General features: G+C 60.5%; 53 protein-coding genes and 1 tRNA gene (1 of these 54 cut by a window edge). 51 read left to right on the top strand and 3 right to left on the bottom strand.

Going from position 1 to position 46,077, the window contains the following annotated elements; genetic code table 11:
* The 46 genes from tuf (NCT05_RS15640) to dsbD all read left to right on the top strand — a co-directional run.
* A partial coding sequence (tuf, locus tag NCT05_RS15640) for an elongation factor Tu (protein ID WP_250502672.1) occupies nt 1-1,152 on the top strand: 1,152 nt, incomplete at its 5' end.
* A gap of 67 nt (nt 1,153-1,219) precedes the next feature.
* Nucleotides 1,220-1,295 (top strand) — tRNA-Trp (locus NCT05_RS15635).
* A 35-nt stretch (nt 1,296-1,330) separates the two neighbouring features.
* Nucleotides 1,331-1,711, top strand: a complete 381-nt coding sequence (gene secE / locus NCT05_RS15630; protein ID WP_008343790.1) for a preprotein translocase subunit SecE — start codon at nt 1,331-1,333, stop codon at nt 1,709-1,711.
* A gap of 1 nt (nt 1,712) precedes the next feature.
* Complete coding sequence (nusG, locus tag NCT05_RS15625; RefSeq protein ID WP_008343792.1) at nt 1,713-2,270, top strand: transcription termination/antitermination protein NusG; 558 nt, start codon at nt 1,713-1,715, stop codon at nt 2,268-2,270.
* A gap of 147 nt (nt 2,271-2,417) precedes the next feature.
* Nucleotides 2,418-2,849, top strand: coding sequence for a 50S ribosomal protein L11 (gene rplK, locus NCT05_RS15620; RefSeq protein WP_008343796.1), 432 nt, complete (start codon nt 2,418-2,420; stop codon nt 2,847-2,849).
* On the top strand, nt 2,850-3,548 hold the full coding sequence (rplA, locus tag NCT05_RS15615) for a 50S ribosomal protein L1 (protein WP_008343797.1): 699 nt from the start codon (nt 2,850-2,852) through the stop codon (nt 3,546-3,548).
* Between the two features lie 303 nt (nt 3,549-3,851).
* Nucleotides 3,852-4,349 carry a 50S ribosomal protein L10 gene (gene rplJ, locus NCT05_RS15610; protein WP_034473109.1) on the top strand — a complete coding sequence of 166 codons (498 nt, stop codon included), beginning with the start codon at nt 3,852-3,854 and terminating at the stop codon, nt 4,347-4,349.
* Nucleotides 4,350-4,432: 83 nt separating this feature from the next.
* Nucleotides 4,433-4,810: a 50S ribosomal protein L7/L12 gene (rplL, locus tag NCT05_RS15605; RefSeq protein WP_008343803.1), complete on the top strand. Its 378-nt coding sequence runs from the start codon at nt 4,433-4,435 to the stop codon at nt 4,808-4,810.
* A gap of 368 nt (nt 4,811-5,178) precedes the next feature.
* Nucleotides 5,179-9,285: a DNA-directed RNA polymerase subunit beta gene (gene rpoB, locus NCT05_RS15600; protein WP_008343804.1), complete on the top strand. Its 4,107-nt coding sequence runs from the start codon at nt 5,179-5,181 to the stop codon at nt 9,283-9,285.
* 21 nt (nt 9,286-9,306) lie between these two features.
* Nucleotides 9,307-13,548: a DNA-directed RNA polymerase subunit beta' gene (rpoC, locus tag NCT05_RS15595; protein WP_008343805.1), complete on the top strand. Its 4,242-nt coding sequence runs from the start codon at nt 9,307-9,309 to the stop codon at nt 13,546-13,548.
* A 166-nt stretch (nt 13,549-13,714) separates the two neighbouring features.
* A complete protein-coding gene (recQ, locus tag NCT05_RS15590) occupies nt 13,715-15,562 on the top strand; it encodes a DNA helicase RecQ (RefSeq protein WP_008343806.1) in 1,848 nt (615 codons plus the stop codon).
* Nucleotides 15,563-15,780: 218 nt separating this feature from the next.
* Nucleotides 15,781-16,161 carry a 30S ribosomal protein S12 gene (rpsL, locus tag NCT05_RS15585; RefSeq protein WP_006998493.1) on the top strand — a complete coding sequence of 127 codons (381 nt, stop codon included), beginning with the start codon at nt 15,781-15,783 and terminating at the stop codon, nt 16,159-16,161.
* Nucleotides 16,162-16,344: 183 nt separating this feature from the next.
* Nucleotides 16,345-16,815: a 30S ribosomal protein S7 gene (gene rpsG / locus NCT05_RS15580; RefSeq protein ID WP_008343817.1), complete on the top strand. Its 471-nt coding sequence runs from the start codon at nt 16,345-16,347 to the stop codon at nt 16,813-16,815.
* A gap of 119 nt (nt 16,816-16,934) precedes the next feature.
* Entirely contained in the window at nt 16,935-19,037 is a 2,103-nt protein-coding gene (gene fusA, locus NCT05_RS15575; protein ID WP_008343818.1) for an elongation factor G, read from the top strand.
* 69 nt (nt 19,038-19,106) lie between these two features.
* Nucleotides 19,107-20,297 (top strand): elongation factor Tu, encoded by a 1,191-nt coding sequence (gene tuf, locus NCT05_RS15570; protein WP_008343820.1) that lies wholly within the window; start codon nt 19,107-19,109, stop codon nt 20,295-20,297.
* A gap of 145 nt (nt 20,298-20,442) precedes the next feature.
* A complete protein-coding gene (rpsJ, locus tag NCT05_RS15565) occupies nt 20,443-20,754 on the top strand; it encodes a 30S ribosomal protein S10 (RefSeq protein ID WP_006998489.1) in 312 nt (103 codons plus the stop codon).
* Nucleotides 20,755-20,965: 211 nt separating this feature from the next.
* Complete coding sequence (gene rplC, locus NCT05_RS15560; protein WP_008343843.1) at nt 20,966-21,625, top strand: 50S ribosomal protein L3; 660 nt, start codon at nt 20,966-20,968, stop codon at nt 21,623-21,625.
* Nucleotides 21,625-22,245 carry a 50S ribosomal protein L4 gene (gene rplD / locus NCT05_RS15555; RefSeq protein WP_008343845.1) on the top strand — a complete coding sequence of 207 codons (621 nt, stop codon included), beginning with the start codon at nt 21,625-21,627 and terminating at the stop codon, nt 22,243-22,245. Before rplC ends, rplD begins: the two co-directional genes overlap by 1 nt.
* A complete protein-coding gene (rplW, locus tag NCT05_RS15550; protein ID WP_008343846.1) occupies nt 22,242-22,556 on the top strand; it encodes a 50S ribosomal protein L23 in 315 nt (104 codons plus the stop codon). The genes rplD and rplW overlap by 4 nt, the downstream gene beginning before the upstream one ends.
* A 2-nt stretch (nt 22,557-22,558) precedes the next feature.
* Nucleotides 22,559-23,386 (top strand): 50S ribosomal protein L2, encoded by an 828-nt coding sequence (rplB, locus tag NCT05_RS15545; RefSeq protein WP_008343849.1) that lies wholly within the window; start codon nt 22,559-22,561, stop codon nt 23,384-23,386.
* Between the two features lie 10 nt (nt 23,387-23,396).
* On the top strand, nt 23,397-23,672 hold the full coding sequence (gene rpsS, locus NCT05_RS15540; protein WP_008343850.1) for a 30S ribosomal protein S19: 276 nt from the start codon (nt 23,397-23,399) through the stop codon (nt 23,670-23,672).
* 12 nt (nt 23,673-23,684) lie between these two features.
* Nucleotides 23,685-24,014: a 50S ribosomal protein L22 gene (gene rplV, locus NCT05_RS15535; protein ID WP_007730533.1), complete on the top strand. Its 330-nt coding sequence runs from the start codon at nt 23,685-23,687 to the stop codon at nt 24,012-24,014.
* Nucleotides 24,015-24,024: 10 nt separating this feature from the next.
* The gene (rpsC, locus tag NCT05_RS15530; protein ID WP_008343851.1) at nt 24,025-24,819 is read left to right on the top strand and encodes a 30S ribosomal protein S3; all 795 of its coding nucleotides are present in this window, start codon (nt 24,025-24,027) and stop codon (nt 24,817-24,819) included.
* Between the two features lie 2 nt (nt 24,820-24,821).
* Nucleotides 24,822-25,238, top strand: a complete 417-nt coding sequence (gene rplP / locus NCT05_RS15525; protein ID WP_008343852.1) for a 50S ribosomal protein L16 — start codon at nt 24,822-24,824, stop codon at nt 25,236-25,238.
* 10 nt (nt 25,239-25,248) lie between these two features.
* Entirely contained in the window at nt 25,249-25,443 is a 195-nt protein-coding gene (rpmC, locus tag NCT05_RS15520; protein ID WP_008343853.1) for a 50S ribosomal protein L29, read from the top strand.
* Entirely contained in the window at nt 25,440-25,712 is a 273-nt protein-coding gene (gene rpsQ, locus NCT05_RS15515; RefSeq protein ID WP_008343854.1) for a 30S ribosomal protein S17, read from the top strand. The genes rpmC and rpsQ overlap by 4 nt, the downstream gene beginning before the upstream one ends.
* Before the next feature lie 302 nt (nt 25,713-26,014).
* Entirely contained in the window at nt 26,015-26,383 is a 369-nt protein-coding gene (gene rplN / locus NCT05_RS15510) for a 50S ribosomal protein L14 (RefSeq protein ID WP_006998478.1), read from the top strand.
* A 9-nt stretch (nt 26,384-26,392) separates the two neighbouring features.
* Nucleotides 26,393-26,701 carry a 50S ribosomal protein L24 gene (gene rplX / locus NCT05_RS15505; protein ID WP_008343860.1) on the top strand — a complete coding sequence of 103 codons (309 nt, stop codon included), beginning with the start codon at nt 26,393-26,395 and terminating at the stop codon, nt 26,699-26,701.
* A gap of 14 nt (nt 26,702-26,715) precedes the next feature.
* Entirely contained in the window at nt 26,716-27,255 is a 540-nt protein-coding gene (gene rplE, locus NCT05_RS15500) for a 50S ribosomal protein L5 (RefSeq protein ID WP_008343862.1), read from the top strand.
* Nucleotides 27,256-27,262: 7 nt separating this feature from the next.
* Nucleotides 27,263-27,568: a 30S ribosomal protein S14 gene (rpsN, locus tag NCT05_RS15495; protein WP_008343864.1), complete on the top strand. Its 306-nt coding sequence runs from the start codon at nt 27,263-27,265 to the stop codon at nt 27,566-27,568.
* 14 nt (nt 27,569-27,582) lie between these two features.
* On the top strand, nt 27,583-27,978 hold the full coding sequence (rpsH, locus tag NCT05_RS15490) for a 30S ribosomal protein S8 (RefSeq protein ID WP_008343866.1): 396 nt from the start codon (nt 27,583-27,585) through the stop codon (nt 27,976-27,978).
* Nucleotides 27,979-27,996: 18 nt separating this feature from the next.
* A complete protein-coding gene (rplF, locus tag NCT05_RS15485; RefSeq protein ID WP_008343868.1) occupies nt 27,997-28,527 on the top strand; it encodes a 50S ribosomal protein L6 in 531 nt (176 codons plus the stop codon).
* A 12-nt stretch (nt 28,528-28,539) separates the two neighbouring features.
* Nucleotides 28,540-28,905, top strand: coding sequence for a 50S ribosomal protein L18 (rplR, locus tag NCT05_RS15480; protein WP_008343872.1), 366 nt, complete (start codon nt 28,540-28,542; stop codon nt 28,903-28,905).
* A gap of 14 nt (nt 28,906-28,919) precedes the next feature.
* Nucleotides 28,920-29,438, top strand: coding sequence for a 30S ribosomal protein S5 (gene rpsE / locus NCT05_RS15475; RefSeq protein WP_008343875.1), 519 nt, complete (start codon nt 28,920-28,922; stop codon nt 29,436-29,438).
* A 10-nt stretch (nt 29,439-29,448) separates the two neighbouring features.
* Complete coding sequence (gene rpmD, locus NCT05_RS15470; RefSeq protein ID WP_006400644.1) at nt 29,449-29,631, top strand: 50S ribosomal protein L30; 183 nt, start codon at nt 29,449-29,451, stop codon at nt 29,629-29,631.
* A 29-nt stretch (nt 29,632-29,660) separates the two neighbouring features.
* Nucleotides 29,661-30,095 (top strand): 50S ribosomal protein L15, encoded by a 435-nt coding sequence (rplO, locus tag NCT05_RS15465; RefSeq protein ID WP_008343934.1) that lies wholly within the window; start codon nt 29,661-29,663, stop codon nt 30,093-30,095.
* Between the two features lie 41 nt (nt 30,096-30,136).
* A complete protein-coding gene (gene secY, locus NCT05_RS15460; protein ID WP_008343935.1) occupies nt 30,137-31,483 on the top strand; it encodes a preprotein translocase subunit SecY in 1,347 nt (448 codons plus the stop codon).
* Between the two features lie 8 nt (nt 31,484-31,491).
* Nucleotides 31,492-31,710, top strand: a complete 219-nt coding sequence (infA, locus tag NCT05_RS15455) for a translation initiation factor IF-1 (RefSeq protein ID WP_004521905.1) — start codon at nt 31,492-31,494, stop codon at nt 31,708-31,710.
* 20 nt (nt 31,711-31,730) lie between these two features.
* The gene (gene rpmJ, locus NCT05_RS15450) at nt 31,731-31,847 is read left to right on the top strand and encodes a 50S ribosomal protein L36 (protein WP_004199844.1); all 117 of its coding nucleotides are present in this window, start codon (nt 31,731-31,733) and stop codon (nt 31,845-31,847) included.
* Between the two features lie 41 nt (nt 31,848-31,888).
* The gene (rpsM, locus tag NCT05_RS15445; protein ID WP_008344037.1) at nt 31,889-32,254 is read left to right on the top strand and encodes a 30S ribosomal protein S13; all 366 of its coding nucleotides are present in this window, start codon (nt 31,889-31,891) and stop codon (nt 32,252-32,254) included.
* 28 nt (nt 32,255-32,282) lie between these two features.
* Nucleotides 32,283-32,687, top strand: a complete 405-nt coding sequence (gene rpsK, locus NCT05_RS15440) for a 30S ribosomal protein S11 (protein WP_006052224.1) — start codon at nt 32,283-32,285, stop codon at nt 32,685-32,687.
* Between the two features lie 160 nt (nt 32,688-32,847).
* Complete coding sequence (gene rpsD, locus NCT05_RS15435; protein WP_008344042.1) at nt 32,848-33,471, top strand: 30S ribosomal protein S4; 624 nt, start codon at nt 32,848-32,850, stop codon at nt 33,469-33,471.
* A 134-nt stretch (nt 33,472-33,605) separates the two neighbouring features.
* On the top strand, nt 33,606-34,583 hold the full coding sequence (locus NCT05_RS15430) for a DNA-directed RNA polymerase subunit alpha (protein WP_008344045.1): 978 nt from the start codon (nt 33,606-33,608) through the stop codon (nt 34,581-34,583).
* Nucleotides 34,584-34,721: 138 nt separating this feature from the next.
* A complete protein-coding gene (gene rplQ / locus NCT05_RS15425) occupies nt 34,722-35,117 on the top strand; it encodes a 50S ribosomal protein L17 (RefSeq protein ID WP_008344047.1) in 396 nt (131 codons plus the stop codon).
* 147 nt (nt 35,118-35,264) lie between these two features.
* Nucleotides 35,265-35,597 carry a divalent-cation tolerance protein CutA gene (gene cutA, locus NCT05_RS15420; RefSeq protein ID WP_008344049.1) on the top strand — a complete coding sequence of 111 codons (333 nt, stop codon included), beginning with the start codon at nt 35,265-35,267 and terminating at the stop codon, nt 35,595-35,597.
* Complete coding sequence (gene dsbD / locus NCT05_RS15415) at nt 35,590-37,410, top strand: protein-disulfide reductase DsbD (protein ID WP_250502671.1); 1,821 nt, start codon at nt 35,590-35,592, stop codon at nt 37,408-37,410. Before cutA ends, dsbD begins: the two co-directional genes overlap by 8 nt.
* Nucleotides 37,411-37,446: 36 nt before the next feature.
* Here the strand turns inward: dsbD and hemB are convergent, their stop codons facing one another.
* Together hemB and yihA are read right to left on the bottom strand one after the other, a co-directional pair.
* Nucleotides 37,447-38,445 carry a porphobilinogen synthase gene (gene hemB / locus NCT05_RS15410; protein WP_250502670.1) on the bottom strand — a complete coding sequence of 333 codons (999 nt, stop codon included), beginning with the start codon at nt 38,443-38,445 and terminating at the stop codon, nt 37,447-37,449.
* A gap of 254 nt (nt 38,446-38,699) precedes the next feature.
* Entirely contained in the window at nt 38,700-39,362 is a 663-nt protein-coding gene (gene yihA, locus NCT05_RS15405) for a ribosome biogenesis GTP-binding protein YihA/YsxC (RefSeq protein ID WP_008344055.1), read from the bottom strand.
* Between the two features lie 302 nt (nt 39,363-39,664).
* Between yihA and NCT05_RS15400 the strand changes: the two genes are divergently transcribed.
* From NCT05_RS15400 to msrQ, 5 genes are all read left to right on the top strand, one after another.
* On the top strand, nt 39,665-40,339 hold the full coding sequence (locus NCT05_RS15400) for a c-type cytochrome (RefSeq protein ID WP_175983043.1): 675 nt from the start codon (nt 39,665-39,667) through the stop codon (nt 40,337-40,339).
* 176 nt (nt 40,340-40,515) lie between these two features.
* Entirely contained in the window at nt 40,516-42,747 is a 2,232-nt protein-coding gene (locus tag NCT05_RS15395) for a cytochrome c biogenesis protein ResB (protein WP_250440244.1), read from the top strand.
* A gap of 4 nt (nt 42,748-42,751) precedes the next feature.
* The gene (ccsB, locus tag NCT05_RS15390; protein ID WP_008344060.1) at nt 42,752-43,954 is read left to right on the top strand and encodes a c-type cytochrome biogenesis protein CcsB; all 1,203 of its coding nucleotides are present in this window, start codon (nt 42,752-42,754) and stop codon (nt 43,952-43,954) included.
* 132 nt (nt 43,955-44,086) lie between these two features.
* Nucleotides 44,087-45,076: a protein-methionine-sulfoxide reductase catalytic subunit MsrP gene (gene msrP, locus NCT05_RS15385; RefSeq protein WP_175983045.1), complete on the top strand. Its 990-nt coding sequence runs from the start codon at nt 44,087-44,089 to the stop codon at nt 45,074-45,076.
* Between the two features lie 3 nt (nt 45,077-45,079).
* Nucleotides 45,080-45,718, top strand: a complete 639-nt coding sequence (msrQ, locus tag NCT05_RS15380; RefSeq protein WP_250502669.1) for a protein-methionine-sulfoxide reductase heme-binding subunit MsrQ — start codon at nt 45,080-45,082, stop codon at nt 45,716-45,718.
* A gap of 50 nt (nt 45,719-45,768) precedes the next feature.
* Here the strand turns inward: msrQ and lysA are convergent, their stop codons facing one another.
* Nucleotides 45,769-46,077, bottom strand: partial view of a diaminopimelate decarboxylase gene (gene lysA, locus NCT05_RS15375; protein ID WP_008344066.1) — the final stretch only. Its footprint extends 954 nt past the window's final position; only the last 309 of its 1,263 coding nucleotides appear in the window; its start codon lies off the right edge, out of view — the gene reads right to left on this strand; the stop codon is at nt 45,769-45,771.

Raw genomic sequence — 46,077 nt, 5'->3', positions numbered from 1 at the left:
AACGTGGGCACGATCGGTCACGTTGACCACGGCAAGACCACGCTGACGGCAGCGATCACGACGGTTCTCACGCAGAAGTTCGGCGGCGAAGCGAAGGCGTACGACCAGATCGACGCAGCGCCGGAAGAAAAGGCGCGCGGTATTACCATCAACACCGCGCACGTCGAGTACGAAACGGCTAACCGCCACTACGCACACGTCGACTGCCCGGGCCACGCCGACTACGTGAAGAACATGATCACGGGCGCCGCGCAGATGGACGGCGCAATCCTGGTGTGTTCGGCTGCTGATGGCCCGATGCCGCAAACGCGTGAGCACATCCTGCTGGCCCGTCAGGTTGGCGTGCCGTACATCATCGTGTTCCTGAACAAGTGCGACATGGTGGACGACGCCGAGCTGCTCGAGCTCGTCGAAATGGAAGTGCGCGAACTGCTGTCGAAGTACGACTTCCCGGGCGACGACACCCCGATCATCAAGGGTTCGGCCAAGCTGGCGCTGGAAGGCGACAAGGGCGAGCTGGGCGAAGTGGCGATCATGAACCTGGCCGACGCGCTGGATTCGTACATCCCGACGCCGGAGCGTGCAGTTGACGGCGCGTTCCTGATGCCGGTGGAAGACGTGTTCTCGATCTCGGGTCGCGGCACGGTGGTGACGGGTCGCGTCGAGCGCGGCATCGTCAAGGTCGGCGAGGAAATCGAAATCGTCGGTATCAAGCCGACGGTGAAGACGACCTGCACGGGCGTGGAAATGTTCCGCAAGCTGCTCGACCAAGGTCAGGCAGGCGACAACGTCGGTATCCTGCTGCGCGGCACGAAGCGTGAAGACGTGGAGCGCGGCCAGGTTCTGGCCAAGCCGGGTTCGATCACGCCGCACACGCACTTCACGGCTGAAGTGTACGTGCTGAGCAAGGACGAAGGCGGCCGTCACACGCCGTTCTTCAACAACTACCGTCCGCAGTTCTACTTCCGTACGACGGACGTGACGGGCTCAATCGAGCTGCCGAAGGACAAGGAAATGGTGATGCCGGGCGACAACGTGTCGATCACGGTCAAGCTGATCGCTCCGATCGCCATGGAAGAAGGCCTGCGCTTCGCAATCCGCGAAGGCGGCCGTACCGTCGGCGCCGGTGTCGTGGCGAAGATTATCGAGTAAGAGCCAGAAATCTTCTCGGTAGTTAGTGGTTTCGGGGTCGGCAATGTCCGTCGACCCCAAATGGTTTAGGGGTATAGCTCAACTGGCAGAGCGTCGGTCTCCAAAACCGAAGGTTGGGGGTTCGATTCCCTCTGCCCCTGCCAAAATTCTCGCGCCAAGTGGCGCTGTTTAAGGTGTTATGGCGAATCCTTCCGTCGAAACTGTAAATACTTCCGGCGACAAGTTGATGTTGGTGGCGGGCGTATTGTTGGTCTTGGCCGGGTTCGTTGGATTCTTCTGGCTCTCGGGCCAAGAATGGTACGTCCGCGGCGCAGCGCTTGCTGTTGGTGTCATCGCTGGTGTCGCCGTCGGTCTGCTCTCTGCGCCGGGCAAGGGTTTCATCGCTTTTGCCAAAGACTCGTACAAGGAAGTCCGCAAGGTTGTCTGGCCGACTCGCAAAGAGGCCACGCAAACGACCCTGGTGGTCTTCGCGTTTGTTCTGATCATGGCCATCTTCCTTTGGCTTAGCGATAAGTCGATCGAATGGGTGATTTTCTCGGCGATTCTGGGTTGGAAATGATATGAGCGATACTCCGACATCCCCGAGTGGAAAGCGTTGGTATGTGGTGCACGCCTACTCCGGCATGGAGAAGAGCGTGCAACGTGCGCTTCAGGAGCGCATCGAGCGCGCAGGCATGCAAAATCAATTCGGTCAGATTCTTGTCCCGACCGAAGAAGTTGTTGAAGTAAAGGGCGGCCACAAATCGGTCACCGAGCGTCGTTTCTTCCCGGGTTACGTCCTGGTCGAAATGGAAATGACGGACGAAACGTGGCATCTGGTCAAGAACACGGCCAAAGTAACCGGTTTCGTTGGTGGTGCGCGCAATCGCCCGAGTCCCATCTCGCCACGTGAAGTCGAAAAGATCATGTCGCAGATGCAGGAAGGCGTCGAGAAGCCGCGGCCGAAGACGCTCTTCGAAGTCGGCGAGATGGTCCGCGTGAAGGAAGGTCCGTTCACCGACTTCAATGGCAACGTCGAAGAAGTGAATTACGAAAAGTCCCGAGTGCGTGTTTCTGTCACGATTTTCGGGCGTTCGACGCCGGTCGAACTCGAGTTCGGTCAGGTCGAGAAGCTTTAATCGAATACATCGCGCGTGGCTTTCGGGCCATCGCGCGATTCGCGCTTACGGTCCGCGTCATGACCGTTGAGGAGCGTCAGTAGTCGGCAACGTCGAACGCGCGCTATCACTCACCGAACGCTCACGCGTTCAGCAGAGGTTTTCAACATGGCAAAGAAAATCATCGGCTTTATCAAGCTGCAGATTCCTGCAGGTAAAGCCAACCCGTCGCCGCCGGTCGGTCCGGCACTGGGCCAGCGTGGCCTGAACATCATGGAGTTCTGCAAGGCGTTCAACGCGCAGACTCAGGGTATGGAGCCGGGTCTGCCGGTGCCGGTCGTCATTACGGCATTCGCGGACAAGAGCTTCACCTTCATCATGAAGACGCCGCCGGCTACCGTTCTGATCAAGAAGGCGGCCGCAGTGCAGAAGGGTTCGAGCAAGCCGCACACCGACAAGGTCGGCAACATCACCCGCGCTCAAGCGGAAGAAATCGCGAAGACCAAGATGCCGGATCTTACGGCAGCTGATCTGGATGCAGCCGTGCGTACGATCGCCGGCAGCGCGCGTTCGATGGGCATCACTGTGGAGGGCGTGTAAATGGCTAAGCTTTCTAAGCGCCTTCAGGCATTTGCGAACAAGGTTGATCGTCAGAAGCTGTACGCGATCGACGACGCGCTGGCTCTCGTGAAGGAATGCGCGAGCGCCAAGTTCGACGAGTCGATCGACGTTGCAGTGCAGCTCGGCATCGACGCGAAGAAGTCGGATCAGGTGGTTCGCGGCTCCGTGGTTCTGCCGGCTGGTACCGGCAAGTCGGTTCGCGTCGCAGTGTTCGCGCAAGGCGACAAGGCTGAACAGGCTCGCGCAGCTGGCGCAGACGTGGTCGGCATGGAAGACCTGGCCGAGCAAGTCAAGGCCGGCAATCTGAATTTCGACGTCGTGATCGCTTCGCCGGACACGATGCGTGTCGTCGGTACGCTGGGTCAGATCCTCGGTCCGCGTGGTCTGATGCCGAACCCGAAGGTCGGTACGGTTACGCCGGACGTCGCTCAAGCGGTCAAGAACGCGAAGGCGGGTCAGGTTCAGTTCCGCGTCGACAAGGCCGGTATCATCCACGGCACGATCGGTCGCGCATCGTTCGAGCCGGCATCGCTGCGTCAGAACCTGTCGGCGCTGATCGAAGCGCTGCAAAAGGCGAAGCCGGCGACCAGCAAGGGCGTGTACCTGCGCAAGATCGCTGTGTCGAGCACGATGGGTGTCGGCGTTCGCGTGGATCAAGCCACGCTGGCGCAACAGTAAGAATTTCGAGCGCGGTCAGGTGACCGCGCTTCATATGGGCTTTGGGCGGTTGCAAGATTGCAGTTTCGATTGAGCAACCGGTTGTCAAAGACCGTTGGTGGCGGTGCAGCAGGCAGGCATTGCCTTAATTCAAGCCAACGCAGATGGCGAACCCGAAACAGTTTTGCAGTGGTTGAAGTCGGTTATCGAGCGTCGTGAGACGTCTCACCAATCGATCGAAATACTCCTAACAGTCGGACGCCGTTGTTGAACGTGGTGCATGAGGGTAGTTCGCCCGAGTGCATCGAATCTGGAGGTTTAACCGTGCCACTGAACAAAGAAGATAAGCAGGCAGTCGTCGCTGAAGTCGCCGCGCAAGTCGCGAAGGCTCAGACGATGGTGCTCGCTGAGTATCGTGGGATCACGGTTGGCGATCTGACCAAGCTGCGCGCGAAAGCGCGTGAGCAACAGGTGTATCTGCGCGTGTTGAAGAACACGCTGGCGCGTCGCGCCGTCGAAGGTACGCCGTTCGCTCCGCTGGCTGAGCAGATGACCGGTCCTCTGATCTACGGCATCTCGGAAGATGCCATTGCCGCTGCCAAGGTCGTCAACGACTTCGGCAAGAGCAATGACAAGTTGATCATCAAGGCTGGTTCCTACGAAGGCAACGTGATGGACAAGGCAGGCGTGCAAGCGCTGGCCAACATCCCGAGCCGCGAAGAACTGCTCTCCAAGTTGCTGTTCGTCATGCAGGCACCTGTTTCCGGCTTTGCGCGCGCTCTGGCCGCGCTGGCTGAAAAGAAGCAGGGCGAAGCTGCGTAACGACCGCGCTTGGGCGCTAGTCGCTTAAGTTAGGCAAAGCTAGATCGCTAGCTCGATCCGAATTCAATCTAGGAGTATTTCACATGGCAATCGCAAAAGAAGACATCCTCGAAGCCGTTGGCTCGATGTCGGTGCTGGAACTGAACGAGCTGGTCAAGGCGTTCGAAGAGAAGTTTGGCGTGTCGGCTGCTGCTGTCGCAGTTGCTGGCCCCGCAGGTGCCGGTGGCGCCGCTGCTGCTGCTGAAGAGCAGACGGAGTTCACCGTGAACCTGCTCGAAGCAGGCGCGAACAAGGTTTCCGTCATTAAGGCTGTTCGTGAACTGACGGGTCTCGGCCTGAAGGAAGCGAAGGATCTGGTTGACGGCGCACCGAAGCCTATCAAGGAAGCGGTGCCCAAGGCTGCTGCTGAAGAAGCCAAGAAGAAGCTGGAAGACGCTGGCGCGAAGGCTGAAATCAAGTAAGTTTCATTGCGCTATGCGAAGGCTGGCGGTTTTTCACCGCCGGCCTTTTTGTGCTTTGTGGGGACGTAGTTTGTATGCTGGTCAGCAAGCATAAATGTCTCCACAGAAGCCAAAGATAACGGTCGAAACGGCAGAATTCTCCGATTGTTCTCTTTGTCTTCTGAAGCGACTGCAGAAGGCAAGTTTGGTCGGGTAGCGGGAAACACAGGCATCCGCTGCCGTCAGCCAGCGGTTGGTAGCGGCCAACCACCAAGCTTCTAGATTCGCGCGTCCTCCCCGGACAGTTGCGCGGGTCTCAGTCGGTGAACACCGGGCTGTGGCATCGAGGTATCCCGCCTCGGTAACGCCCGCCGTGATTCGGAGATCGTATGCAATATTCCTTCACCGAGAAGAAGCGTATTCGCAAGAGTTTCGCGAAGCGCCCCATCGTTCACCAAGTTCCCTTTTTGCTGGCGACCCAGCTTGAATCATTCCAGACGTTTCTGCAAGCGGACACGTCTTCCTCGCAGCGCAAGTCCGAAGGCTTGCAGGCTGCGTTCAGCTCTGTTTTCCCGATCGTCTCGCACAACGGTTTCGCGCGTCTCGAGTTCGTCAGCTACATGCTGTCGCCGCCCGCGTTCAACATCAAGGAATGCCAGCAGCGCGGTCTGACGTACTGCTCGGCGCTGCGCGCGAAAGTGCGCCTGGTTCTGCTCGACAAGGAATCGCCGAGCAAGCCGGTCGTCAAGGAAGTGAAGGAGCAGGAAGTGTACATGGGCGAAATTCCGCTCATGACGCCGACGGGTTCGTTCGTCATCAACGGTACCGAGCGCGTGATCGTGTCGCAGCTCCACCGTTCGCCTGGCGTGTTCTTCGAGCACGACAAGGGCAAGACGCACAGCTCCGGCAAGCTGCTGTTCTCGGCTCGTATCATTCCCTATCGTGGCTCGTGGCTCGACTTCGAATTCGATCCGAAGGACGTGCTGTACTTCCGCGTCGACCGTCGCCGCAAGATGCCGGTCACGATCCTGCTGAAGGCTATCGGCATGTCGCCGGAGCAGATCCTCGCGAACTTCTTCGTGTTCGACAACTTCGCGCTGATGAGCGAAGGCGCGCAAATGGAATTCGTGCCTGAGCGTCTGCGCGGCGAAGTCGCGCGCTTCGACATCCAGGATCGCGATGGCAACGTCATCGTCACGAAGGACAAGCGGATCAACGCGAAGCACATTCGCGACCTCGAAAACGCCAAGACGAAGTTCATCTCGGTGCCGGAGGAATACCTGCTCGGCCGCGTGCTGGCGAAGAACGTGATCGACCCCGAAACGGGCGAAGTGATCGCGAACGCCAACGAAGAAATCACGGAAACGGTTCTCGAGAAGCTGCGCGAAGCGAAGGTCAAGGACATCCAGACGCTCTACACGAACGATCTGGATCAGGGTCCGTACATTTCGTCGACGCTGCGTATCGACGAAACTGCCGACAAGATGGCCGCGCGCATCGCGATCTACCGCATGATGCGCCCGGGCGAGCCGCCGACCGAAGAAGCGGTCGAGGCGCTGTTCAACCGTCTGTTCTACAGCGAAGACGCGTACGACCTGTCGAAGGTCGGCCGCATGAAGTTCAACCGCCGCGTCGGCCGTGACGAAATCATCGGACCGATGACGCTGCAGGACGACGACATCCTCGCGACCATCAAGATCCTCGTCGAGCTGCGTAACGGCAAGGGCGAAGTGGACGATATCGACCACCTCGGCAATCGTCGCGTGCGTTGCGTCGGCGAGCTCGCGGAGAACCAGTTTCGCGCGGGTCTCGTGCGCGTCGAACGGGCTGTGAAGGAACGCCTCGGCCAGGCCGAAAGCGAAAACCTGATGCCGCACGACCTGATCAACTCGAAGCCGATTTCGTCGGCGATTCGCGAGTTCTTCGGTTCGTCGCAGCTCTCGCAGTTCATGGACCAGACCAACCCGCTGTCGGAAATCACGCACAAGCGTCGCGTTTCCGCACTGGGCCCGGGCGGTCTGACGCGCGAGCGCGCGGGCTTCGAAGTCCGCGACGTGCATCCGACGCACTACGGCCGTGTGTGCCCGATCGAAACGCCGGAAGGTCCGAACATCGGTCTGATCAACTCGCTCGCTCTGTACGCGCACCTCAACGAGTACGGCTTCCTCGAAACGCCGTACCGCAAGGTCGTGGACAGCAAGGTGACGGATCAGATCGACTATCTGTCGGCGATCGAAGAAGGCCGCTACGTGATCGCGCAGGCGAATGCCGCCGTGAGCGAAGACGGCACGCTGACCGACGAACTCGTGTCGTCGCGTGAAGCGGGCGAAACGCTGATGGTCACGCCGGACCGCATCCAGTACATGGACGTGGCGCCGTCGCAGATCGTGTCGGTGGCTGCATCGCTGATCCCGTTCCTCGAGCACGACGACGCGAACCGCGCGTTGATGGGTTCGAACATGCAGCGTCAGGCCGTGCCTTGCCTGCGTCCGGAAAAGCCGGTCGTCGGTACGGGCATCGAGCGCACGGTCGCGGTCGACTCGGGCACGACGGTTCAGGCGCTGCGCGGTGGCGTGGTGGATTACGTCGACGCGGGCCGTATCGTGATTCGCGTGAACGACGATGAAGCCGTGGCCGGCGACGTCGGCGTGGACATCTACAACCTGATCAAGTACACGCGTTCGAACCAGAACACGAACATCAACCAGCGTCCGATCGCGAAGGTCGGCGACAAGGTTGCGCGCGGCGACGTGCTGGCTGACGGTGCATCGACGGATTTGGGCGAGCTCGCGCTCGGCCAGAACATGCTGGTCGCGTTCATGCCGTGGAACGGCTACAACTTCGAAGACTCGATTCTGATATCGGAGAAGGTCGTTGCGGACGATCGCTATACGTCGATCCACATCGAAGAACTGAATGTCGTTGCTCGCGACACGAAGCTCGGACCGGAAGAAATCACGCGCGATATCTCGAACCTCGCGGAAGTGCAGCTTGGCCGTCTCGATGAGTCGGGCATCGTGTACATCGGCGCGGAAGTCGAGGCGGGCGACGTGCTGGTCGGCAAGGTCACGCCGAAGGGCGAAACCCAACTGACGCCGGAAGAAAAGCTGCTGCGCGCGATCTTCGGCGAGAAGGCATCGGACGTGAAGGATACGTCGCTGCGCGTGCCCTCGGGCATGAGCGGTACGGTCATCGACGTGCAAGTGTTCACGCGCGAAGGCATCACGCGTGACAAGCGCGCGCAACAGATCATCGACGACGAACTGAAGCGTTATCGCCTCGATTTGAACGACCAGCTGCGCATCGTGGAAGGCGACGCGTTCTCGCGTCTCGCCCGCATGCTGAACGGCAAGGTCGCGAATGGCGGTCCGAAGAAGCTCGCGAAGGGCACGAAGATCGACCTCGCGTACCTCGAAGATCTCGATCACTACCACTGGTTCGACATCCGCCTCGCGGACGAAGAAGCCGCGGCACAGCTGGAAGCGATCAAGGACTCGATCGAGCAGAAGCGTCACCAGTTCGATCTCGCGTTCGAAGAGAAGCGCAAGAAGCTCACGCAAGGCGACGAACTGCCGCCGGGCGTGCTGAAGATGGTCAAGGTGTATCTCGCCGTGAAGCGTCGCCTGCAGCCTGGCGACAAGATGGCGGGTCGTCACGGTAACAAGGGTGTCGTGTCGAAGATCGTGCCGATCGAAGACATGCCGTACATGGCCGATGGCCGTCCGGCCGACGTCGTGCTGAACCCGCTCGGCGTGCCGTCGCGGATGAACGTGGGTCAGATTCTCGAAGTGCACCTCGGCTGGGCCGCGAAGGGTCTCGGCTGGCGCATCGGCGAGATGATGCAGCGTCAGGCGAAGATCGAAGAAATGCGTCAGTTCCTCACGCAGATCTATAACGAGTCGGGCCGTCAGGAAGAGCTGGACAAGTTCTCCGACGACGAGATCCTCGAACTCGCGAAGAACCTGCGCGAAGGTGTGCCGTTCGCGACGCCGGTGTTCGACGGCGCGACGGAACACGAAATGACGCGTGCGCTCGATCTGGCGTTCCCGGACGACATCGCCACGAATCTCGGCATGACGCCGTCGAAGAACCAGGTCACGCTGTACGACGGCCGCACCGGCGAAGCATTCGAGCGCACGGTCACGGTCGGCTACATGCACTACCTGAAGCTGCACCACTTGGTCGACGACAAGATGCACGCACGTTCGACCGGTCCGTACTCGCTCGTCACGCAGCAGCCGCTGGGTGGTAAGGCGCAGTTCGGTGGTCAGCGCTTCGGTGAGATGGAAGTGTGGGCACTCGAGGCGTATGGCGCGTCGTATGTGCTGCAAGAAATGCTGACGGTCAAGTCGGACGACGTGACGGGCCGGACGAAGGTTTATGAGAACCTCGTCAAGGGCGATCACGTCATCGACGCGGGCATGCCGGAATCCTTCAACGTGTTGGTGAAGGAAATCCGCTCGCTCGGTATTGATATCGATCTGGACCGCAACTAATCGGACTACGGAGAGAAAGCAATGAAAGCTCTGCTCGATCTATTCAAGCAAGTCCAACAAGAAGAAGTTTTTGATGCGATCAAGATCGGCCTCGCGTCGCCCGACAAGATTCGTTCTTGGTCGTTCGGCGAAGTGAAGAAGCCGGAGACCATCAATTACCGCACGTTCAAGCCGGAGCGGGATGGTCTGTTCTGCGCGAAGATTTTTGGTCCGATCAAGGACTACGAATGCCTGTGCGGCAAGTACAAGCGCCTGAAGCATCGCGGCGTGATCTGCGAGAAGTGCGGCGTCGAAGTGACGCTGGCCAAGGTGCGCCGCGAACGGATGGGCCACATCGAACTGGCCTCGCCGGTCGCGCACATCTGGTTCCTGAAGTCGCTGCCGTCGCGTCTGGGCATGGTGCTCGACATGACGCTGCGCGACATCGAGCGCGTGCTGTACTTCGAAGCATACGTGGTGATCGATCCGGGCATGACGCCGCTGAAAGCGCGGCAGATCATGACCGAAGAGGATTACTACAACAAGGTCGAAGAGTACGGTGACGAGTTCCGTGCCGAAATGGGCGCGGAAGGCGTGCGCGAACTGCTGCGCGCGATCAACATCGACGAACAGGTCGAGACGCTGCGCACGGAACTGAAGAACACCGGTTCCGAAGCGAAGATCAAGAAGTACGCGAAGCGCCTGAAAGTGCTCGAGGCTTTCCAGCGTTCGGGCATCAAGCCTGACTGGATGGTGCTCGACGTGCTGCCGGTGCTGCCGCCGGAACTGCGTCCGCTCGTGCCGCTGGACGGCGGCCGTTTCGCGACGTCGGACCTGAACGACCTGTATCGCCGCGTCATCAACCGTAACAACCGGTTGAAGCGTCTGCTCGAACTGAAGGCGCCTGAAATCATCGTCCGCAACGAAAAGCGGATGCTGCAGGAAGCCGTCGATTCGCTGCTCGACAACGGCCGTCGCGGCAAGGCGATGACCGGCGCGAACAAGCGTCCGCTGAAGTCGCTCGCTGACATGATCAAGGGTAAGGGCGGTCGTTTCCGTCAGAACCTGCTCGGTAAGCGTGTGGACTATTCGGGCCGTTCGGTGATCGTGGTCGGCCCGACGCTCAAGCTGCATCAGTGCGGTCTGCCGAAGCTGATGGCGCTCGAACTGTTCAAGCCGTTCATCTTCAACAAGCTGGAAGTGATGGGCGTCGCGACGACCATCAAGGCCGCGAAGAAGGAAGTCGAGAACCAGACGCCGGTCGTGTGGGACATTCTCGAAGAAGTCATTCGCGAGCATCCGGTGATGCTGAACCGCGCGCCTACTCTTCACCGTCTCGGCATTCAGGCTTTCGAGCCGGTGCTGATCGAAGGTAAGGCGATCCAGCTGCATCCGCTCGTTTGCGCGGCGTTCAACGCCGACTTCGACGGCGACCAGATGGCCGTGCACGTTCCGCTGTCGCTCGAAGCGCAGATGGAAGCGCGCACGCTGATGCTGGCGTCGAACAACGTCCTGTTCCCGGCCAACGGCGATCCGTCGATCGTGCCGTCGCAGGATATCGTGCTGGGCCTGTACTACGCGTCGCGCGAAGCGATCAACGGCAAGGGCGAAGGCATGACGTTCACGGGCGTGTCGGAAGTGATCCGCGCGTACGAGAACAAGGAAGTCGAACTGGCATCGCGCGTCAACGTGCGTATCACCGAAATGGTGGCGAACGAAGACCAGAGTGAAGGTGCGCCGAAGTTCGTGCCGAAGATCTCGCTGTACGCGACGACCGTCGGCCGTTCGATCCTGTCGGAGATTCTGCCGCCGGGCCTGCCGTTCACGGTGCTGAACAAGCCGCTGAAGAAGAAGCAGATTTCGCAGCTGATCAACACGGCGTTCCGCAAGTGCGGTCTGCGCGAAACGGTGATCTTCGCCGACCAGCTGATGCAAATGGGCTTCCGTCTCGCAACGCGCGCCGGTATCTCGATTTGCGTCGACGACATGCTCGTGCCGCCGCAGAAGGAAACCATCGTCGGCGACGCCGCGAAGAAGGTGAAGGAATACGACCGTCAGTACATGTCGGGTCTCGTCACCGCGCAGGAGCGCTACAACAACGTGGTCGACATCTGGTCGGCAACGTCGGAAGCGGTCGGCAAGGCGATGATGGAGCAGCTCGCAACGGAGCCGGTGGTCGATCGCGACGGCAACGAAACGAAGCAGGAGTCGTTCAACTCCATCTACATGATGGCCGACTCGGGCGCGCGTGGTTCCGCGGTGCAGATTCGTCAGCTCGCCGGTATGCGCGGCCTGATGGCGAAGCCGGACGGCTCGATCATCGAGACGCCGATTACCGCGAACTTCCGCGAAGGCCTGAACGTGTTGCAGTACTTCATCTCGACGCACGGCGCTCGTAAGGGTCTGGCGGACACGGCGTTGAAGACCGCGAACTCGGGTTACCTGACGCGTCGTCTCGTCGACGTGACGCAGGATCTGGTCGTCGTCGAAGACGATTGCGGCACGTCGAACGGCGTGGCGATGAAGGCGTTGGTCGAAGGCGGTGAAGTCGTCGAAGCGCTGCGTGACCGTATTCTCGGTCGCGTCGCGGTGGCGGACGTCGTCAATCCGGAAACGCAGGAAACGATCTACGCTTCGGGCGATCTGCTCGACGAAGATGCAGTGGAAGAAATCGAGCGCCTCGGCATCGACGAAGTGCGCGTGCGCACGCCGCTCACCTGCGAGACGCGTTATGGCCTGTGCGCCGCGTGCTACGGCCGCGACCTGGGCCGCGGTTCGCGCGTGAACGTCGGTGAGGCAGTCGGTGTGATCGCTGCTCAGTCGATCGGCGAGCCGGGCACGCAGCTGACGATGCGTACGTTCCACATCGGTGGTGCGGCATCGCGTGCGGCGGTGGCTTCGACGGTGGAAGCGAAGAGCAACGGTACGCTGCGCTTCACGGCCACGATGCGTTACGTCACCAACGCGAAGGGCGAGCAGGTCGTCATTTCGCGTTCCGGCGAGGCGATCATCGCGGACGACTTCGGTCGCGAGCGTGAGCGTCACAAGATTCCGTACGGCGCAACGCTGCTGCAACTCGACGGCGCTGCGATCAAGGCCGGTACGCAACTGGCTCAATGGGATCCGCTGACGCGTCCGATCATCACCGAGTGGGGCGGTACGGTGAAGTTCGAGAACGTCGAGGAAGGCGTGACGGTCGCGAAGCAGATCGACGACGTGACCGGTCTTTCGACCCTGGTCGTGATCGACGCGAAGCGTCGTGGCTCGCAGGCTGGCAAGAGCGTGCGTCCGCAGGTGAAGCTGCTCGACGCGAACGGCGAGGAAGTGAAGATCCCGAACACCGAGCATTCGGTGCAGATCGGCTTCCAGGTCGGCGCACTGATCACCGTGAAGGATGGTCAGCAGGTGCAGGTCGGTGAAGTGCTGGCGCGTATCCCGGTTGAAGCGCAGAAGACGCGTGACATTACCGGTGGTCTGCCGCGCGTGGCCGAACTGTTCGAAGCGCGCTCGCCGAAGGACGCCGGCATTCTGGCGGAAGTCACGGGCACGACGTCGTTCGGTAAGGACACGAAGGGCAAGCAGCGTCTCGTCATCACGGACCTCGAGGGCAATCAGCACGAGTTCCTGATCGCGAAGGAAAAGCAGGTGCTGGTGCACGACGGTCAGGTCGTCAACAAGGGCGAAATGATCGTCGACGGTCCTGCCGATCCGCACGACATCCTGCGTCTGCAGGGTATCGAGGCGCTGTCGCGCTACATCGTGGACGAAGTGCAGGACGTGTACCGTCTGCAGGGCGTGAAGATCAACGACAAGCACATCGAAGTGATCGTGCGTCAGATGCTGCGCCGCGTGCAGATCGTCGACAACGGCGATACGCGTTTCATTCCTGGCGAACAAGTCGAGCGTTCGGACATGCTCGACGAGAACGACAAGATGATCGCGGAAGACAAGCGTCCGGCGACGTACGACAACGTGCTGCTCGGTATCACGAAGGCATCGCTGTCGACCGATTCGTTCATCTCGGCGGCGTCGTTCCAGGAAACGACCCGCGTGCTGACCGAAGCGGCGATCATGGGCAAGCGCGACGATCTGCGTGGCCTGAAGGAAAACGTGATCGTTGGCCGTCTGATTCCGGCCGGTACGGGTCTCGCGTTCCACAAGGCGCGCAAGGCGAAGGAATCGTCGGATCGCGAGCGTTTCGACCAGATCGCGGCCGAAGAGGCTTTCGACTTCGGTACGCCGGAAACGCCGGCGGCGGAGCAGCAGCCGCACACCAACGAGTAAGCGTCTCTCGCTAGTAGCATCGATGAACCGCTCAGCTTCGGCTGGGCGGTTTTTTTTCGTCTGCACGTTTCGCTGCCGGCATCGTCCGAATGGCTAACGCCGGTTTCACGCGCTAATGCGTTGGTAGAATTCGTTATCTCCCACGTCGCAGTGCGCGCTTTTCCACATGTCCCGGTCGCTCGAAATACTCAACGAAATCTTCGGCTATCCCGCATTTCGCGGACAACAGGCGGAGATCGTCGAGCATGTCGCGAACGGCGGCGATTCCCTCGTGCTGATGCCCACCGGCGGCGGCAAGTCGCTGTGCTATCAGATACCGTCGCTGGTACGGCGCGAGGCGGGTTTCGGCGCAGGCATCGTCGTGTCGCCTCTCATCGCGTTGATGCAGGATCAGGTCGCCGCGCTGACCGAGGTGGGCGTGCGCGCCGCGTATCTCAATTCCACGTTGTCCGGCGCCGAAGCAGCCGCGACCGAGCGCGCCCTGCGCAACGGCGAGATCGACTTGCTGTATGTCGCGCCTGAACGCCTGATGACACCGCGCTTTCTCGATCTCCTCGACAGCGCGCCGGTCGGTCTTTTCGCGATCGACGAGGCACATTGCGTTTCGCAATGGGGGCACGATTTCCGCCCTGAATACATTCAGCTTTCCGTGCTGCACGAGCGGTTTCCCGATGTGCCGCGCATCGCGCTCACCGCGACCGCCGATGCGATCACGCGCGACGAAATCGTGCATCGCCTCGCGCTCGACGACGCGCGCATCTTCGTTTCGAGCTTCGATCGGCCGAACATTCGTTATCGGATCGTCGAAAAGGACAATGCGCGCTCGCAACTGCTCGATTTCATCCGCGCGGAGCATACGAACAAGGACGGCACCACCGATGCGGGCGTCGTCTATTGTCTGTCGCGCCGCAAAGTCGAGGAAACCGCGGACTGGCTGAAGGGCCAGGGCATCCGCGCGTTGCCGTATCACGCGGGCATGGAGTTCGAGACGCGCCAGAAGCATCAGGAGATGTTCCAGCGCGAGGAAGGCATCGTCATGTGCGCGACCATCGCGTTCGGCATGGGCATCGACAAGCCGGACGTGCGCTTCGTCGCGCATCTGGATTTGCCGAAGAGCGTCGAGGGCTACTACCAGGAAACCGGACGCGCGGGCCGCGACGGCTTGCCGGCGAACGCGTGGATGGCTTACGGATTGGGCGACGTCGTGCAGCAGCGGAAGATGATCGACGAATCCGACGCCGACGACGCCCACAAGCGGGTGCAGACCGGCAAGCTCGATGCACTGCTTGGACTTTGCGAGGCGGCCACGTGCCGCCGCGTGCGTTTGCTCGCGTACTTCGGCGAGACGAGCACGCCGTGCGGCAATTGCGATACGTGCATCGAGCCGCCCGCGTCCTTCGATGCCACTCGCGAGGCGCAGATGGCGCTGTCGTGCGTGTATCGCGCACAGCGGGCGAGCGGATTCCATTTCGGTGCCGGGCACCTGATCGACATTCTGCGCGGCACGCGCAGCGAAAAGGTCCTGCAACGCGGCCACGAGAAAATTTCGACGTTTGGCGTCGGCGCGGCGCTGTCCGAGCCCGAGTGGCGCGCAGTGTTCCGGCAATTGGTGGCGTTCGGCTATCTCGCAGTCGATCACGACGGCTTCGGCGCGCTCGTTCTGACGGATGCCAGCAAGCCAGTACTCAAGGGCGAAGAGCGCGTCACGCTGCGCAAATACGTGAAGCCGACGCGCGCGCGGCAGTCGTCGAGCCGCACGGGCGAACGCGCGGATCCGACCGCAGGCATGTCACCGCGCGAGAAGTCGCGCTGGGAGCGCTTGCGGACCTGGCGCGCGGAAACCGCAAAAAGCGACGGCGTGCCCGCCTACGTCATCTTCCACGACGCGACGCTCGCCGAAATCGCGCGCAGCGACCCCGATACGATCGACGACTTGCGCCATATTCCCGGCATCGGCGTGCGCAAACTGGAGCGTTTCGGCGACGAACTGCTCGACGTCGTCGGTTCGGATTGAGATTCGTCGCTCGAAAATCCATCGAAATCGTCGCAACGTATTGACCCAATTGCGATTTTCAGAATATCATGCTTGGTTCTCGTCATCGGTCCGTCTTCGGATCTGGCCTAGTGCCGGATGCGAAGCGCGGGAATCGTCGGCGAGATCGCTAAACACGCAATTCATTTCGCTTTGCCCGATCGAATTGCGTGGATTTTGTTCATTTTTAGGATTAGACAATGCCAACCATCAATCAACTGGTTCGCAAAGGCCGCGCGTCGGAAACGACGAAGAGCAAGTCGCCGGCCCTGCAGGACTGCCCGCAGCGTCGCGGCGTGTGCACCCGCGTGTACACGACGACGCCGAAGAAGCCGAACTCGGCACTCCGTAAGGTCGCCAAGGTTCGCCTGACCAACGGCTTCGAAGTCATTTCGTACATCGGCGGTGAAGGCCACAACCTGCAAGAGCACTCGGTCGTGCTGATCCGCGGCGGCCGTGTGAAGGACTTGCCGGGTGTGCGTTACCACATGGTTCGCGGCTCGCTGGATACCCAGGGCGTCAAGGACCGTAAGCAAGCTCGCTCGAAGTACGGTGCGAAGCGCGCTAAGGCTGGCAAGTAAGTCGCCGGTCGGAAGTAACGAATCAAGGTCGCCGCAAGGCGGTAAAGGCGGTGGTGCCGGAAGTGCCGGTGCTATCGAGTAAGTGGTCACCCGGCCAAGCTGGTTTAGTCGAATAGATGGATCGGGTTAGTTGGTGGCCGCGGAGCGGGGAATCGCTCCAACTGAAAAAGTAAAGGAAGAATCATGCCGCGTCGTCGCGAAGTCCCCAAGCGGGAAGTGTTGCCGGATCCGAAGTTCGGCAACGTAGATGTAGCCAAGTTCATGAACGTGCTGATGCTCTCCGGCAAGAAGTCGGTTGCCGAGCGTATCGTGTACGGCGCTTTTGAACAGATCCAGACCAAGGGTGGCAAGGACCCGCTGGAAGTGTTCACGGTTGCGCTCAACAACGTGAAGCCGGTGGTCGAAGTGAAGAGCCGTCGCGTTGGTGGTGCGAACTATCAGGTTCCGGTCGAAGTGCGTCCCTCGCGTCGTATGGCATTGGCGATGCGTTGGTTGCGTGAAGCCGCGAAGAAGCGCAGCGAAAAGTCGATGGCCCTGCGTCTCGCAGGTGAACTGCAGGAAGCGGCTGAAGGCCGTGGTGGCGCAATGAAGAAGCGCGACGAAGTTCACCGCATGGCAGAAGCCAACAAGGCATTCTCGCACTTCCGTTTCTAAGCTCCCGCTCACCGGGCAAACGGAAAATCAGGGCGGGTGCGCTAGTTTTGGCGCCTCGCCCGTTTGTGTTAGGACGCGGCCGGTATTTCGCCGGCGCGTCGACCGAAAAAGGATCCAAAGTGGCTCGCAAGACACCTATCGAGCGCTACCGCAATATCGGTATTAGCGCTCACATCGACGCCGGCAAGACGACGACGACCGAGCGCATCCTGTTCTACACGGGCGTGAACCACAAGATCGGTGAAGTTCACGACGGCGCAGCAACGATGGACTGGATGGAGCAGGAGCAGGAGCGCGGCATCACCATCACGTCGGCTGCTACCACGGCCTTCTGGAAGGGCATGGGCGGCAACTACCCCGAGCACCGCATCAACATCATCGACACGCCGGGACACGTCGACTTCACGATCGAAGTGGAACGCTCGATGCGCGTTCTCGACGGCGCGTGCATGGTCTACTGCGCAGTGGGCGGCGTGCAGCCGCAGTCGGAAACCGTGTGGCGCCAGGCGAACAAGTACAAGGTTCCCCGTCTCGCGTTCGTCAACAAGATGGACCGTACCGGCGCGAACTTCTTCAAGGTCTATGACCAACTGAAGAACCGCCTGAAGGCGAACCCGGTTCCCGTCGTCGTGCCGATCGGCGCTGAAGAAAACTTCAAGGGCGTCGTCGACCTCCTGAAGATGAAAGCGATCATTTGGGACGAAGCATCGCAAGGCACGAAGTTCGACTACGTCGACATCCCGGCCGAACTCGTTGACACGTGCAACGAGTGGCGGGAGAAGATGATCGAGTCGGCTGCGGAAGCCAGCGAAGAGCTGATGGAAAAGTACCTCGGCGGCGAAGAGCTGAGCGAAGCGGAGATCGTCAAGGCGATCCGCGACCGGACCATCGCGTGCGAAATCCAGCCGATGCTGTGCGGCACCGCGTTCAAGAACAAGGGCGTGCAGCGCATGCTCGACGCCGTGATCGACTTCCTGCCGTCGCCGGTCGACATTCCCCCGGTTACGGGCGAACTCGAAAGCGGTGAAAAGGCCGAGCGTCGCGCAGCCGACGACGAGAAGTTCTCGTCGCTGGCGTTCAAGATCATGACGGACCCGTTCGTCGGTCAGCTGATCTTCTTCCGCGTGTACTCGGGCGTCGTGAATTCGGGTGACACCGTGCTGAACGCGACCAAGGACAAGAAGGAACGTCTGGGCCGTATTCTGCAGATGCACGCGAACCAGCGCGAAGAAATCAAGGAAGTTCGCGCGGGCGACATCGCCGCGGCCGTCGGCCTGAAGGAAGCGACCACGGGCGACACGCTGTGCGATCCGCAGCACCCGATCGTTCTGGAACGCATGATTTTCCCGGAACCGGTGATTTCGCAGGCAGTCGAGCCGAAGACGAAGGCTGACCAGGAAAAGATGGGCCTGGCGCTGAACCGTCTCGCGCAGGAAGACCCGTCGTTCCGCGTCCAGACGGACGAAGAATCGGGCCAGACCATCATTTCGGGCATGGGCGAGCTCCACCTCGAAATTCTGGTCGACCGCATGAAGCGCGAATTCAACGTGGAAGCGACCGTCGGCAAGCCGCAGGTTGCATACCGCGAAACGATCCGCACGACGGCGGCAGACGTCGACGGCAAGTTCGTCAAGCAGTCGGGTGGTCGCGGCCAGTACGGTCACGCGGTCATCACGCTCGAGCCGAACGAGCAGGGCAAGGGCTACGAGTTCCTGGACGAGATCAAGGGCGGTGTGATTCCGCGCGAATACATCCCGGCAGTGGACAAGGGCATCCAGGAAACGCTGAAGTCGGGCGTGCTGGCTGGCTTCCCGGTTGTGGACGTGAAGGTTCACCTGACGTTCGGTTCGTACCACGACGTCGACTCGAACGAAAACGCGTTCCGCATGGCCGGTTCGATGGCCTTCAAGGAAGCAATGCGCAAGGCAAGCCCGGTCATCCTCGAACCGATGATGGCTGTGGAAGTCGAAACGCCTGAAGACTACATGGGCAACGTGATGGGCGATTTGTCGGGCCGTCGCGGTATCGTCCAGGGCATGGAAGACATGGTTGGCGGCGGCAAGATCGTCCGCGCCGAAGTGCCGCTGTCGGAAATGTTCGGCTACTCGACCTCGCTGCGTTCGCTGACGCAAGGCCGTGCAACGTACACGATGGAATTCAAGCACTATGCTGAAGCTCCGCGTAACGTCGCCGACGCGATCATCAACGCCAAGGGTAAGTAATTCCCGCAAGTAATTCGGCGCAAGCCACAAGCTTTAAACCGATAACCAAACTTTTGAACGAAGGTAATCATGGCAAAAGGTAAATTCGAGCGGACCAAGCCGCACGTGAACGTGGGCACGATCGGTCACGTTGACCACGGCAAGACCACGCTGACGGCAGCGATCACGACGGTTCTCACGCAGAAGTTCGGCGGCGAAGCGAAGGCGTACGACCAGATCGACGCAGCGCCGGAAGAAAAGGCGCGCGGTATTACCATCAACACCGCGCACGTCGAGTACGAAACGGCTAACCGCCACTACGCACACGTCGACTGCCCGGGCCACGCCGACTACGTGAAGAACATGATCACGGGCGCCGCGCAGATGGACGGCGCAATCCTGGTGTGTTCGGCTGCTGATGGCCCGATGCCGCAAACGCGTGAGCACATCCTGCTGGCCCGTCAGGTTGGCGTGCCGTACATCATCGTGTTCCTGAACAAGTGCGACATGGTGGACGACGCCGAGCTGCTCGAGCTCGTCGAAATGGAAGTGCGCGAACTGCTGTCGAAGTACGACTTCCCGGGCGACGACACCCCGATCATCAAGGGTTCGGCCAAGCTGGCGCTGGAAGGCGACAAGGGCGAGCTGGGCGAAGTGGCGATCATGAACCTGGCCGACGCGCTGGATTCGTACATCCCGACGCCGGAGCGTGCAGTTGACGGCGCGTTCCTGATGCCGGTGGAAGACGTGTTCTCGATCTCGGGTCGCGGCACGGTGGTGACGGGTCGCGTCGAGCGCGGCATCGTCAAGGTCGGCGAGGAAATCGAAATCGTCGGTATCAAGCCGACGGTGAAGACGACCTGCACGGGCGTGGAAATGTTCCGCAAGCTGCTCGACCAAGGTCAGGCAGGCGACAACGTCGGTATCCTGCTGCGCGGCACGAAGCGTGAAGACGTGGAGCGCGGCCAGGTTCTGGCCAAGCCGGGTTCGATCACGCCGCACACGCACTTCACGGCTGAAGTGTACGTGCTGAGCAAGGACGAAGGCGGCCGTCACACGCCGTTCTTCAACAACTACCGTCCGCAGTTCTACTTCCGTACGACGGACGTGACGGGCTCGATCGAGCTGCCGAAGGACAAGGAAATGGTGATGCCGGGCGACAACGTGTCGATCACGGTCAAGCTGATCGCTCCGATCGCCATGGAAGAAGGCCTGCGCTTCGCAATCCGCGAAGGCGGCCGTACCGTCGGCGCCGGTGTCGTGGCGAAGATTATCGAGTAAGATATCGGGCTTGCTCGATTGAACTCGAAGTAAAGCAGTAGCAGTATCGACCGGGACCGGGCGTTCGCTCTCCGCGAGCGCTTGGTCCCACGCTCTTTTGCCAATGTGCGGTGCAATACCGCCTCGCTCTTTTCAAGGAATCGTCATGCAGAACCAGAAAATCCGCATTCGTCTGAAGGCTTTCGACTATCGCCTGATCGATCAATCGGCAGCCGAGATCGTCGACACGGCGAAGCGGACTGGCGCGATCGTTCGTGGCCCGGTGCCGCTGCCGACGCGTATTCAGCGTTTTGACATCCTGCGTTCGCCGCACGTCAACAAGACGTCGCGCGACCAGCTCGAAATCCGTACCCACCAGCGCCTGATGGACATCGTCGATCCGACGGACAAGACCGTCGACGCGCTGATGAAGCTCGACCTGCCGGCAGGCGTCGACGTCGAAATCAAGCTGCAGTGAGTCCCAAAAGCTCCGCTGGCGTGCCAGACGGAGCTAAGTCTTTGATTGCTTGCAGGATTCGAAAAGCCTTGTTATACTCCAAGGCTTTTCGCGCCTATGCGCATGCAAAGGCGCAAGAAAGTGGTGCAAGAATAGCCGACCCAGTTTCTCGTAACGAAGCCGGCATTTGTAAATCAGCCCCGACCAATCGCAGTTGGGAATGGAGAAAACGATGAGCCTTGGACTCGTAGGTCGCAAGGTTGGCATGACCCGTATCTTCACGCCTGAGGGGGATTCGATCCCCGTCACCGTGCTGGACGTGTCGGACAACCGCGTGACGCAGATCAAGACCGTTGAAACGGATGGTTATACCGCCGTTCAGGTTGCATTCGGTACTCGCCGCGCATCGCGCGTGACGAAGCCGTTGGCGGGCCACCTCGCCAAAGCCGGCGTTCAAGCCGGTGAAATCCTCAAGGAATTCCATATCGATGCGGCCAAGGCAGGTGAACTGTCGAATGGTGCCGTCGTCGGTACGGATATTTTCGAAGTCGGCCAGAAAGTTGACGTGCAAGGCACGTCGATCGGTAAGGGCTACGCCGGTACGATCAAGCGCTACAACTTCGCTTCGGGCCGCGCATCGCACGGTAACTCGCGTTCGCACAACGTTCCGGGTTCGATCGGTATGGCGCAGGATCCGGGCCGCGTGTTCCCGGGCAAGCGCATGACCGGTCACCTCGGTGACGAGACCGTCACGGTCCAGAATCTCGAAATCGCCCGCATCGACGCTGAGCGCAATCTGTTGCTCGTCCGCGGTGCTGTTCCGGGTGCGAAGGGCGGCAAGGTCTTCGTGACCCCGGCCGTCAAGACGCGTGCTGTGAAAGGAGCGAAATAATGGAACTTAAGCTCCTGAATGCCAATGGTCAGGAAGGCGCTGGCGTGAACGCATCGGACGTCGTGTTCGGTCGCGATTACAACGAAGCCCTGATTCACCAGGTCGTCGTCGCTTATCAGGCGAACGCACGTAGCGGCAACCGCGCGCAGAAGGACCGCGAGCAGGTCAAGCACACCACCAAGAAGCCGTGGCGTCAGAAAGGTACAGGCCGCGCTCGTGCCGGTATGTCGTCGAGCCCGTTGTGGCGCGGCGGTGGTCGTATCTTCCCGAATTCGCCGGAAGAAAACTTCTCGCACAAGGTCAACAAGAAGATGCATCGCGCGGGTCTCCGCTCGATTTTCTCGCAGTTGGCTCGCGAAGGCCGTATCGCCGTGGTCGAAGACTTCGTGCTCGAAGCCCCGAAGACCAAGCTGCTGGCCGAAAAATTCAAGGCAATGGGTCTCGACTCCGTGTTGGTCATCACCGATACGGTCGACGAAAACCTGTACCTCGCGTCGCGCAACCTGGCCCACGTGGCGGTTGTCGAGCCGCGTTACGCCGACCCGCTCTCGCTGATCTACTTCAAGAAGGTTCTGATCACGAAGGCTGCGGTCGCTCAGATCGAGGAGTTGCTGTCATGAGCGAGATTCGCAAAAACGATCATCGTTTGATGCAAGTTCTGCTCGCGCCGGTGATCTCCGAAAAGGCGACGCTGGTTGCCGACAAGAACGAACAAGTCGTGTTCGAAGTCGCGCCGGACGCCACGAAGCAGGAAGTCAAGGCTGCTGTCGAGCTGCTGTTCAAGGTCGAAGTCAATTCCGTCAACGTGCTCGTCACGAAGGGCAAGGCAAAGCGCTTTGGCCGCTTCAACGGCAAGCGCAAGGACGTGAAGAAGGCGTACGTCTGCCTGAAGCCCGGCCAGGAAATCAACTTTGAAGCGGAGGCCAAGTAATCATGGCAATCGTGAAAGTTAAGCCGACCTCGCCGGGTCGCCGCGCGATGGTCAAGATCGTCAACAAGGATCTGCACAAGGGCAAGCCTCACGCAGCGCTGCTCGACACGCAATCCAAGTCGGCGGGCCGTAACAACAACGGCCGTATCACCACGCGTCACCAAGGTGGTGGTCACAAGCAGCACTACCGTATCGTCGATTTCCGTCGCAACAAGGACGGCATTCCGGCAAAGGTCGAACGTCTCGAGTACGACCCGAACCGTAGCGCGAACATCGCGCTGGTTCTGTACGCAGACGGCGAGCGTCGCTACATCATCGCGCCGAAGGGCGTGGCGGTCGGCGCGCAACTGATGTCCGGTTCGGAAGCGCCGATCCGCGCAGGCAACGCTCTGCCGATCCGCAATATCCCGGTCGGTACCACGATCCACTGCATCGAAATGCTGCCGGGCAAGGGCGCGCAGATCGCGCGTTCGGCTGGTACGTCGGCAATGCTGCTGGCGCGCGAAGGCGTCTACGCTCAAGTGCGTCTGCGTTCGGGCGAAATCCGCCGCGTGCACGTCGAGTGCCGCGCAACGATCGGTGAAGTCGGCAACGAAGAGCACAGCCTCCGTCAAATCGGTAAGGCCGGTGCGAACCGCTGGCGCGGTATCCGTCCGACGGTGCGTGGTGTTGCAATGAACCCGGTCGATCACCCGCACGGCGGTGGTGAAGGTAAGACGGCTGCAGGTCGCGATCCGGTGAGCCCGTGGGGCACGCCGACGAAGGGTTATCGCACCCGCAGCAACAAGCGCACGACGACGATGATCGTCCAGCGCCGTCACAAGCGTTAAGGAGTAGGCAATGACACGTTCTGCTAAAAAAGGTCCGTTCTGCGACGCTCATTTGCTGAAGAAGGTTGAGGCGGCTGCATCGACGCGTGACAAGAAGCCGATCAAGACCTGGTCGCGTCGTTCGACGATTCTGCCGGACTTCATCGGTCTGACGATCGCTGTTCACAACGGTCGCCAACACGTTCCGGTGTACGTCACGGAAAACATGGTCGGCCACAAGCTTGGCGAGTTCGCACTGACCCGTACGTTCAAGGGTCACGCGGCCGACAAGAAGGCCAAGAAATAAGGGGCAATCAAGATGGAAGTGAAAGCAATTCATCGCGGTGCCCGCATCTCGGCGCAGAAAACGCGCCTTGTGGCTGACCAGATTCGTGGTTTGCCGGTCGACAAGGCGCTGAACGTCCTGACGTTCTCGCCGAAGAAGGCGGCGGGTATCGTCAAGAAGGTCGTGCTGTCTGCGATCGCGAATGCGGAACACAACGAAGGCGCCGACATCGACGAGCTCAAGATCACGAGCATCTACGTCGACAAGGCTGCTTCGCTGAAGCGTTTCACCGCACGCGCAAAGGGTCGTGGTAACCGCATCGAGAAGCAATCCTGTCACATCACTGTGACGGTCGGGAATTAAGGAGCCAACGATGGGACAGAAAATTCATCCGACTGGCTTCCGTTTGGCCGTCAGCCGCAATTGGGCTTCGCGCTGGTATGCGAACAACAACAATTTCGCGGCGATGTTGCAGGAAGACATCGGTGTTCGTGAATACCTGAAGAAGAAGCTGAAGAACGCTTCGGTTGGTCGCGTCGTCATCGAGCGTCCGGCGAAGAACGCGCGCATCACGATTTACAGCTCGCGTCCGGGCGTTGTCATCGGCAAGAAGGGCGAGGACATCGAATCGCTGAAGGCTGAACTGCAGAAGCGCATGGGCGTTCCGGTTCACGTCAACATCGAAGAGATTCGCAAGCCGGAAACGGACGCGCAACTGATCGCCGATTCCATCACGCAGCAGCTCGAGCGCCGGATCATGTTCCGCCGTGCGATGAAGCGCGCGATGCAAAACGCGATGCGTCTTGGTGCACAAGGCATCAAGATCATGAGCGCGGGTCGTCTGAACGGTATCGAAATCGCTCGTACCGAGTGGTATCGCGAAGGTCGCGTGCCCCTCCATACGCTGCGTGCGGATATCGACTACGCGACGTCCGAAGCGAAGACCACGTACGGCATCATCGGCGTGAAGGTGTGGGTCTACAAGGGCGATACCCTGGGCCGCAACGAAGCGCCGGTCGTGGAAGAAGTGGCGGAAGAAAAGCGTCCGCGCCGCAACGCACGTCCGGGTGGCGATCGCCGTCCGCGCCGTGACGGTGAAGGCGCTCCGGGCGGCGCGCGTCGTGGCGCACCCCGTCGCGCTGGCGGTGACGCGAAGACTGGAGAATAACGATGCTGCAACCGAAACGCAGAAAGTATCGCAAAGAGCAGAAGGGTCGTAACACCGGTAAGGCGACGCGCGGCAACGCGGTGTCGTTCGGTGAATACGGTCTGAAGGCTATCGGTCGCGGCCGTTTGACCGCGCGTCAAATCGAAGCGGCGCGTCGTGCAATGACGCGTCACATCAAGCGTGGCGGCCGGATCTGGATCCGTATCTTCCCGGACAAGCCGATTTCGCAAAAGCCGGCCGAAGTGCGTATGGGTAACGGTAAGGGTAACCCTGAGTACTACGTCGCTGAAATTCAACCGGGCAAGATGCTGTACGAAATGGACGGTGTCTCCGAAGAACTGGCGCGCGAAGCGTTCCGTCTGGCGGCAGCCAAGCTGCCGCTCAAGACGAACTTCGTGGTCCGTCAGCTCGGCGCCTAAGGAGTAAATGATGAAGGCAACTGAACTTCGCCAAAAAGACCAGGCCGCGCTCAACAAGGAGCTGTCGGATCTGCTCAAGGCGCAATTTGGCTTGCGTATGCAGCTCGCGACCCAGCAGCTCACGAACACGAGCCAGCTGAAGAAGGTCCGTCGCGACATCGCACGCGTGCGTACCGTCATGACCGAGAAGGCGAACCAGAAATGAACGATAGCGTAAAAACCTCGCTCAAGCGGACGCTGGTCGGCAAGGTCGTCAGCAACAAGATGGACAAGACGGTCACCGTGCTGGTCGAGCACCGCGTGAAGCATCCGATCTACGGCAAGTACGTCGTGCGTTCGAAGAAGTACCACGCGCATGACGACGCGAACACGTACAACGAAGGCGATCTCGTCGAAATCCAGGAAACTCGTCCGATTTCGAAGACGAAGGCCTGGGTTGTGTCGAAGCTGGTAGAAGCGGCTCGCGTGATCTAAAGCTGAAGTTGTAGTGCCGCGATGCTGTAAGTAGTTGTATCGCAGTAAGTTTCGCTTGCAAGACCGGGATTATTTGTTATAATCTCGGTCTTCCCTCTTTGTGGGAGCCCCGTCGCGGGCGAAATTGGTGGGGGAAGCCGGTTCGGGCGCTAGCCTGAGTCGACAGATTCACCGGATTGCGATGGCGGGTTTCGTCTGCCGTTGCTGCCTGTTCTAACCCAAGCAGCCATTTGGCTGACGGGACCAAGACTGACCGGCTGTGCCATGGTGGTGCAATCGGATTAAGTTGGGAAAGATAAACCATGATCCAGACCGAAACTCGGCTTGAAGTGGCCGACAACACGGGTGCGCGTGAAGTCATGTGCATCAAGGTGCTCGGCGGCTCGAAGCGTCGTTACGCAAGCATTGGCGACATCATCAAGGTGACCGTCAAGGAAGCGACGCCGCGCGGACGCGTGAAAAAGGGCGAAATCTACAACGCCGTGGTCGTTCGTACGGCCAAGGGCGTGCGTCGCCAGGATGGCTCGCTCATCAAGTTCGACGGCAATGCCGCCGTTCTGCTGAACACGAAGCTCGAGCCGATCGGCACGCGTATTTTCGGGCCGGTTACGCGTGAACTGCGTAGCGAACGATTCATGAAGATCGTTTCGCTCGCTCCGGAAGTGCTGTAAGGAGTCGCGATGAACAAGATTCGCAAGGGTGACGAAGTCATCGTCACCACCGGCAAGGACAAGGGCAAGCGCGGCACCGTGCTGGCCGTTGCGGACGACCGTGTCACCGTCGAGGGCATCAACCTCGTCAAGAAGCACGTGAAGCCGAACCCGATGAAGGGTACGACGGGCGGTGTGGAAGCCAAAACGATGCCGCTGCATATTTCGAACGTCGCATTGGTCGACGCGAATGGCAAGGCATCGCGTGTGGGCATCAAGGTCGAAGACGGCAAGAAGGTTCGCTTCTTGAAGTCGACCGGCGCCACGCTTAACGCCTGACGCGGAGTTAAAAAATGGCTCGTCTGCAAGAGATTTACAAAGAAAAGGTTGTGCCGGAACTGGTTGAAAAGTTCGGCTACAAGTCGATTATGGAAGTGCCGCGCCTCACCAAGATCACCCTGAATATGGGGCTTGGCGAAGCCGTCGCTGACAAGAAGGTGCTTGAGCACGCCGTTGGTGACCTCACGAAGATCGCGGGCCAAAAGCCCGTCATCACCAAGTCGCGCAAGGCAATCGCTGGTTTCAAGATCCGCGAAGGCTACCCGATTGGCACGATGGTTACCCTGCGTGGCAATGCCATGTACGAATTCCTGGACCGTTTCGTGACGGTTGCGCTGCCTCGCGTGCGCGACTTCCGCGGTGTGTCGGGCAAGGCGTTCGACGGCCGTGGTAACTACAACATCGGTGTGAAAGAGCAAATCATTTTCCCCGAAATCGACTACGACAAGATCGACGCGCTGCGTGGGCTGAACATCAGCATCACGACCACCGCGAAGACCGACGAAGAAGCAAAGGCATTGCTCGCCGGCTTCAAGTTCCCGTTCAGAAACTGAGGTTACCGTGGCTAAACTGGCACTGATCGAACGTGAAAAGAAGCGCGCGCGCCTGGCAGCCAAGTACGCTCCGAAGCGTGCTGAGCTGAAGGCTGTGATCGACGACGCAAGCAAGTCGGACGAAGAGCGTTACCTCGCGCGTCTGGCACTGCAACAACTGCCGCGTAACTCGAACCCCACTCGCAAGCGTAACCGCTGCGCGATCACGGGTCGTCCGCGTGGCACGTTCCGCAAGTTCGGACTCGCACGCGGCAAGATTCGTGAAATCGCTTTCCGCGGCGAAATCCCTGGCCTGACCAAGGCGAGCTGGTAATAGGAGAAACATAAATGAGCATGAGTGATCCTATCGCCGATATGCTGACTCGCATCCGCAATGCGCAGATGGTCGAGAAGGTTTCGGTGACTATGCCCTCGTCGAAAGTCAAGGTTGCGATTGCGCAGGTTTTGAAGGACGAAGGTTATATCGACGACTTCGCAGTCAAGTCGGAAGGTGCGAAGACGGAATTGAACATCGCGTTGAAGTACTACGCTGGCCGTCCGGTTATCGAGCGCCTCGAGCGCGTATCGAAGCCCGGTCTGCGCGTGTACCGCGGTCGCAATGACATCCCGACCGTGATGAACGGCCTGGGCGTTGCAATCGTGTCGACGCCGAAGGGTGTGATGACCGACCGCAAGGCGCGCCAGAACGGCGTCGGTGGCGAAGTCATCTGCTACGTCGCTTAACGCCTAAGGAGAAGAAACATGTCTCGAGTAGGTAAAAGCCCGATCGCGCTGCAAGGCGCGGAAGTGGCCATCAAGAGCGACGTCATCACCGTGAAGGGTCCGCTCGGCACGATCTCGCAACCGGTCAACAAGCTGGTTGCCGTGACGAACGAAGACGGCACGTTGAAGCTGGCTCCGACGGATGAAAGCCGCGAAGCGAACGCGATGTCCGGCACGATGCGCGCCCTCCTGGCGAACATGGTGCAAGGCGTCACCAAGGGTTTCGAGCGCAAGCTGACGCTGGTTGGCGTCGGTTATCGTGCGCAAGCGCAAGGCGACAAGCTGAACCTGTCGCTGGGTTTCTCGCACCCCGTGGTGCACCAGATGCCGGAAGGCGTCAAGGCTGAAACCCCGTCGCAGACCGAAATCGTGATCAAGGGGATCGACAAGCAGAAAGTCGGACAGACCGCAGCAGAAGTGCGCGGCTATCGTCCGCCCGAGCCGTACAAGGGCAAGGGCGTGCGCTATTCCGACGAGGTCGTGATCCTCAAAGAAACGAAGAAGAAGTAAGGGTGCGCAATCATGGATAAGACTCAATCTCGCCTGCGCCGCGCTCGTCAGACGCGTATCAAGATCGCTGAGCTGCAGGTTCCGCGTCTGGCCGTGCATCGCACGAATACGCATATCTACGCGCAAGTGTTCTCGGCATGCGGCACGAAGGTCGTGGCAAGCGCCTCGACGCTGGAAGCGGAAGTGCGCGCTGAACTGGCCGACAAGTCGGGCAAGGGCGGCAACGTCAACGCCGCGACCTTGATCGGCAAGCGTATCGCCGAAAAGGCCAAGGCTGCCGGCATCGAATCCGTCGCCTTTGACCGCTCGGGTTTCCGCTACCACGGCCGCGTGAAGGCGCTGGCTGATGCGGCGCGTGAAGCCGGGCTCAAGTTCTAAGGGAAGAATTCGTCATGGCAAAGATGCAAGCGAAAGTTCAGGCTGACGAACGCGACGACGGCCTGCGCGAAAAGATGATTTCGGTCAACCGCGTGACCAAGGTCGTGAAGGGTGGCCGTATTCTCGGCTTCGCCGCGCTGACCGTGGTTGGCGACGGTGACGGCCGGATCGGCATGGGCAAGGGCAAGGCCAAGGAAGTTCCGGTTGCCGTTCAAAAGGCAATGGAGCAGGCCCGCCGCAACATGTTCAAGGTGCCCCTGAAGAACGGCACGCTGCAACACGAAGTGCACGGCAAGCACGGCGCATCGGCGGTTCTCCTCGCTCCGGCGAAGGACGGTACCGGCGTGATCGCTGGCGGCCCGATGCGCGCAGTGTTCGACGTGATGGGCGTTCAAAACGTTGTGGCCAAGAGCCACGGTTCGACGAACCCGTACAACCTCGTTCGTGCGACGCTGGACGGCCTGCGCAAGCAGTCGACCCCGGCAGACATCGCTGCGAAGCGTGGTAAGTCCGTCGAAGACATTCTGGGCTAAGGTGGTCACCATGTCTGAAAAAACTGTCAAGGTTCAGCTCGTCAAGAGCCTGATCGGGACCCGCGAATCGCACCGCGCAACGGTGCGTGGCCTCGGCCTGCGTCGCCTGAACTCGGTTTCCGAGCTGCAGGACACGCCGGCAGTGCGCGGGATGATCAACAAGGTCTCGTACCTCGTTAAGGTCATCGCCTAAGCGCGACCTACGGATCCAAGGAGTTGAACATGGAATTGAATAACCTGAAGCCGGCGGAAGGCGCGAAGCACGCTAAGCGTCGCGTCGGTCGCGGTATCGGTTCGGGCCTCGGCAAGACCGCTGGCCGCGGCCACAAGGGTCAGAAATCGCGTTCGGGCGGCTTTCACAAGGTCGGCTTCGAAGGCGGTCAGATGCCTCTGCAGCGTCGTCTGCCGAAGCGCGGCTTCACCTCGCTGACGAAGGAATTCGTCGGTGAAGTGCGCCTGGCTGATCTCGAGAAGCTGCCGGTCGACGAAATCGATCTGTTGGCGTTGAAGCAAGCGGGTCTGGTCGGCGAGCTCATCAAGAGCGCGAAGATCATCAAGACCGGCGAGATCACGCGCAAGGTCACGGTGAAGGGCCTGACGGCAACGAAGGGCGCCCGTGAGGCAATCGAAGCCGCTGGCGGCTCTTTCGCCGAGTAACGCGCTTTCGCCGTTACTAGCACTAGCATCGGAGAAGGTACTTGGCTAACAGCCCGAGTCTCGCAAAAACCGGTCGAAGCGCGGCGAAATTCGGCGATCTGCGCCGGCGTGCAGTGTTCCTGCTGCTTGCGCTGATCGTCTACCGCATTGGGGCGCATATTCCGGTGCCCGGCATCGATCCGGATCAACTGGCGAAGCTGTTCCAGAGCCAGTCGGGCGGCATCCTTGGCATGTTCAACATGTTCTCGGGTGGCGCACTGTCGCGGTTCACGATCTTTGCGCTGGGCATCATGCCCTACATTTCGGCGTCGATCATCATGCAGTTGCTGTCGATCGTGTCGCCGCAGATGGAGGCGCTGAAGAAGGAAGGGCAGGCGGGACAACGTAAGATCACGCAGTACACGCGTATCTTCACGGTGGTTCTGGCGACCTTCCAGGCGTTCGGTATCGCGGTCGCGCTGGAAAACCAGCCGGCTCTGGTGCTGGACCCCGGCATGGTGTTCCGGCTGACGACGGTCGTCACGCTCGTGACGGGCACGATGTTCCTGATGTGGCTCGGTGAGCAGATCACGGAGCGCGGTCTCGGCAACGGCATCTCGATCATCATCTTCGGTGGTATCGCAGCGGGTTTCCCGAACGCGATCGGTGGTCTGTTCGAACTGGTTCGCACCGGTTCGATGAGCATCATCTCGGCGATCATCATCGTGGTCTTGATCGCGGCGGTCACGTATCTGGTCGTGTTCATCGAACGCGGTCAGCGCAAGATCCTCGTGAACTATGCGAAGCGCCAGGTCGGTAACAAGATTTACGGCGGACAGTCGTCTCATCTGCCGCTGAAGTTGAACATGTCGGGTGTGATTCCGCCGATCTTCGCGTCGTCGATCATCCTCTTCCCGGCAACCATCCTGAACTGGTTCAGTTCGGGTACGCGCACCAACTGGTTCGCGAACACGCTGCACAACGTGGCCGAGGCGCTGAAGCCCGGTCAACCCGTGTACGTGCTGCTGTATGCGTTGGCGATCGTCTTCTTCTGCTTCTTCTACACCGCACTGGTGTTCAACAGCCGGGAGACCGCCGACAACTTGAAGAAGAGCGGTGCTTTCGTTCCGGGTATCCGTCCGGGCGATCAGACTGCACGATATATCGACCGCATCCTCACGCGTCTTACGCTGGCTGGTGCGATCTACATCGTATTCGTGTGCCTGCTGCCTGAGTTTCTGGTGTTGCGCTGGAACGTGCCGTTTTATTTTGGTGGAACGTCGCTGCTGATCATTGTCGTCGTCACGATGGACTTCATGGCTCAGGTGCAGTCGTACGTTATGTCGCAACAATATGAATCGCTGCTCAAGAAGGCAAACTTCAAGGGTGGCAACGTCCCGATGCGTTAATAAGGACTATGGCCAAAGACGATGTTATCCAGATGCAGGGTGAGGTCATCGAAAACCTTCCCAACGCTACTTTCCGGGTGAAATTGGAAAATGGCCATGTCGTCCTGGGACATATTTCCGGAAAGATGCGGATGCACTACATCCGCATCCTGCCGGGCGACAAGGTTACGGTTGAATTGACGCCTTACGATCTGTCTCGTGCACGGATCGTGTTCCGGGCGAAGTGATTTGAAAAAAGGGTAATATCATGAAAGTGATGGCATCGGTTAAGCGCATTTGCCGCAATTGCAAGATCATCAAGCGCAAGGGCGTTGTGCGCGTGATTTGTAGCTCTGATCCGCGCCACAAACAGCGTCAAGGCTGAACGCCGCGCTTTTGCTTGCGCTTTTTGTTTGAGGAAAAACAATGGCTCGTATCGCAGGGGTTAACATCCCGAATCACCAGCATACCGAGATCGGCCTGACGGCAATCTTCGGCATCGGCCGCACGCGTTCGCGTGGCATCTGCACCGCTGCTGGCGTGGAATTTTCGAAGAAGGTCAAAGACCTTACCGACGCAGACCTCGAAAAGCTGCGTGACGAAGTGGGCAAGTTCATCGTCGAAGGCGATCTGCGCCGTGAAGTGACGATGAACATCAAGCGCCTGATGGACTTGGGTTGCTACCGCGGCATGCGCCATCGCAAGGGCCTGCCCCTGCGTGGCCAGCGTACGCGCACGAATGCCCGTACGCGCAAGGGTCCGCGTCGTGCAGCGCAATCGCTGAAGAAGTAAGCGGAACTGACAGTTACAGGAAAACGTAATGGCTAAGGCTTCGAACAACTCCGCGGCGCAACGCGTTCGCAAGAAGGTCAAGAAGAACGTCGCCGAGGGCGTGGTTCACGTTCACGCGTCGTTCAACAACACCATTATCACGATCACCGACCGTCAAGGTAACGCGCTGGCATGGGCGACCTCGGGTGGTCAGGGCTTCAAGGGCTCGCGTAAGTCGACGCCCTTCGCAGCTCAGGTCGCAGCCGAATCGGCTGGTCGCGTGGCAATGGAATACGGCGTGAAGAACCTCGAAGTGCGGATCAAGGGCCCCGGTCCTGGCCGCGAATCGGCGGTGCGCGCGTTGCATGGTCTTGGCATCAAGATCACCGCGATCTCCGACGTGACGCCGGTCCCGCACAACGGCTGCCGTCCGCCGAAGCGCCGTCGTATCTAATACGTCGACGCAACCGCATGTTGCCTGTCGATGCGCGAGTATCGGCGGGTTTCGTGCGTTAGTAAGTTTTGACTAAGCCCACCGTTCGGCCCAAAGGGTTCGGACTAGCGCAGACTGAAGTTCAACGGAAGTTTGCGTGATCAATATTTAAGGATGCAACGTGGCACGCTATACCGGTCCCAAAGCAAAGCTGTCCCGCCGTGAAGGCACTGATCTGTTCCTGAAGAGCGCACGCCGCTCCCTCGCCGACAAGTGCAAGCTCGACAGCAAGCCCGGCCAGCACGGCCGCACCTCGGGCGCGCGTACGTCCGACTACGGTACCCAGTTGCGCGAAAAGCAGAAAGTGAAGCGTATCTACGGTGTGCTGGAGCGTCAGTTCCGCCGCTACTTCGCTGAAGCCGACCGCCGCAAGGGCCCGACGGGCGAAAACCTGCTGCAATTGCTCGAGTCGCGTCTCGACAACGTCGTGTATCGCATGGGCTTCGGCTCGACGCGCGCTGAAGCACGTCAGCTCGTGAGCCACAAGGCGATCATGGTGAACGGCCAAGTCGCGAACATCCCGTCGCTGCAAGTGAAGTCGGGCGACGTCGTGTCCGTGCGCGAGCAGTCGCGCAAGCAGGCTCGTATCGTCGAAGCTCTCTCGCTGGCGCAGCAAGGCGGCATGCCGAGCTGGGTGTCGGTCGACGAGAAGAAGTTCGAAGGCACGTTCAAGTCGATGCCCGAGCGTAGCGACATCGCCGGCGACATCAACGAAAGCCTGATCGTCGAATTGTATTCGCGTTAATCGGGGCGGTAATGGATGGACAGCCGGGGAGCCTGATTGCTCGTGGCAAGAGGTGGCCTCGGCTGTTTATTTTCAGGTTGTCACCGGTCAGCCTTATCGGTGTAACGAGCCGAGGGTATTGAAAAGGAAAACCTATGCAAACCAGTTTGTTGAAGCCCAAGATCATTGCAGTCGAATCGCTTGGTGAGAACCATGCGAAAGTGGTTATGGAGCCGTTCGAACGCGGCTATGGCCACACCTTGGGTAACGCGCTTCGGCGCGTGCTGCTGTCGTCGATGATCGGCTACGCGCCGACCGAAGTGACGATCGCAGGGGTCGTGCACGAATACTCGACGCTCGATGGTGTGCAAGAGGATGTGGTCAACCTGCTGTTGAACCTGAAGGGTGTCGTCTTCAAGCTGCACAACCGGGACGAAGTCACGGTGACGCTGCGCAAGGAAGGCGAAGGCGTTGTCACGGCCGGCGATATCGAACTCGCGCACGACTGCGAGGTCATCAATCCGGAACACGTGATCGCTCACCTGTCGAAGGGCGGCAAGCTCGACGTTCAGATCAAGATCGAAAAGGGCCGCGGCTACGTGCCGGGCAACGTGCGTCGCTATGGCGAAGAGTCGGCCAAGATCATCGGCCGCATCGTGCTGGACGCGTCGTTCTCGCCGGTTCGCCGCGTGAGCTACGCCGTCGAAAGCGCACGTGTCGAACAGCGCACCGACCTCGACAAGCTCGTGATGAACATCGAGACCAACGGCGTGATTTCGCCGGAAGAAGCGATCCGCCAGTCGGCTCGCATTCTGGTCGATCAGTTGTCGGTGTTCGCCGCACTGGAAGGCACGGAAGCGGCAGCAGAAGCACCGTCGCGCGCACCGCAGATCGACCCGATCTTGCTGCGTCCGGTGGACGATCTCGAACTCACGGTTCGCTCGGCGAACTGCCTGAAGGCCGAGAACATCTACTACATCGGCGACCTGATCCAGCGCACGGAAAACGAGCTGCTGAAGACGCCGAACCTCGGCCGCAAGTCGCTGAACGAAATCAAGGAAGTGCTGGCTTCGCGCGGTCTGACGCTCGGTATGAAGCTCGAAAACTGGCCGCCGGCCGGGTTGGACAAGTAATACCAAACGCAGTCGCGTAACTTGGCAAAGACGCGGATTTTGCTTTAAAATCCGCGTCTTGCTTTTACCTGACCGGCCCGTGCACCCAAATTAGGGTGCAATAGAAGAGCTGGATCAAAACTCGTTAAAGGAACTGAAATGCGTCATAAGCATGGTCTGCGGAAACTGAACCGCACGAGCAGCCATCGTCTGGCAATGCTCCGCAATATGTCGAACTCGCTGATCGAGCACGAAGTCATCAAGACGACGCTGCCGAAGGCCAAGGAACTGCGCAAGGTCGTCGAGCCCCTCATCACGCTGGGCAAGAAGCCGTCGCTCGCGAACCGTCGTCTGGCGTTCAACCGCCTGCGCGATCGTGATTCCGTCGCGAAGCTGTTCGACGTCCTCGGCCCGCGCTACGCGAACCGCCCGGGCGGCTACCTGAGCATCCTGAAGTTCGGTTTCCGCGTCGGCGATAACGCCCCGATGGCGCTGGTCCAACTGATGGATCGCCCGGAAGTCGAAGAGACGGAAGAAGTGCAAGAAGCGGAATAAATCCCGTTTTCGGTTGTTACCAGAAAGGCCAGGCTTAGAGCTTGGCCTTTTTGCTTTCTGGCTGCGACATTTCAGCGCGCCGAGGCGTAAAAGTGAGTGTCAGCCGCCGATGCTACGATACGCAATTAACCTCTCGGAGCACGCCGAGTGAACGTCCCCGTCGTTTTGATGCTGTCCACGCTGCCCGACGCCGCCGCAGCCGATGCGCTCGCGCAAGCGGCGCTGGACGCGCGGCTCGCGGCGTGCGTGACGAATCTCGGCGCCGTGTCGTCGCAATATCACTGGAAGGGCGTGCTGGAGTCGTCGCAGGAAGTGCAGTTGTTGTTCAAGACGAGCGTCGCGCGCAGCGCAGAATTGCAGCGCTTCGTCGAGGCTCGACATCCATATGAAACGCCCGAAATCCTCGTCTGGCAGGTCGATGCATCGCCGGGATACGGCCAGTGGGTCAACGCAGAAACGCAGCGTCCTCTTCATGTTTGAGTTTTCTCGCCTTGTCACGCGGCGACTTTTCGGCGCGTTTCTCTTCCTGGCGGCGTTCGCGCTGCTGTCGGGCGCCGCGCGCGCAGCCGACGATTTCCTCGAGCCCGACGTCGCGTTCAAATTCAGCGCATCCGAAAAGCCGGGCGAAGTGGACGTGCGCTACAAGATCGCCGACGGCTACTACATGTACCGTGAGCGTTTCGCGTTCGCGGTGAAGAGCGGCGACGCGACCATCGGCGCGGCGCAACTTCCGGCGGGCAAAGTTCATTTCGATCAGACGTTCAACAAGGACGTCGAGACGTATCGCGGCGAACTGATCATCCGTATTCCGGTGACGAAAGCGAACGGGCCGTTCGAGCTCGCGGTGACGTCGCAGGGTTGCGCGGATGGCGGCATCTGCTATCCGCCGATGGAGAAGGCCTATCGTGTGCGCGGCGACGCGCTCCAGCCCGCGGGCGCGGCACCGACCGCGACGACGAGCGCAAACACCGGCGACACTTGGTTCGAGCGCGCGACCAGCGCCGACTACGCGCAATCGATGCTCGAGGGCGGCGGATTCTTCACAGTCGTCGGACTCTATTTCCTTGCCGGCATGGTACTGAGCCTCCTGCCATGCTCGTATCCGATGATCCCGATTCTGTCCGCGATCATCGTCGGCGAAGGCGCGCGTGTGACGCGTTCGCGCGGATTCGCATTGTCGGTTTCGTACGTGATCGGCATGGCGCTCGTCTATACCGCGCTCGGCGTCGCTGCCGCGTTGATCGGACAAAGCCTCGGCGCGTGGCTGCAGAACCCGTGGGTGCTCGGCGCGTTCGGCCTGCTGCTCGCGGCGTTCGCCATCGCGTTGATCTCGGGCGTCGATATCGCGCTGCCCGCGCGCTGGCAAGCGGGCGTCAACGAAGCATCGCAGAAGCGCAGCGGCGGCAAGTTCGCGGCAGTCGCGGCGATGGGCGCGCTGTCCGCGCTCGTGGTCGGCGCGTGCATGACTGCGCCACTTTTCGCGGTGCTCGCGTTCATCGCGCACACCGGCAACGCTGCGCTCGGCGGCGCCGCGCTCTTCGCAATGGGCATCGGACTGGGCGTGCCGCTGCTCGTCATCGGGCTCGGCGCGGGTTCGGTTCTGCCGCGCGCCGGTGCGTGGATGGACGGCGTGAAGGTCTTCTTCGGCGTCGTGCTGCTCGCGGCCGCGCTGTGGATCGTCTGGCCGGTCATCGGCGGCGTTGCGCAGATGCTGCTCGCGGCGCTATGGCTGCTGATCGCGGCGGCATCGCTCGGATTGTTCTCGTCGGGCGCGGCGGCGCCTGTCGGTGTGTGGAAGCGGCTCGGGCGCGGGCTCGGAGCGGCATTCGCGATCTGGGCGGCGACGCTGCTCGTCGGATTGGCGGCGGGTTCGACAGATCCGCTGCGCCCGCTCGCCGTGCTGGCTTCCCGCAGCGAGCCGTCGGCGAATGCGCAATCGCAGGGCCTGATCTTCGCGCCGGTGCGTTCATCGGCGGAACTGGACTCGGCGGTGAAAGCGGCGGCGCGTCCCGCGATGCTCGATTTCTACGCGGACTGGTGCGTGTCGTGCAAGGAAATGGAGAAGCTGACTTTCTCCGACGCCCGTGTGCAAGCGCGCCTCGCGCAACTGAATCTTCTGCGCGCGGACGTGACCGCCAACAACACGAACGATCAAATTCTCCTCAAGCGCTTCAAGCTTTTCGGGCCGCCGGGAATCATCTTCTTCGATGCGCAGGGCAACGAAGTCGCGCGCGTGGTCGGGTATGAATCGGCGGATACGTTCCTGAAGAGTCTCGATAAACTGAACGGATAAAAAAAGGGCGATGCACTCGCATCGCCCTTTTGGCGCTTACACGGAAGCGCGAATGATCCGCGCCGCATCCAGCGCGAAGTACGTCAGCACGCCGTCCGCGCCCGCGCGCTTGAACGCGAGCAGCGCTTCCATCATGACCTTGTCGTGATCGATCCAGCCGTTCTGCGCGGCCGCCTTGATCATCGCGTACTCGCCGCTCACCTGATACGCGTACGTCGGGAAGCGGAACTCGTCCTTCACGCGCCGCACGATGTCGAGGTACGGCATGCCCGGCTTGACCATCACCATGTCCGCGCCTTCCTCGATGTCCATGCGCACTTCGCGCATCGCTTCGTCCGAGTTGGCCGGGTCCATCTGATACGCCATCTTGTTGCTCTTGCCGAGATTCGCTGCGGAACCGACGGCGTCACGGAACGGGCCGTAGAACGCCGACGCGTACTTCGCCGCATACGCCATGATGCGCGTGTGGATGTGGCTTTCGCTTTCGAGCATCTCGCGGATCGCGCCGATGCGCCCGTCCATCATGTCCGACGGCGCGACGATATCCACGCCCGCTTCAGCTTGGGTGCGCGCCTGCTCGACGAGAATTTCGCTCGTTTCGTCGTTCTTCACGTAGCCTTCTTCGTCGAGCACGCCGTCCTGGCCGTGGCTCGTGTACGGATCGAGCGCGACGTCGGTCAGCACGCCGAGCATCGGGAAGTTCTTCTTCAGCTCGCGCACGGCGCGCGGAATGAGACCGTCCGGATTCGTGGCTTCGCGGCCATCGGGCGTCTTGATCGACGGTTCGATCGCCGGGAACAGCGACAGCACCGGCACGCCAAGTTCGACGCATTGCTCGGCGACTTTCATCAGCAAATCGACGGACGTGCGCTCGACGCCGGGCATCGACGGCACGGCCTGCCGCACATTCGTACCTTCGACGATGAACACGGGATAGATGAGGTCGTTCGTCGTGAGGATGTTTTCGCGCATCAGACGGCGCGAGAAGTCATCGCGGCGCATCCGGCGCGGGCGATGGTGAGGATAGAAGCTCATATTTCGACTCGAATTTGGGTGGTCTTCAGGGGAGTTCGAAAACGTGTTCCGAGACGCCTAAACCCTTGCCGAACAAGCACTTGGCTGCGTCTGAAACCGCTTTGAGACAATGGTATATCATACCGATCGAGCGAGGCGCTTGCCGCCGGACTCCCCGCTTCTCCTCCCTGAGCGGGTGCCTGTCGTTATTCGATTAGGCTATTAACCCGCCGTTATGCGGCGGGTTTTTTTATGCCGGCGCGCACGCGCCGCGCTCACTCGGCTGCGTCTTCTGACGCGTTTTCGCCGGCTTCTTCCGGTATCAGCCAGCTTTCGATCTGTTCGTGAGCCTCGTCGATGCCGGTCCGTTTGAGCGCCGAAAAGAGCTGCGCCGTAAGTTCGCCGCGATAGCCCGCGTCTTTATATTCGGCGAAGGATTTCTTGGTCGCACGCAGAGCGTTCGTCATCTCCTGTCGCGTCAATTTGTCGCATTTGGTGAGCAGCGCGTGAATCGGTTTTCCGGTCGGCGCGAACCAGTCGATCATGATGCGATCGAGGTCGGTGAGCGGCCGGCGCGAATCCATCATCAGGATCATGCCGCACAGTTGCGCGCGGCTTTGCAGGTACGTCGAAAGCAGCCGCTGCCAATGTTCCTTCGCGGCGCCCGGCACTTCGGCGTAACCGTATCCGGGAAGGTCGACGAGATAGCCGACCGGCGCGGCTTCCGGACCGACGGAGAAGTAATTGATGTGCTGCGTGCGCCCCGGCGTTTTACTCGCGAAAGCAAGCCGCTTCTGATTGCAGAGGATGTTGATCGCCGTCGATTTACCGGCGTTCGAGCGCCCCGCAAAAGCGATTTCGGGTTGCGGCGTCGGCGGCAGATCGCGCAGATGGTTGACGGTCGTGAAGAAGCGGGATTGATGAAGCAGGAATGACATGGGCGGGTCCAATCGAAAGCGCTGCGAAAACCGAAGCCTTGAGAACCCGGCAAATACTGGGCATGCCCCGACTGGCGTCTTTGCGTATAGCGGGTTATTGTACAATACGACGGATTTTTAAAGATCAGCGGGCACGCAAGACCCAAGCCGCAGGCGGCACCCACAAGGAGCGAGACAGTTTTCAGAGGCATACTTTTGGGCCTCTTCGTTCAGCGAGTTCGGGTATCTTGCGGCGATGATCGGTCGCCGTCGTTTTTTTGCAGAACCTCACATTCTCACAAGACGAAAAACAGGGTACGCGAATGAACCGACTGTACAGGTCTCTGGTGGTGATTCGGGCAGCGGCGGCTTTCGGTGCAGGTTTGAGTGGTCTGGCGGTATCGATGTCAGTGAGTGCGGCGGAGCCCGCGCAACCGGCCAAGCCGGATGTGACGCGAGGCCAGGCTATCGCGACTCAGGTGTGCGCGGCGTGTCACGCGGCAGACGGCAACAGCGCCGGCGCGGCATTTCCGCGGCTCGCGGGGCAGCACGCCGAGTACATCGTCAAGCAGTTGAAGGATTACAAGACGCAGCCGGGTGCAAAGGCACCGGCGCGCAACAATCCGATCATGGCGGGCATCGCGGGCGCGCTATCGGATCAGGACATGGTGAACGTCGCGGCGTACTTCGCGTCGCAGAAGGCAAAGCCCAATTACGCGCGCGACAAGAACGACGTCGCGTTGGGCCAGAAGATCTACCGCGGCGGCATCGCGGACAAGGGCGTGCCGGCGTGTGCGGCGTGCCACGGCGCGACGGGCATGGGCATTCCGGTGCAGTATCCGCGGCTGTCGTGGCAGTGGGGCGATTACACAGTGGCGCAGTTGAACGCCTTCGCATCGGGACAACGCAACAACAGCGAGCCGATGCACCAGATTTCCTCGCGCCTGAACGAAGCGGAGATGAAGGCGGTCGCCGACTACATCGCCGGTTTGCATTGAACGCATAGCAGTCAGCGTCCAGCGGTTCTCCATGCAGAGACGGAGAATCGCCCATACTACGAAGCCGGTCCCGGACTATCCGAGAAGACCGGCGCGAAAACAAGAAAAGGGTGGGACGTCGGTCGACAAAGACCGCCAGCGTCTCCACCCTTTTTTGCTGTCCAGCCGGAGTTTGAATGAGCGTCACCACATCGGGTTTGCAGTCGAAGTCGAGCCGTCGGGCCATCAGGCATTTCGTCGAACTCGTCAGTTCGATGCGCTTCGCCATCGCATTGCTGGTCATTCTGGCGATCGCGAGCATCATCGGCACGGTGCTTACGCAGGACGATCCGTATCCGAACTACGTCAATCAATTCGGCCCGTTCTGGGCGGACATCTTCCGTGGCTTGAGCATCTACACCGTGTACAGCGCATGGTGGTTCATGCTGATCCTGATTTTCCTCGTGATCTCGGTGTCGCTGTGCGTGATCCGAAACAGCCCGAAGATGATCGCGGACATCAAGAGCTGGAAGGATCGCGTGCACGAAGGCGGCCTGCGCGCGTTCCATCACAAGGGCGAGTTCACGGTCACGGCCGATCGCGCGCAGACCGCCGCGACGCTCGAACGCCTGTCCGCGAAGATGGGCTACCGCTTCAAGACGCGCGAGACCGACAACGGCGCGACGCTCATCACCGCCAAGCGCGGCGCGATGACCAAGATCGGCTATATCTCGGCGCATCTGGCGATCGTCGTGATCTGTATCGGCGGTCTGCTGGACAGCAATCTGCCCATCAAGCTGCAGATGTGGATGTTCAACAAGACGCCGATCAACAGCAACGCCGTCATCAACGACATTCCGCGCGAGCATCGTCTTTCAACGTCGAATCCGACTTTCCGCGGCTACGCATGGGTGCCCGAAGGGCAGTTCGTCGGCACGGCGATACTGAATCAGCAAGACGGCTCGATCATTCAGGACCTGCCGTTCTCGATTCAGCTCAATAAGTTCATCGTCGATTACTACTCGACCGGCATGCCGAAGCTCTTCGCGAGCGATATCGTCGTGATCGATCACAAGACAGGCAAGCGCATTCCGGCGCGCATCGAAGTGAACAAGCCGTTCACGTATGACGGCATTTCGATCTATCAATCGAGCTTTCAGGACGGCGGCTCGAAACTCGAAATGACCGCCTGGCCGATGACCGGCGGCAGCGCGAAGACCGCGCCGTTCAGCGGGACGATCGGCGGCACGGCGCCCATCGGCGCGCAGTTCGCGGGCGCGCAGGGCGAGACGGTCGAGTTCACGGATTTCCGCGCGATCAACGTCGAGAACATGACCGACGGCAGCGGCGCGCCCGACGCGCGCGGCGTCGGCAAGAAGGAAACGCTGCGCGATGCATTCGACGAGCGCCTCGGCTCAGGCGCCAAAACGTCGAGACCGACGGATCTGCGCAATATCGGCCCGTCGGTGCAATACAAGGTGCGCGGCACGGACGGCCAGGCGCGCGAATACAGCAACTACATGGTGCCCGTGGACGTGAGCGGCCAGCGTATGTTCCTCGCGGGCATGCGCCTGAGCCCGAACGATCCGTTCCGCTATCTGCGCATTCCCGCCGACGATCAGGGCACCGTCAAACAGTGGATGGACCTGCGCGCCGCGCTCGCGACGCCGGCGACGCGCGCCGAAGCCGCGCATCGTTTCGCGTTGCGTTCGGTGCCGCAGGAAAACGGTGAACTGCAGAAACATCTGGAGGAAAGCGCCGTCCGCGTGCTGAATCTTTTCGCAGGCGCCGATGAAACCGGCAAGGCGACGACGAATCCGCAGATGATTGGCGGTTTCCAGAGCATCGCGATGTTTATCGACAAATCGGTGCCGAAGGGCGAGCAGGAGAAAGCCGCCGGCCTGCTGATGAGGATGCTCGAAGGCGCGATGTGGGACGTATGGCAGATTTCCCGAGAGCAAAACGGCCAGCCCGCGGCTAAAGTGGACGATAAGAACGCCGCGTTCGTGCAATCGTCCATCAACGCGCTTTCCGACAGCTTTCTGTACGGTTCGCCGGTCTTTCTGCAACTGGACAACTTCAGGCAGGTGCAAGCTTCGGTATTCCAGTTGACGCGCGCGCCGGGTAAAAATCTGGTGTATCTTGGCAGCCTTCTGCTGGTCGTCGGCATTTTCGCGATGTTTTACGTGCGCGAACGCCGGCTCTGGTTCTGGCTCAAAGATGCGGGCCAGGGCGGCGCGAGCGTGCTGATGGCGATGTCCACCGCCCGCCGCACGTTCGATTTCGAGAAAGAGTTCGTGCGTACGCGCGCGCAGATCGCAGCGGCGCTCGGCGTGAAGCCGGAAGTACCGGCCGATCCGTCCCCGGCGCAAAACGCGCACCGGCATTCGCAAACCGAGACCCCGAGCTCGGAAGTTTCAACACGGTAAGATCATGGACCTCACACAGACTTCCTCCCACGCCTCCGCCAAGACGGAACGTCCGGCATCGGGGCTTCCCGATGTCGCCGAGTTCGACGATCGTCCGTTCCTGCGCAGGCTCACGCTGATCGACTGGCTCTTCGCCCTCGCGATGGTCGCGGGCGCGGGTTTCGCGCTGAACCGCTATCACGCGTACATGGACGTGTACGACACGGCCGTGCTGGTCGGCGCCGTACCGACGTTCGTCGTGCTCGGCTGGCGCTGGAAACCGGTACGCCTGCTGATCGCGTTGATCGCGGTGTTGTCGCTTTTCTCGATCCAGCTCTATCAGCACGACCTCGCTCGCGCCGACACGAACTTCTTCCTCAAGTACTTCCTGTCGAGCCAGTCCGCGATCTTGTGGATGAGCGCGCTCTTCATCCTCGCGACGCTCTTCTACTGGATCGGCCTTGCGACGCGCTCGCAGACGGGCGGCGCGATCGGCTCGCGCATGACGTGGGTCGCGGTGCTGATGGGCTTCACCGGCCTGATGGTGCGCTGGTACGAGTCCTACATGATCGGCTCGGACGTCGGCCATATTCCGATTTCGAATCTGTACGAAGTCTTCGTGTTGTTCTGCCTCATCACGTCGCTGTTTTATCTCTACTACGAGCAGCATTACTCGACGCGCGCGATGGGCGCGTTCGTGCTGCTCGTCATCAGCGCGGCGGTCGGTTTCCTGATGTGGTATTCGATCGCGCGCGATGCACAGCAGATTCAGCCGCTCGTCCCCGCGCTGCAAAGCTGGTGGATGAAGATCCACGTTCCGGCGAACTTCATCGGCTATGGCAGCTTCGCGCTATCGGCGATGGTCTCCGTCGCGTATCTCGCGAAGCAGCGCGGTTTCATGGCGGACCGCCTTCCGTCGCTCGAAGTGCTCGACGACGTGATGTACAAGTCGATCGCCGTCGGCTTCGCGTTCTTCACCATCGCGACGATCCTCGGCGCGCTGTGGGCGGCGGAAGCGTGGGGCGGCTACTGGAGCTGGGATCCGAAGGAAACCTGGGCGCTGATCGTCTGGCTGAACTACGCCGCGTGGCTGCACATGCGCCTGATGAAAGGCCTGCGCGGCGCCGCCGCCGCATGGTGGGCGCTGACGGGCCTGATCGTCACGACCTTCGCGTTCCTCGGCGTCAACATGTTCCTTTCGGGCTTGCATAGTTACGGCAAGCTCTGATCGGCAGCGTCGAATCGAAAAAGACCGCCATGCGTGACGAGCGCTGGCGGTTTTTTTTCGTTTTGCGGTGGAATACTGGCATCCAATCTGCTGTTTTCTCCGTACAAGAATGAACGGAAGGAGTCACGCTTCATGTGGATCAAACAAGGCCGTAATCTGTACGGCGATGACATTGCGAGTCACGAAATCACGCCGCGCGACGTGTTCGAGAATCGCCGGCGCACGCTTCGTTCGCTCGGCGCGCTCGCCGCGACAGGACTCGCCGGCGCGAGCGGCCTCGCCCACGCGACGCTGACATCGCCCGACGCCAAAGGCCAGAAGCTGGCCGCGACGACCAACCCGAAGTTCGTCGCGCTCGACAAGCCGACGCCGTTCAAGGACATCACGAGCTACAACAACTTCTACGAGTTCGGCACCGACAAGGACGATCCCGCCGCCCACGCCGGCACGCTGCGTCCGCGGCCGTGGAAAGTGTCCGTCGAGGGCGCGATCAAGAATCCGAAGGTCTACGACATCGACGACATTCTCAAGCTCGCGCCGCTCGAGGAACGCGTGTACCGGCTGCGCTGCGTCGAAGGCTGGTCGATGGTGATTCCGTGGATCGGCGTGTCGTTGTCGGAGCTCATCAAGCGCGCCGAGCCGACGGGCAACGCGAAGTACGTGCAGTTCATCACGCTGGCCGATCCGTCGCAGATGCCGGGACTTTCGACGCCGATCCTCGAATGGCCGTATTCCGAAGGTCTGCGCATGGACGAGGCGATGAATCCGCTCACGCTGCTGACCGTCGGCTTGTACGGCGAAGTGCTGCCGAATCAGAACGGCGCGCCGGTGCGTGTCGTCGTGCCGTGGAAGTACGGTTTCAAGAGCGCGAAATCGCTGGTGAAAATCCGCTTTGTCGAGAAGCAGCCGCCAACGAGCTGGAATCTCTACGCGCCGAGCGAATACGGCTTCTTTTCGAACGTGAATCCGAATGTCGATCATCCGCGCTGGAGTCAGGCGACCGAGCGGCGCATCGGCGAGGACGGTTTCTTTCAGCCGAAACGCAAGACGCTCATGTTCAACGGCTACGGCGATCAGGTCGCGTCGATGTATGCCGGCATGGATCTGAAGAAGAACTTCTGAACGATGTCGTCCGCTTCCCAGATCAAAAGCGCGCGCGTCGCGACGGGACCGCGATGGATCGTTCCGGTCAAGATCGTCGTGTTCGTCGCGATGCTGTTTCCGCTCGCACGTCTCGTGCTGCTCGGCGCGACGGGCGGCCTGGGCGCGAATCCGATCGAATTCATCACGCGCTCGACCGGCCTCTGGACGCTCGTATATCTGTGCATCACGCTCGCGATCACGCCCGTGCGCCGCCTGACGGGCGTGACGGCGCTCGCGCGCTTTCGCCGGATGATCGGTCTCTTCGCGTTCTTCTTCGCCGCACTGCACTTCACGACGTACATCTGGTTCGACAAATGGTTCGATGTCGCCGCGATGCTGAAGGACATCGGCAAGCGGCCGTTCATCACGGTCGGTTTCGCGGCGTTCGTGCTGCTGATTCCGCTCGCGGTCACATCGCCGAAAGCGATGGTGCGCAAGCTCGGCCGTCGCTGGCAGACCTTGCATCGCGCGATCTATCTGATCGCCGCGCTCGCGATCCTGCATTTCTGGTGGATGAAGGCGGGCAAACACGATCTCGAACTGCCGAAGATCTACGGCTCGATCGTGATCGTGCTGCTCGGCTGGCGCGTGATCGCCTGGCTCAAAGCGCGACGCGCATGAAAAAAGCGATGCTCGTCAGGGCATCGCTTTTTCGTTCGAAGCGCGGCGCTTCAGTCCGGCAGAATCGATTCGCCGGCGAACAGCTGCTTCACTTCCTCACGCTCGCGCACGAGCCGCGCGCGTTCCCCATCGACCATGATTTCGGCGGCGCGCGGACGCGTGTTGTAGTTCGAGCTCATCACGAAGCCGTACGCGCCCGCCGAGCAGATCGCGAGCAGATCGCCGGGCGCGATGGACAGCTCGCGATCGCGTCCGAGCCAGTCGCCGCTTTCGCATACCGGACCGACGACATCGTATGTATGCGCTTTCTCGTCGCGCTTCACGACCGGCACGATGCGATGAAACGCCTCGTACATCGC

Source organism: Caballeronia sp. AZ7_KS35 (assembly GCF_023631045.1).
GTDB lineage: Bacteria > Pseudomonadota > Gammaproteobacteria > Burkholderiales > Burkholderiaceae > Caballeronia > Caballeronia zhejiangensis.
The sequence above is the reverse complement of the archived record's forward strand: the minus strand, read 5'-3'. Positions and strand labels throughout refer to the sequence as shown.

Coding starts and splice junctions, on each gene's coding strand:
- rpsL (WP_006998493.1), top strand. CDS start 15,781: ATGCCAACCATCAATCAACTGGTTCGCAAAGGCCGCGCGTCGGAAACG.
- rpmD (WP_006400644.1), top strand. CDS start 29,449: ATGTCTGAAAAAACTGTCAAGGTTCAGCTCGTCAAGAGCCTGATCGGG.
- rpsK (WP_006052224.1), top strand. CDS start 32,283: ATGGCTAAGGCTTCGAACAACTCCGCGGCGCAACGCGTTCGCAAGAAG.
- rplP (WP_008343852.1), top strand. CDS start 24,822: ATGCTGCAACCGAAACGCAGAAAGTATCGCAAAGAGCAGAAGGGTCGT.
- infA (WP_004521905.1), top strand. CDS start 31,492: ATGGCCAAAGACGATGTTATCCAGATGCAGGGTGAGGTCATCGAAAAC.
- rpsC (WP_008343851.1), top strand. CDS start 24,025: ATGGGACAGAAAATTCATCCGACTGGCTTCCGTTTGGCCGTCAGCCGC.
- nusG (WP_008343792.1), top strand. CDS start 1,713: ATGAGCGATACTCCGACATCCCCGAGTGGAAAGCGTTGGTATGTGGTG.
- rplO (WP_008343934.1), top strand. CDS start 29,661: ATGGAATTGAATAACCTGAAGCCGGCGGAAGGCGCGAAGCACGCTAAG.
- rplF (WP_008343868.1), top strand. CDS start 27,997: ATGTCTCGAGTAGGTAAAAGCCCGATCGCGCTGCAAGGCGCGGAAGTG.
- NCT05_RS15430 (WP_008344045.1), top strand. CDS start 33,606: ATGCAAACCAGTTTGTTGAAGCCCAAGATCATTGCAGTCGAATCGCTT.
- rpsG (WP_008343817.1), top strand. CDS start 16,345: ATGCCGCGTCGTCGCGAAGTCCCCAAGCGGGAAGTGTTGCCGGATCCG.
- ccsB (WP_008344060.1), top strand. CDS start 42,752: ATGGACCTCACACAGACTTCCTCCCACGCCTCCGCCAAGACGGAACGT.
- rpmC (WP_008343853.1), top strand. CDS start 25,249: ATGAAGGCAACTGAACTTCGCCAAAAAGACCAGGCCGCGCTCAACAAG.
- dsbD (WP_250502671.1), top strand. CDS start 35,590: ATGTTTGAGTTTTCTCGCCTTGTCACGCGGCGACTTTTCGGCGCGTTT.
- rplX (WP_008343860.1), top strand. CDS start 26,393: ATGAACAAGATTCGCAAGGGTGACGAAGTCATCGTCACCACCGGCAAG.
- rpoB (WP_008343804.1), top strand. CDS start 5,179: ATGCAATATTCCTTCACCGAGAAGAAGCGTATTCGCAAGAGTTTCGCG.
- rplE (WP_008343862.1), top strand. CDS start 26,716: ATGGCTCGTCTGCAAGAGATTTACAAAGAAAAGGTTGTGCCGGAACTG.
- tuf (WP_008343820.1), top strand. CDS start 19,107: ATGGCAAAAGGTAAATTCGAGCGGACCAAGCCGCACGTGAACGTGGGC.
- yihA (WP_008344055.1), bottom strand. CDS start 39,362: ATGTCATTCCTGCTTCATCAATCCCGCTTCTTCACGACCGTCAACCAT.
- rplD (WP_008343845.1), top strand. CDS start 21,625: ATGGAACTTAAGCTCCTGAATGCCAATGGTCAGGAAGGCGCTGGCGTG.
- NCT05_RS15400 (WP_175983043.1), top strand. CDS start 39,665: ATGAACCGACTGTACAGGTCTCTGGTGGTGATTCGGGCAGCGGCGGCT.
- hemB (WP_250502670.1), bottom strand. CDS start 38,445: ATGAGCTTCTATCCTCACCATCGCCCGCGCCGGATGCGCCGCGATGAC.
- rplW (WP_008343846.1), top strand. CDS start 22,242: ATGAGCGAGATTCGCAAAAACGATCATCGTTTGATGCAAGTTCTGCTC.
- rpsS (WP_008343850.1), top strand. CDS start 23,397: ATGACACGTTCTGCTAAAAAAGGTCCGTTCTGCGACGCTCATTTGCTG.
- msrQ (WP_250502669.1), top strand. CDS start 45,080: ATGTCGTCCGCTTCCCAGATCAAAAGCGCGCGCGTCGCGACGGGACCG.
- rpsJ (WP_006998489.1), top strand. CDS start 20,443: ATGCAGAACCAGAAAATCCGCATTCGTCTGAAGGCTTTCGACTATCGC.
- msrP (WP_175983045.1), top strand. CDS start 44,087: ATGTGGATCAAACAAGGCCGTAATCTGTACGGCGATGACATTGCGAGT.
- rpoC (WP_008343805.1), top strand. CDS start 9,307: ATGAAAGCTCTGCTCGATCTATTCAAGCAAGTCCAACAAGAAGAAGTT.
- rplB (WP_008343849.1), top strand. CDS start 22,559: ATGGCAATCGTGAAAGTTAAGCCGACCTCGCCGGGTCGCCGCGCGATG.
- NCT05_RS15395 (WP_250440244.1), top strand. CDS start 40,516: ATGAGCGTCACCACATCGGGTTTGCAGTCGAAGTCGAGCCGTCGGGCC.
- rplN (WP_006998478.1), top strand. CDS start 26,015: ATGATCCAGACCGAAACTCGGCTTGAAGTGGCCGACAACACGGGTGCG.
- rplC (WP_008343843.1), top strand. CDS start 20,966: ATGAGCCTTGGACTCGTAGGTCGCAAGGTTGGCATGACCCGTATCTTC.
- rpsE (WP_008343875.1), top strand. CDS start 28,920: ATGGCAAAGATGCAAGCGAAAGTTCAGGCTGACGAACGCGACGACGGC.
- rpmJ (WP_004199844.1), top strand. CDS start 31,731: ATGAAAGTGATGGCATCGGTTAAGCGCATTTGCCGCAATTGCAAGATC.
- rplV (WP_007730533.1), top strand. CDS start 23,685: ATGGAAGTGAAAGCAATTCATCGCGGTGCCCGCATCTCGGCGCAGAAA.
- rplA (WP_008343797.1), top strand. CDS start 2,850: ATGGCTAAGCTTTCTAAGCGCCTTCAGGCATTTGCGAACAAGGTTGAT.
- rplK (WP_008343796.1), top strand. CDS start 2,418: ATGGCAAAGAAAATCATCGGCTTTATCAAGCTGCAGATTCCTGCAGGT.
- rpsM (WP_008344037.1), top strand. CDS start 31,889: ATGGCTCGTATCGCAGGGGTTAACATCCCGAATCACCAGCATACCGAG.
- secE (WP_008343790.1), top strand. CDS start 1,331: ATGGCGAATCCTTCCGTCGAAACTGTAAATACTTCCGGCGACAAGTTG.
- recQ (WP_008343806.1), top strand. CDS start 13,715: ATGTCCCGGTCGCTCGAAATACTCAACGAAATCTTCGGCTATCCCGCA.
- rpsH (WP_008343866.1), top strand. CDS start 27,583: ATGAGCATGAGTGATCCTATCGCCGATATGCTGACTCGCATCCGCAAT.
- rplL (WP_008343803.1), top strand. CDS start 4,433: ATGGCAATCGCAAAAGAAGACATCCTCGAAGCCGTTGGCTCGATGTCG.
- rplQ (WP_008344047.1), top strand. CDS start 34,722: ATGCGTCATAAGCATGGTCTGCGGAAACTGAACCGCACGAGCAGCCAT.
- rpsQ (WP_008343854.1), top strand. CDS start 25,440: ATGAACGATAGCGTAAAAACCTCGCTCAAGCGGACGCTGGTCGGCAAG.
- rplR (WP_008343872.1), top strand. CDS start 28,540: ATGGATAAGACTCAATCTCGCCTGCGCCGCGCTCGTCAGACGCGTATC.